Origin of the sequence: Butyrivibrio sp. AE2005 (assembly GCF_000686965.1) — a bacterium.
In the GTDB taxonomy this organism is placed as follows: domain Bacteria; phylum Bacillota; class Clostridia; order Lachnospirales; family Lachnospiraceae; genus Butyrivibrio; species Butyrivibrio hungatei_A.
The window spans coordinates 1-57,671 of the sequence record NZ_JMMD01000014.1 but is presented as its reverse complement, the minus strand read 5'-3'; the positions used below and the strand labels follow the sequence as shown (position 1 = coordinate 57,671).

At 35.2% G+C, this 57,671-nt stretch carries 53 protein-coding genes (1 of these 53 running past the window's edge); 49 read left to right on the top strand and 4 right to left on the bottom strand.

The window, feature by feature from the left end; translation table 11 throughout:
• The 9 genes from DL92_RS0110315 to DL92_RS0110270 all read left to right on the top strand — a co-directional run.
• On the top strand, positions 1-496 hold the end of the coding sequence (locus tag DL92_RS0110315; protein WP_026667634.1) for a C39 family peptidase. It extends 1,418 nt beyond the left edge of the window; the window shows 496 of its 1,914 coding nt (coding positions 1,419-1,914); its start codon lies off the left edge, out of view; it ends in the stop codon at positions 494-496.
• A gap of 16 nt (positions 497-512) precedes the next feature.
• Positions 513-995, top strand: a complete 483-nt coding sequence (locus tag DL92_RS0110310) for a hypothetical protein (RefSeq protein ID WP_026667633.1) — start codon at positions 513-515, stop codon at positions 993-995.
• Positions 996-1,105: 110 nt separating this feature from the next.
• Positions 1,106-1,555: a hypothetical protein gene (locus DL92_RS21505; RefSeq protein WP_026667632.1), complete on the top strand. Its 450-nt coding sequence runs from the start codon at positions 1,106-1,108 to the stop codon at positions 1,553-1,555.
• Complete coding sequence (locus DL92_RS21750; protein WP_026667631.1) at positions 1,539-4,364, top strand: VirB4 family type IV secretion system protein; 2,826 nt, start codon at positions 1,539-1,541, stop codon at positions 4,362-4,364. Before DL92_RS21505 ends, DL92_RS21750 begins: the two co-directional genes overlap by 17 nt.
• Positions 4,365-4,675: 311 nt before the next feature.
• A complete protein-coding gene (locus DL92_RS0110295) occupies positions 4,676-5,251 on the top strand; it encodes a DUF5697 family protein (protein ID WP_026667630.1) in 576 nt (191 codons plus the stop codon).
• A gap of 298 nt (positions 5,252-5,549) precedes the next feature.
• Positions 5,550-6,770, top strand: a complete 1,221-nt coding sequence (locus DL92_RS0110290; protein ID WP_026667629.1) for a hypothetical protein — start codon at positions 5,550-5,552, stop codon at positions 6,768-6,770.
• 80 nt (positions 6,771-6,850) lie between these two features.
• Entirely contained in the window at positions 6,851-9,286 is a 2,436-nt protein-coding gene (locus DL92_RS0110285; RefSeq protein ID WP_026667628.1) for a coiled-coil domain-containing protein, read from the top strand.
• A gap of 186 nt (positions 9,287-9,472) precedes the next feature.
• Positions 9,473-11,998, top strand: a complete 2,526-nt coding sequence (locus tag DL92_RS0110280) for a coiled-coil domain-containing protein (RefSeq protein WP_026667627.1) — start codon at positions 9,473-9,475, stop codon at positions 11,996-11,998.
• Positions 11,999-13,024: 1,026 nt separating this feature from the next.
• Positions 13,025-13,291 carry a hypothetical protein gene (locus DL92_RS0110270; RefSeq protein ID WP_026667626.1) on the top strand — a complete coding sequence of 89 codons (267 nt, stop codon included), beginning with the start codon at positions 13,025-13,027 and terminating at the stop codon, positions 13,289-13,291.
• Between the two features lie 375 nt (positions 13,292-13,666).
• Here DL92_RS0110270 and DL92_RS0110265 read toward each other — a convergent pair whose 3' ends face one another.
• On the bottom strand, positions 13,667-13,891 hold the full coding sequence (locus DL92_RS0110265; protein WP_026667625.1) for a hypothetical protein: 225 nt from the start codon (positions 13,889-13,891) through the stop codon (positions 13,667-13,669).
• Positions 13,892-14,197: 306 nt separating this feature from the next.
• On the opposite strand from DL92_RS0110265, the gene DL92_RS0110260 reads away from it, so the two are divergent.
• The 3 genes from DL92_RS0110260 to DL92_RS0110245 all read left to right on the top strand — a co-directional run bounded on the left by DL92_RS0110260 (position 14,198) and on the right by DL92_RS0110245 (position 17,960).
• The gene (locus tag DL92_RS0110260; RefSeq protein ID WP_026667624.1) at positions 14,198-15,277 is read left to right on the top strand and encodes a trigger factor; all 1,080 of its coding nucleotides are present in this window, start codon (positions 14,198-14,200) and stop codon (positions 15,275-15,277) included.
• Positions 15,278-15,327: 50 nt separating this feature from the next.
• Positions 15,328-15,804, top strand: coding sequence for a hypothetical protein (locus tag DL92_RS0110255; RefSeq protein ID WP_026667623.1), 477 nt, complete (start codon positions 15,328-15,330; stop codon positions 15,802-15,804).
• Between the two features lie 932 nt (positions 15,805-16,736).
• Entirely contained in the window at positions 16,737-17,960 is a 1,224-nt protein-coding gene (locus DL92_RS0110245; RefSeq protein WP_026667622.1) for a replication initiation protein, read from the top strand.
• A gap of 38 nt (positions 17,961-17,998) precedes the next feature.
• On the opposite strand, the gene DL92_RS0110240 is transcribed toward DL92_RS0110245, so the two are convergent.
• Both DL92_RS0110240 and DL92_RS0110235 read right to left on the bottom strand, forming a co-directional pair.
• Positions 17,999-19,690 (bottom strand): amidohydrolase family protein, encoded by a 1,692-nt coding sequence (locus DL92_RS0110240; protein ID WP_026667621.1) that lies wholly within the window; start codon positions 19,688-19,690, stop codon positions 17,999-18,001.
• 264 nt (positions 19,691-19,954) lie between these two features.
• Positions 19,955-20,137 carry a type II toxin-antitoxin system HicA family toxin gene (locus tag DL92_RS0110235; RefSeq protein WP_026667620.1) on the bottom strand — a complete coding sequence of 61 codons (183 nt, stop codon included), beginning with the start codon at positions 20,135-20,137 and terminating at the stop codon, positions 19,955-19,957.
• Between the two features lie 109 nt (positions 20,138-20,246).
• On the opposite strand from DL92_RS0110235, the gene DL92_RS0110230 reads away from it, so the two are divergent.
• From DL92_RS0110230 to DL92_RS0110045, 37 genes are all read left to right on the top strand, one after another.
• Entirely contained in the window at positions 20,247-22,547 is a 2,301-nt protein-coding gene (locus DL92_RS0110230) for a VirD4-like conjugal transfer protein, CD1115 family (RefSeq protein ID WP_026667619.1), read from the top strand.
• Entirely contained in the window at positions 22,548-23,345 is a 798-nt protein-coding gene (locus DL92_RS18965; RefSeq protein ID WP_051625300.1) for an ATP-binding protein, read from the top strand. It begins immediately after the preceding gene.
• A gap of 56 nt (positions 23,346-23,401) precedes the next feature.
• Positions 23,402-24,397 carry a hypothetical protein gene (locus tag DL92_RS0110220; RefSeq protein ID WP_026667618.1) on the top strand — a complete coding sequence of 332 codons (996 nt, stop codon included), beginning with the start codon at positions 23,402-23,404 and terminating at the stop codon, positions 24,395-24,397.
• Positions 24,397-25,152, top strand: a complete 756-nt coding sequence (locus DL92_RS0110215; RefSeq protein WP_026667617.1) for a hypothetical protein — start codon at positions 24,397-24,399, stop codon at positions 25,150-25,152. Before DL92_RS0110220 ends, DL92_RS0110215 begins: the two co-directional genes overlap by 1 nt.
• Before the next feature lie 11 nt (positions 25,153-25,163).
• Positions 25,164-25,658 carry a hypothetical protein gene (locus DL92_RS0110210; protein WP_026667616.1) on the top strand — a complete coding sequence of 165 codons (495 nt, stop codon included), beginning with the start codon at positions 25,164-25,166 and terminating at the stop codon, positions 25,656-25,658.
• Positions 25,659-25,663: 5 nt separating this feature from the next.
• Complete coding sequence (locus DL92_RS0110205; RefSeq protein WP_026667615.1) at positions 25,664-27,097, top strand: hypothetical protein; 1,434 nt, start codon at positions 25,664-25,666, stop codon at positions 27,095-27,097.
• Between the two features lie 139 nt (positions 27,098-27,236).
• Entirely contained in the window at positions 27,237-28,910 is a 1,674-nt protein-coding gene (locus DL92_RS20310) for a cell wall hydrolase (RefSeq protein ID WP_051625299.1), read from the top strand.
• A 13-nt stretch (positions 28,911-28,923) separates the two neighbouring features.
• Positions 28,924-30,252, top strand: a complete 1,329-nt coding sequence (locus tag DL92_RS0110195; RefSeq protein ID WP_026667614.1) for a S1 RNA-binding domain-containing protein — start codon at positions 28,924-28,926, stop codon at positions 30,250-30,252.
• A 15-nt stretch (positions 30,253-30,267) separates the two neighbouring features.
• Complete coding sequence (locus DL92_RS0110190) at positions 30,268-31,278, top strand: SAF domain-containing protein (RefSeq protein WP_197027253.1); 1,011 nt, start codon at positions 30,268-30,270, stop codon at positions 31,276-31,278.
• Positions 31,279-31,333: 55 nt separating this feature from the next.
• Entirely contained in the window at positions 31,334-31,999 is a 666-nt protein-coding gene (locus tag DL92_RS0110185) for a hypothetical protein (protein WP_026667612.1), read from the top strand.
• Complete coding sequence (locus tag DL92_RS0110180) at positions 31,996-32,934, top strand: P-loop NTPase family protein (RefSeq protein WP_026667611.1); 939 nt, start codon at positions 31,996-31,998, stop codon at positions 32,932-32,934. Before DL92_RS0110185 ends, DL92_RS0110180 begins: the two co-directional genes overlap by 4 nt.
• Before the next feature lie 11 nt (positions 32,935-32,945).
• Positions 32,946-34,871: an ATPase, T2SS/T4P/T4SS family gene (locus tag DL92_RS0110175; protein WP_026667610.1), complete on the top strand. Its 1,926-nt coding sequence runs from the start codon at positions 32,946-32,948 to the stop codon at positions 34,869-34,871.
• Between the two features lie 14 nt (positions 34,872-34,885).
• Positions 34,886-36,904 (top strand): hypothetical protein, encoded by a 2,019-nt coding sequence (locus tag DL92_RS0110170; RefSeq protein WP_026667609.1) that lies wholly within the window; start codon positions 34,886-34,888, stop codon positions 36,902-36,904.
• Positions 36,905-36,940: 36 nt separating this feature from the next.
• The gene (locus tag DL92_RS0110165) at positions 36,941-37,456 is read left to right on the top strand and encodes a hypothetical protein (protein ID WP_026667608.1); all 516 of its coding nucleotides are present in this window, start codon (positions 36,941-36,943) and stop codon (positions 37,454-37,456) included.
• Positions 37,457-37,507: 51 nt separating this feature from the next.
• Positions 37,508-37,945, top strand: coding sequence for a hypothetical protein (locus DL92_RS0110160; protein ID WP_026667607.1), 438 nt, complete (start codon positions 37,508-37,510; stop codon positions 37,943-37,945).
• Positions 37,946-37,955: 10 nt separating this feature from the next.
• Positions 37,956-38,492 carry a hypothetical protein gene (locus DL92_RS0110155; protein WP_026667606.1) on the top strand — a complete coding sequence of 179 codons (537 nt, stop codon included), beginning with the start codon at positions 37,956-37,958 and terminating at the stop codon, positions 38,490-38,492.
• A 4-nt stretch (positions 38,493-38,496) separates the two neighbouring features.
• Positions 38,497-39,204, top strand: coding sequence for a hypothetical protein (locus DL92_RS0110150; protein ID WP_026667605.1), 708 nt, complete (start codon positions 38,497-38,499; stop codon positions 39,202-39,204).
• Positions 39,197-39,547 (top strand): hypothetical protein, encoded by a 351-nt coding sequence (locus DL92_RS0110145; RefSeq protein WP_026667604.1) that lies wholly within the window; start codon positions 39,197-39,199, stop codon positions 39,545-39,547. Before DL92_RS0110150 ends, DL92_RS0110145 begins: the two co-directional genes overlap by 8 nt.
• Before the next feature lie 13 nt (positions 39,548-39,560).
• Positions 39,561-40,022: an HNH endonuclease gene (locus DL92_RS0110140; protein WP_026667603.1), complete on the top strand. Its 462-nt coding sequence runs from the start codon at positions 39,561-39,563 to the stop codon at positions 40,020-40,022.
• A gap of 55 nt (positions 40,023-40,077) precedes the next feature.
• Entirely contained in the window at positions 40,078-41,361 is a 1,284-nt protein-coding gene (locus tag DL92_RS0110135; protein ID WP_026667602.1) for a hypothetical protein, read from the top strand.
• 183 nt (positions 41,362-41,544) lie between these two features.
• Entirely contained in the window at positions 41,545-42,720 is a 1,176-nt protein-coding gene (locus tag DL92_RS0110130; protein ID WP_026667601.1) for a hypothetical protein, read from the top strand.
• Positions 42,721-43,023: 303 nt separating this feature from the next.
• Positions 43,024-44,547 (top strand): hypothetical protein, encoded by a 1,524-nt coding sequence (locus DL92_RS0110125; protein WP_026667600.1) that lies wholly within the window; start codon positions 43,024-43,026, stop codon positions 44,545-44,547.
• A 14-nt stretch (positions 44,548-44,561) separates the two neighbouring features.
• On the top strand, positions 44,562-45,149 hold the full coding sequence (locus DL92_RS0110120; RefSeq protein ID WP_026667599.1) for a hypothetical protein: 588 nt from the start codon (positions 44,562-44,564) through the stop codon (positions 45,147-45,149).
• A gap of 38 nt (positions 45,150-45,187) precedes the next feature.
• The gene (locus DL92_RS0110115) at positions 45,188-45,532 is read left to right on the top strand and encodes a hypothetical protein (RefSeq protein ID WP_026667598.1); all 345 of its coding nucleotides are present in this window, start codon (positions 45,188-45,190) and stop codon (positions 45,530-45,532) included.
• Between the two features lie 41 nt (positions 45,533-45,573).
• On the top strand, positions 45,574-46,005 hold the full coding sequence (locus tag DL92_RS20305; protein WP_081816880.1) for a thermonuclease family protein: 432 nt from the start codon (positions 45,574-45,576) through the stop codon (positions 46,003-46,005).
• Positions 46,002-46,298, top strand: coding sequence for a hypothetical protein (locus DL92_RS0110105; RefSeq protein ID WP_026667597.1), 297 nt, complete (start codon positions 46,002-46,004; stop codon positions 46,296-46,298). Before DL92_RS20305 ends, DL92_RS0110105 begins: the two co-directional genes overlap by 4 nt.
• A 9-nt stretch (positions 46,299-46,307) precedes the next feature.
• Positions 46,308-46,955, top strand: coding sequence for a hypothetical protein (locus DL92_RS0110100; protein ID WP_026667596.1), 648 nt, complete (start codon positions 46,308-46,310; stop codon positions 46,953-46,955).
• Between the two features lie 31 nt (positions 46,956-46,986).
• Positions 46,987-47,742, top strand: a complete 756-nt coding sequence (locus DL92_RS0110095; protein ID WP_026667595.1) for a hypothetical protein — start codon at positions 46,987-46,989, stop codon at positions 47,740-47,742.
• A gap of 292 nt (positions 47,743-48,034) precedes the next feature.
• A complete protein-coding gene (locus DL92_RS0110090; RefSeq protein WP_026667594.1) occupies positions 48,035-48,700 on the top strand; it encodes a hypothetical protein in 666 nt (221 codons plus the stop codon).
• A 219-nt stretch (positions 48,701-48,919) separates the two neighbouring features.
• A complete protein-coding gene (locus DL92_RS0110085) occupies positions 48,920-49,486 on the top strand; it encodes a tyrosine-type recombinase/integrase (RefSeq protein ID WP_026667593.1) in 567 nt (188 codons plus the stop codon).
• A gap of 172 nt (positions 49,487-49,658) precedes the next feature.
• Entirely contained in the window at positions 49,659-50,861 is a 1,203-nt protein-coding gene (locus DL92_RS0110080) for a hypothetical protein (RefSeq protein WP_026667592.1), read from the top strand.
• 62 nt (positions 50,862-50,923) lie between these two features.
• Positions 50,924-51,079, top strand: a complete 156-nt coding sequence (locus DL92_RS21060) for a hypothetical protein (RefSeq protein ID WP_155841105.1) — start codon at positions 50,924-50,926, stop codon at positions 51,077-51,079.
• Positions 51,080-51,281: 202 nt separating this feature from the next.
• Positions 51,282-51,893: an HD-GYP domain-containing protein gene (locus DL92_RS18950; RefSeq protein WP_155841103.1), complete on the top strand. Its 612-nt coding sequence runs from the start codon at positions 51,282-51,284 to the stop codon at positions 51,891-51,893.
• Positions 51,894-51,947: 54 nt separating this feature from the next.
• Positions 51,948-53,165 (top strand): hypothetical protein, encoded by a 1,218-nt coding sequence (locus DL92_RS0110065; RefSeq protein ID WP_026667590.1) that lies wholly within the window; start codon positions 51,948-51,950, stop codon positions 53,163-53,165.
• A gap of 677 nt (positions 53,166-53,842) precedes the next feature.
• A complete protein-coding gene (locus DL92_RS0110055; RefSeq protein ID WP_026667589.1) occupies positions 53,843-54,238 on the top strand; it encodes a hypothetical protein in 396 nt (131 codons plus the stop codon).
• Between the two features lie 32 nt (positions 54,239-54,270).
• On the top strand, positions 54,271-55,668 hold the full coding sequence (locus DL92_RS0110050) for a nuclease-related domain-containing protein (protein ID WP_026667588.1): 1,398 nt from the start codon (positions 54,271-54,273) through the stop codon (positions 55,666-55,668).
• A gap of 234 nt (positions 55,669-55,902) precedes the next feature.
• On the top strand, positions 55,903-56,973 hold the full coding sequence (locus DL92_RS0110045) for an SH3 domain-containing protein (protein WP_026667587.1): 1,071 nt from the start codon (positions 55,903-55,905) through the stop codon (positions 56,971-56,973).
• 194 nt (positions 56,974-57,167) lie between these two features.
• On the opposite strand, the gene DL92_RS0110040 is transcribed toward DL92_RS0110045, so the two are convergent.
• Positions 57,168-57,671, bottom strand: a 504-nt coding sequence (locus tag DL92_RS0110040) for a transposase (protein WP_026667586.1), incomplete at its 5' end; no start/stop codon positions are given.

Sequence of the window (57,671 nt, the reverse complement as noted above, 5' to 3'; positions counted from 1 at the left end):
CGTTCCTGTATATGCCCAAAGCGATCCTGCATGGGGACAAGAAAGCTATGGTTCTAAAACAATCGCAAAACAAGGCTGTTGTTTAACATCCATGGCAATGGTTTCATCATATATGACTGGAGAAACCATAACACCGCTTACCATTTCACACCTTATTAAGGAAAAATATCACGGTGCATTAGTACGATCAGATATAGCGAACCACTATGGTTTCAAACAATATATAACTCAAGCACGTTTCAACACTCCTTTAGTTGTAGGTGAATTAGCCGCAGACAGAATACTAATCGTACATATAAAAGGCGGGCACCTTGGTCACAATGCAAAAGATAGCCAAGGTAATCTATGTGGTCACTATGTTGTGTTATCAGGAGTTGATTCAACCGGTCCTGAAGCAACTTTTACGATCAACGATCCTGCTGGTGGAAAGACATATACTTTTACAGCTTCTGAAGCAGCATATCATCTTGACTATATCTGGTCATATGGAAAATAAATGAAAGGAATCGATTATGAAAAAAAACGACAAGAAAAGCCTTATCATGATCATAGTAATCGCTTTATTAATTGTGATTCTCTTTATGGTAGTGCAGGGACTTATCAAAGTGCCAAAACTCAATTCAAAAAACAATTCTTCTGAGCTGGGTTCTATCACTATGACAGCGGAAGACTATGATGAATCACAAGAATATGAATGGCAATACGATGAAATTATTGAAAGTGATGATAAGGTATTTACCAACATTCAAAACCTTGATCTCGTATCAGATGACCTGACATTACAAGCAATTGAAGATATAGACTCAGAACTGTCTAATTTTCTCATGCTAAATGGATACTCTGGAAAAGATGCAGTTAATCTAGCAATCATTGAAAGCTCAATTGTAAATGACCGCTCATATCCATATTTTGAAATGAGCATAGAAAACGATGAGATGGTTATAAAAGCACACTATGACCTTCCAAATTACAAATGGGTTTTTGCTAAGAAATAGTGATTCTAGTGCGTTTTTCAAATCATAATTCATAAAAAAAAACACATAAAAAAGATTGTAAAATAATTCTCTTATGGTATAGTATACTCATATCATAGGAGGATTTTTTTATGGATGAAAACCAACAACAGCGCCCGCTGGATTATTTTAAAATTCCAGCAAATGCAATAAGTACCAGTTATTTCTTCAACATACATATTTCTCACTGGATAGAGGCAGTTATCTTTATCTTTTTAACAGACAAACTAATATGGCATATAAATTTCGTACCAAGAGTCAAATGGATAATCATATCTGTCCTAACAATATCATTAGGATTTATTTTCCTAAGAGGTATAAAAGGAAGAACACTGACTGAAGCAATCATTTACGCAATCATTGGAATTAAAAAAAGAAAAGAATATCACTTAGGAGGAATTAATAATGACAGAAAAGCAGCAGACATGGCAGAGTTTGCGGGACAGTCTGGAGCAGAACAACTTGCAACCTTCATCAAACAAAAACTCCGTTTCCTTGAAAAAAGATACGGCCAAGAACCCACAGATGAAAATAACACATAAGAAATCGACAGTCCAAATTGGGCTGTCAAATAACAGCTCCCCTGTTAAAGCTCAAAATACTTCTTCCAGCACTAAGATTAGACTCACAGAAAATACTAGAAGAATAAACTCTATATCTGCCGGAAACATAAATAATGCTCATAAAATCACTCAAAAAAAGCAACTTATTCCTGAAGCAAATAGCAACACCAGCATTATTGAAAATATCGCCAGCTCTGATCCGGTTAAAGCTGCTATAAAATCTGCTGACAAGGAAATAGGAGTTTTATATAGGAAAGCAAAAAAATTATCACAGAAAAAAGAAAAAGAAGAAAAAACAAAAAAGAAAAAGCAAAGAAAAAAAGAATATGCACAAGGATATAGTCAGGAACTCGTTCCCATCAAAGAAATCAAATACGGCATTATAAAAACAACAACCGGTATGTATGTAAAGATCCTTGAGATCTTGCCTATAGATTATTATTCATTTACACCAAGTCAAAAAAACAAAGTGATTTCAAACTACAAGCACGTTTTTCAAAATACAACCAGAGAACTTCATCTGAAAGTTATAAAGGATACTAATAACCCACGAAGGATAACTGATTATATCAAACAGCGTTGTGAAGAAGAACATCACCAGCGTGGTCTGGATAAAAAAGTAATAGCTTGTGCTCAGGATAAAATTGACTTCATAAACGAGTTGTGTAAAGAAGTATCCATTACATCACGATACTTCTTAATCTACAAGTACGAAGGAAAAAGTGATGATATCAATGAAATATATAGCGATATAGAAACCATGAAAGTTCATTTTACGAACATTTTTAGGACAATGGGAAATACTGTAATCGACTATGACAGTTTAGCAGACGAGACTTTTGCCACCGCTGACATCCTTTACTACTTTTATAACAGACAGACCTATAAATCAGAATCCTTACAATCCAGAATAAACAGAATAGTATCTGATTGCTCATTCTACAATATGCAAAACCCAGACAAACGAGATGTTTATGATGGTGACTTTATTGCTCCTAAAGGAGCTAAGTTCATAAAAAGTGACTATATCATCCAAGATGGCATGTACAAAACATGGTTTGCATTAAAAAGAGATTCACACCCGGAATGTGCAGAAGCTGCATGGATAGATATTCTCACAAATAACAGTGCTGGAGACGAATTAGATATCTTTATCAGAAAGCTTCCCAAAGAAACAGCACACTATCTTCTTGGAAAAAAATCTGATGTTGAAAATGTTCTTGCTCCTTACATGGCAAAAAGCACTGAAAAATGGAACAACTTTGTGCCAAAAGCCAGAAACACAAAAGAAATCATAGCTGAACTCGATAGGGGAGAAGACCTGTTCGAAGTTGTAATCATTATGACTATCGCTTCAGAAACATTACGTGGACTTAGATATTTAAAAAATTCATTGCTCCAGTCTCTTAATAGCAAAAAGCTCTACGTTGAAGATTCATGGCAATACTGCTACGACTACTATAAAGCAACCCTTCCACTAATGGAAATGCCATACGCGCTCTTTACTAGAAATAGTCATAACTACCTTACAACATCGCTTCAGTCATTATATCCATTTACCTCTTTTGAGCTTTGCGATACAACCGGCACAGTGCTAGGCGTAAGACAACATTCTAGTTCCATCGTTGCATTTAATCCATTTAATACAAAGCTTGCCACAAATGCCAACATCATATTGGTAGGCGGCTCCGGTTCAGGTAAAACCTATTCAACGGAAGTTTTGGCAAGATCAATGAGATTAACCGGAATACGAACAATGTTTATATTGCCAGTTAAAGGACATGAGTATGAAAGAGGATGTAACTCTATTGGAGGTTCGTTTATAAGAATCGGACCGGGTAAAAAGGACTGCATAAATATCATGGAAATAAGACCAGAACAATCAATTGATAAAGACATTCTCACAGATAATGCAGCCTTTTCGGAAACATCCCTTCTTACTAAGAAGATTGCCTTCCTTACAACATTCCTTCAGCTACTTAACGCAAATCAAGAATTCACTCCTGAGATATTCAGCACAATGTCTTCTGTAATAACCAATCTTTATGGTCAATTCAATATCACAACAGATAATGAATCGATATGGGAAGACAGAAAGCATAAAAAACTCAGAAGAATGCCTGTTATATCAGACCTATACAATGCTTTTATGGAACATACCATACTGGAGAACTGTGCAAGGATCTTATTAGAGTTTATAACCGGCGCATTTGCAAACTTCAATGGCCAGACAAACGTTGACCTTGATAACAACTATCTATGTTTTGATGTAGACGAAACAGATATGCAGAAAAAATACTTACCAGCATGTCTCTATATCGCGTTTGATGTCTGCTATAGCCTGGCAAAACAGAACCGACTCAGTAAAGATATGATCTTTTTCGACGAGGTATGGAAGATGCTCATTACAAAATCAGCTGCTGAACAGGTAAGAGATATGGCAAAGCTCATAAGAGGTTATGGCGGTGGTGTTACATTCGCGACACAGGAACTTAATGACTTTATGAACAATTCTTTTGGAGCTTCCATAATGGCTAACTGTGATACAAGGTTAGTGATGAAGCTAAAAGATAATGAGATTCCTCTGGTTACAAAGCACATTCATCTAACAGAAGACGAGAAAGACGACATAATATCTTTTAACAGAGGGCAAGCATTATTCTTAGCCGGAAGCAACAGGATAAGGATAAATATTAAAGCCTCACAAAAAGAAGACCGTGATTTCACTACAGATCCTAACAAATTGAAACATTACGCAGAAGAAGATTCAAAAAAACAGATCTCATAAAAGCAAAACTTCAAGATGTTTAGAAGAAAATTGAAGTTTTATGTAAGGTAATATGCACAAGTTGAAGTTCTATCAGCAGAAATTAAAGTTTTTCCATCCAAAAAGTTTAAAAAGTGATACCCAAAATTCAATTTTGAATAATTTGAATCCTCAAACTTTAAATTTCAACCTAAAAACTTTAATTTCTTTACATGAACATCTGTTAAAAATAAAAGATTGGACAAGCAAATTTGATTTTTTAACACCATTATAAAAAGCAAAAATCAAAGTTCTATGTCCAAAACTTCAAGTTTAAAAGGAGAATAACGAATATGTATAATTCAAACCTTTCTAAAGAGCAAAACGAAATCCTTAAATTGATAGAAAAGTATGGCGTCCTTGATATTTCACAAATATATGCCCTATATGCACCAAAGGACAGGAACAGCATAGATTGCATGGTCAACATGCTTAGCGCCTACAAATACATCAACATACTTAATGGTCATGTTCTTGTTCCATTAGGAAACTCCTCTATAGATTTAGGAGCATTATCCTGCCTATGGACAATGCTAAAAGTAAGTAATTGCCGAGAAGACGTAATCAAATCATTTGCAGCCGCTGAGCCGGCATTTTCATACATGATAGTAAATAACAAGGATTCCTATATATTCGTTAATATCACAAGTACTGAAACCGTAAAGATCAGGGCTATCCAAGAGAAGATTGAAAAAGAAAAGGGAAACAAACATTTTTCAACCACATATATCTTCGTTACAACAGATGAAAGCGTAAAAGACATAATAAAAGAAACAGAATTCAAAGATAACATCTATGTTGCAATGCTTAATTACGACAAAGAAACAAAGGTTCCCGACATAAAATTACTCAAAAAGAAAGCCTCTTGATGGCCATAGAAATCCATTTATTCTAGTGTGTTTTTTATATTTTTTAAAATCCATAAATACACACTAGAATTCAATAGATGATTAGAGCTGTTATGCGATTTTTACTCCAAAAACTGTTTAGGCTGTAGAGAACAATTAACAACTCATTACTAAACCTGCTTCCAAAGGCATCATTATTTACCAAAAATGATTGCTCTATCAAACGCAAGATAGACACAGGAAGAAGATTAAAAAAGGAAACTAAATAGAAGGGAACGATACAAAACAAGAATAGAGAGAAAAAGAGAGAAAATCGAGAATGAGAAAAAAAGCGTATCTAAAAGGATATAGAGGAGAGATTCTAACTGCGATATTAGAAAATGGCTTCATTCCACGTGACATCATATACATGTACGACAAAGCAAAAGCCATACAGATGCAGCGAATGATAAAAATCTTGAAAGACGAAGGTGTGATAGAAGAGCAAAAGACCATAAATAAGACGAACTATTTAAAACTCACAAACACCGGAAGAGAACTAATACTTAGCGAGGCAAACGCCGAGCTAGCCGCCATATATAACTCCTCCGCGATAAGGCAACGAATACGTACTCTTGCAATATCGAAACCAATCAGAAATAAAGAGAAGGAAATAGAATATCGTACAAGTCAAAATAAATATATAAATGACACCACGGTTAAAATCTTTTCGAAACTCGCAGGCGCCAAAACAAGCAAAGAACTTAACGCAAAAGAAAAATGCAGCATCAAAGAAAACTCCCTCTATCTCGATAGTGTTCAGATAAAAAATATAGGTTCATATCAAGCCACAGTGCAAAACATATTAGGATCACAAAAAATAACTAATTCCAGAATAAATGGGGTAAGCATCACAAAAGGTGGTGTGTACGCAATGTACTCAACTGGAAAAAACACCCCCGAATGGAAAAGAAATGGAGAAGTAAAGATGGCAGCATGTATACAAGCTGTCGTAGCCAAAAGCGTTGAAAATGTAGACCTAAGTGATTACGAAAAAGAAGCTGTGATTATATCAAAAAGGGATTCCACATTTGTTAAAGTGATTGAATCTGAATATAAATCCCATAGCCAGAGAAGAACACTTATGAATATAGACTTTGCTTACGAGCACATGTACTCACTTCCTTCTTCCTATGAAGGCATAAGGGTATTTAGAACAATGCAGCTGCCTAACTGGCAAGCAAAGATAAAAGAGCAATTATTATCTTCAAAAGAAATCAAAGAAAGCAACTATGTATCAGTATCCTGTGATGGCTATGACAAAAGAGAAGGGATATATAAGCTTATATATTGTATTCCCGACATGACAAAACTAAAAAGCTTTTCAAAAAGAGCTGCTATAGATGAAGAAAGAGATAAATACCACATATACTGCTATGAGTCACAATTACCACTAATAAAAGCAGTTACAAGAAACGGAAAATACGCCAAGTTATTTGTAGTAAACATGGATGGAATGGAAGAAGAACTATATAAAGACATACACTACCAAGCTATGTGATATATTTCTAAGCTTTCATCCACAGCCCAATTTGGACTGTGCGCCATATCTAAATCACCAGACTTAAACAGGAGTTACAAATGTACAACATACTTCATAATCGAAAAATTTCCACCTTTCTTTCAAGAATTCTAATCATCTGCCTTAGTGTACTTGGAGGATATGGCGGCGAAAAGCTTTATGATCTCAATACTACAGTTAAAGAGCAAAAGATAGTAGCAGATAGAAAACGAGAAGAAATCCAGAACAACACAAAAAGTATCTTAAAAAACTATTCTGGTTCAGTCACTGATTCAACTACCAAAGAAATAGTAAATCAGAAAGATGCATCAAAAATTGCAGAACAAGCTGCAAACTTGGTCTCGACCAAACTTATAAACAACTCTATTTCTGGGCTCGCTACTAAAGAAGAAGTACAAGCACTTGAAAAAAAGATATCTGATATGTTTTCTTCCTACGAGCTATCCGACTCGCAAAAAGAAGACTTATCTAAAACAGTTACTTCAATCATTGAATTAGACCTTAATAGCCTGAGCAAAGATTCAAATGCTCATACTGCGTTGTCTGATGCTGCTCGCAAGAACATCGAAGACCTCCAGACAAAAGCAACCTCTCTGCAGAGCCAAATCGATGAGATAAATAATAAACTTTCAAGCATAACCACAGAAACTAATAAGATACAAGGAACAATAGCATCTTTTGAAGGATATGCAACTTCTGATAAGACAAGCACTATGCAATCTAAAGTCGATGAGCTAACTAAACAGTATGAAGATATTCTTTCAAAATACAACAAACAGACAGATAAAATTCAATCACTTATCAAAAACAATACGACAAATACTAATGCTGAAGCATTAGAAGAACAGATCACCACACTGCACTCTTCATTATCAAAGCTACAAGAATCTGCCACTTCCGAAGTATCTGCTTTGGAAAAAAGAATAGAGGAGTTAAAAACATCTTCGACCGACACGATAATCGATGAACTAAAATCAAAGATTTCAGAACAACAAGATCAGATCTCGACATATAAAGATAATATCAAAGACCTAAAGCGTACAATGACTGACCTAAACACTCAGCTTAATGCCATTAGTGATGATAATGATGCCCGCAAAAAAATAAATCAGCAATTAAAAGATAATACTAATCTGATAAACCAAAATCAGTCAAAAATTGATTCTGCTAATAGCAATATCTCAGATATGGAAGAAGAGATAAGCAAACTCAAAAATGGCACAGCAGATTCAATTGGAACTTTGCAAAATCAGATTGCTACTATTACATCATCTCTGACAGAAATGGATTCTACGCAGCAGACACTTGATGATCTGCTTAACAATTTGAAAAGTACAATTGGGAATCCAGATGAATCAGCCCCAGGCACGATATTAAGTAATCTAACTTCTACCCAGAGTACTCTTTCAATGCTTGAAGGAAGAATAGATGAGTTAGAAAAAAAGACTCAGAACATTAAATCCGGTGTCCATGTTCCTTTCTCATTTGGTGTCCAGAATGGTAAATATGGATACTTTGATGAAAATGCATTTGTGGATTTTAAATCGCAATCCGATATAGAGAATGCCGTAGCAGATGCTGCTGGAAATATGACAGGTACTGCAGAAAAAGATAAGTATATTGTGACAACACAGGGAACACCTGAATATAAGACCGATAATATAAAGAATAACTTTGTTGTATCTCTTGTTGGCTCTAAGGATCCTGAAGGAAACTATGTACTTAAAGCCAACGGAGATAACGTACATACACTTTATAAGCAAGTACAGGCTATAGGAAGAGCATTTTACGGACGCGGATCATTAAAATCATCAAAAGTTAATGCTGGTACACGATTACCTATGTCTGATTATAAAGATACTGACGGATACTACAGATTTAATCTTGGATATGAAGAACAGATATTCTTATCAGCAGGATACTATGACGCACCAATAAATGTATGTAATGGTGTTTTTAAAGAAGGAAAATTCAAAGCTACAACAAGAAGCATGAGCATTGATATGGGAGAGAATACATTCTACAGATATGTGGATACACAAGATATTCCAAATAATAATTCCAGAACATATATTTTCCCATCTGGAAAAGGCGAAGAAGTTGATTTAGGGATAACTAATAATTATAGATATGTAAATGCAAAAAATGTATATTACACAGGTTTAAGTGATGGCAAAGATACCGCTCCTATATACAATCTTATGGTAGGAGCCGGAATGTATGGAGGAGGTGCAACAGCTTCTTCAAATAGCGTGACGTTAACTAATACCAATGCTGCTTCATCTTTTATCAATGTTCGAAATTACAATTATGTTCGTATTCAAGCAAGTGGCAATTCACAATGCTCTATAACTTATATACGTGAAGATGGTTCATCTTATGCAGAAAACAAATTCAATTTCACTGATATTACTGTAAGGGTAAATAATGTTAGTTTTGTGCTTATTGCAATCAACATATCTAACGGAAGTAACGTAACTATTTCACGTTCATAAGATGAATGATATCAATTTAGTGCATCCAAAGGCATATCCATAGTGAAATTGATAAACAAAAATAACGTACCCAGAGGTTATTTTTATAGATACTCTATTTAAAAAGGGCAACATAAATAGAATGTAATATTCCTTTTTTGTAGCATCTTAATTTAAAATACTAGCCCAGAATTATAGGAGACAAATATGAATAAACACATGCAACGTAACCGAAAACTACCAATTATCCTTTCTGGAATACTAATAATCTGTTTTAGTACTCTTGGAGGATATAGTGGTGCAAAATTATATACTTCCAATAATACAACTAAAGAACAAAGAGCAACCGCTGTTATTCAAAAAAAACATATACAAGGGTCCACAGAAAAGATCATAGAAGCATACTCCAATTCAAATACTGATTTTGATAATAAGGCAACTACAAAAGTATTGATAAAACCGGAAGATGCATCAGAAGTCGCTGAACGAACTGCAAACTTAGTCTCGACCAAACTAATAAACAACTCTATTTCGGGGCTCGCCACTAAAGAAGAAGTACAAGCCTTGGAAAATAAGGTATCTGAGATGTTCTCATCCTATGAGCTGTCTGACTCCCAGAAAGAAGATCTCTCTAACGCTGTAGCAGCTCTTATTGAATTAGACCTTAATAACCTTAGCAAAGATTCAAATGCTCAAACAGCTTTGACAGATGCTGCTTATAAAAACATAAAAGATCTTCAGACAAAAGTTGCTTCCTTGCAGTCTCAGATTGATGATATAAACACTAAGCTATCAGCCATAACATCTGACACCACTCAGATACAAAGTGTAATCGACTCATCTCTTGATAGTTACACAACCTCTGATAAGACAAGTGCTCTGCAATCTAAAATCGATAAACTTACAAAGCAATATGAAGATATCCTTTCAAAATACAATAAACAGACAGCTAAAATTCAAGCACTTATCAAAGATAACTCAGACACTAGTGTCTCTGAAGCACTAAAAGATCAGATCACAACACTGCAATCTACATTGTCTAAATTGCAAGAATCTGCTACTTCTGAAATAACAGTTTTAGAAGAAAGGATAGATGAGTTAAAGACATCTTCACCTGATAAGATAATCAATGAGCTAAAATCAAAGATTTCAGAGCAACAAGATCAGATCTCAACATATAAAGATAATATCAAAGACCTAAAGCGTGCAATGACTGACCTAAAATCTCAGCTTAATACCCTTAGTGATGATGATGACGATGCCCGCGAAAAAATAAAGCAGCAAATAAAAGATAATACTGATTTGATAAATCAAAATCAGTCAAACATTGATTCTGCTAATATCGATATCTCAGATATGGAAAAAGAGATCAATAGATTAAAAACTGGTACAACGGATTCAATAGATACCCTGCAAGATCAGATTACAACGATCACATCATCTCTGACAGAAATGAATTCTACACAACAGACGCTTGATGATCTTCTTAAAAACTTAAAAAGCACAATTGGAAATCCAGATGAATCAGCCCCAGGCACGATATTAAGCGATCTATCTTCTACCCAGAATGCTCTTTCAATGCTTGAAGGAAGAGTAGATGAGCTAGAAAAGAAGACTCAGAATATCAAACCCGGTGTTAAAGTTCCTTTTTCCTTTGGCGTAAAAGATGGAGAATACGGCTACTATAATGCCGACAATACATTTGTGGATTTTAAATCGCAATCCGATATTGAAGGTGCCGTTTCGGATGCGACAGGTAACATGACAGGCACTGCAGAAAAAGATAAGTATATTGTGACAGCACAGGGAACACCTGAATATAAGACAGACAAAATAAAAAATAACTTTGTTGTATCTCTTGTTGGATCTAAGGATCCGGAAGGTAATTATATCCTTAAAGCCAATGGCCAGAATATACATAAACTACCAAAACAGACATTTGCAACGGGAAACAATTATACAGGAACTAGTGGCAGCTTAGTATCATCAAAACTAAATAGCGCTGCTCAACTTCCAATGTCAAATTATAATGATAAAGAACAATATTCTTTCAAACTCGGTAGTGCAGAACAGGTAACATTCCCTGCCGGCTATTATGATATGCCAATAAATGTAGCAAACGGACTGCTCCCAAAAGGAACATACAAAGCAACAGCCAGAGCTGCTAATATCGATATGGGAGAAGCATCATACTACAGACATGTAGATACTACATCTGTTCCAAACAGTAATTCAGGAACATATACATTCCCATATGGAAATGGTGAAACGGTTGATTTGGGTGAAACGAACGCATACAGATATGTAAACGCGTGGAATGTATACAGTAAAGGCTCTTCTGATGGATATAATTCAGGCTATAATGCCGGCTCCTCTGCTGGATACAATTCAGGATACAATCAAGGAAGAAGGTCTATGGTAACATCTTCAGATACTTGGATGGCAGTATTTGGTAATTCCCAAGCAGCTTACTCACCACTTATTGCTATTGGAGAAACCTTTACGTATTGCCATATCTCTTGTAGCGTGGCTAACGGTTCCTCACTTAATGATAGAGATACCTTGTTATTATATGGTCCGAATTGGACTTTTTTAAGCGAGACACCTATAAACAGAGGAATACCGGATGGAGATGGTCATTGGAGGCACTGTGCACCACAAGGAATTGCATTCATAATAATAAAAAATAATAATGGTGGATCACGAGATTACAATTTTCACTTCACGAATTGATAACGGATATTTTTGTTTGAGTGTGTTTTGATTGTAAACGTCAATAAAAAGAATAATAGAATATGGCAAAAAAAGGATACCTCATTAAACCAAAGACGGTATCCTTTTTTATACACATTATGATTTCAATTTTTTTCAAAAAATGCTTTACTTTTCTAATAAGTTGATGTACTATAATCACATAGTAAGTTTTTATTAAAGTCATTCATTAAATAACAGCAAGCGCACAGACTACGAGTAGGCATCTTTTACGATGGCTGCTATTTTTGTGCTTATTATATCTCAAGACACACCTTGCTCTAGGCTGATGGAAAAAGCTTAGATCTGGAGTATTTATACTTCTTTTCGGTAGTCTATCCTTTAGGGGGATAGAGGCGTGTCATTCTTATCAATTCCCTTATTTTAAAACAGATACATATACAGCGCGACCATTGTATATTGAGTATTTATACTCTGTATATGTATGTATGCCGGTAAAGTGTCAGTTGGCGTAAGGGATTAATATAGGTCAGATGGATTTCTGACTACATAAGGATAATTAGGTGGTTGCCGAGTATATCTCCAATCATCTAATAGTATATGGAGCAGGGATTTTTCTCTGTAACACCTGAAACAAAAGCAAAAATCATGGGCTTTCAACCAGCCCTTCAACTTTACGTTGTAAAAGATTCTGTGGATTTACCACAGACCGAGATTGATGCTTTCCCTAAAGAAGGGCGTAATTGTCTACGATAAAAGGACAATAACTGATAACGCGCTATGAGAGGAGTTGCGTTATTGGGATTTCTAGAAACAGGGTGGTGCCTGTCTAAATCTCTCATACCAACTGACGGGTCGGAACCCACCTTGCTTATCGACAAGGCAGACATTGATTAGATTCGATGTTAAGTAGGGTTCAAGGCCCTAGTCAGTTTTTCGAGGTTAACCAGCCTCAAAAAAATCCTGCCGAGCACGGGGTAGGTGATGTAATCAATAGTGTTTACATCTTTCAGGCCCCGTAGCGATCGCGCTCGGGAGGAGTTTAATATGGTTAAATCAGCAACACTTGCAATCAACTTTGTAGAGTTCAAAAAGGCTATGGCAGCTAATACAAAAGCTGCCGGAAAAGTAAAAGTTTATTACCTTGATTACATGTCAAACAAAATCAATGTAGAAACATTCTTTGAGTCTCTTAAAGAACTTGATGCAGAGCATCATTTCATCTATAACAACAATATGGATGAAGTTATATGCGATCTTGAGGCAGAAATAACTTCTGCATCAAGAGCATCTTTTACAAAAGTTGCAAACTGAAAAGTTGGGACTGTCGCACTGCGCGGTCCCTTTTTCATGCCTAATTGCTGGAAATGACACAAAATCTGGCTTTGATATGCCCTATTTATGCTTTGACACTCCCCACGCCTAAAGGCAGAGGATTCTTGCTACCTGCCGCTACATAGCGGCTAACCAATACATTTCTGCTAGGTCGTAGTGCAAGGTATGGGTATGCCATTACCCATCGTAGGGCAAAACGTATAGTTCCCTACGCAGTATGTCTGATATTTCTATCGCCAACATACTCAGTTGAGTTACAAAAAGACTATTTACAGTATTTATATATTCTGTCATAGTCTCTGTGATAAAAGATTTCTGTTCTCTCGTTATATAAAGTTTTACCTTTTCTAATGATTAGTTGTTATCTAATAAATCTTTTCTTTCTCTATTGAGTTCTATCATATCGGCGATAGTAGAAAAAAAATCATCTGTTGTATCTGGAACAGAAGCTCCATTATTTCTCCTAAGATCTTCTTGAGCTAATTTCGATTTTGCTTCCTGAGCAATTGAATCCAGTTTTTCATCTATTTCTCTTACCTGCTTCTGTGTTTTAGTTTCAAAATTTTTTATATCTGCCATTTCATTGGTCTCCTTATCTAATATAAGTAGCATCTTACTATTAGTTTTATGAATTTTATTATACTCCAATTATATCTTTCATTCTATATATGTCAATATTTGCGTTTTGGCGCTATATAGTGACGTTTCATGATATATTTCCATTTTGCTCTTACTCAATAATTTCAGTAATTATCACAAGTAAAGAGCTCACCACATCGTCTATTCCTGTTATTCTACGTAGTATACTTTTATCGATTAAATCATTGACGTAAAGCATATTTGCAGTATACTATACATATCAAAATCAGAAAGGTGATCACTAACATGCGTAAAAAAGTCAAAATACTCCTTATTTTTATTTCAGTAATACTACTAGGTATTTACATATATAGAATAAACTCCTCTACAATAACACTTGGAAAATACAAGAACCTACAAACAGGGCTTAAAGTAGAAACGGTCACTGATGATGCAATTAACAACGTTATCGATGAACTTGTTACAAATATGGGAGGCTGTTATAAAGAAGCCCAAAAGAATATAGAAGAAGGTGATAGAGTAGATATATCCTATCATTCAGTAAATGAAGATGAATCAGCTCCATTTGAAATGTCCCTAATAATTGGAGACAGTAATTATCCGGCTGAATTTTCTAAAGCAATTTTGGGCAAAACAATAGGAGACTCTGCCGAAGCCACATTATCTGGTGAGGCTGGATCAGAAACATATAAGCTGACCATAAATAGGGTTTATGAAAAAGCAGATCTGACAGATGAATTTGTCGCCGGTATGAAAATAGATAATGTTAAAACAGTTTCAGACCTAAGAAAGAATGTATCTGATTATCTTAAAACGCAGTATGAACAAGTATATAACGACGCTCAAAAAGATGCTGTCTTAAAAATTGTTCTGGATGATTCCAAAGTAAAAGATATCCCTGAAGATCTTGTTGTTGAATATCAAAACATGATAACAGATAAAATAAATGCAACCATTGAATCATGCAAAAAGAGCACAGAAGATGGGAAAAAAATCAATAAGCTTTCCTTACTTGAAGACGAAATGAAAGAGAACCAGTTCACCGGAAGTGTTGATGAATATATAAGATGGTACGCTGAAAAAGATGCTAAAGAATACCTGATATTTTCTAAGATTGCAAAAAAAGAAAACATCAAAGTGGAAGACAAAGAATTATACAGCGCTCTTGCTTCAGATTGGCAAAAAGAATCTGATAAATTTCCCACATTACTTGACTATATGGAAAGTTGTCCTTTGCAGCAATATGAAAGAGCAATACTCTGTGATAAGGTACTGACCTTTATTGCTGAAAGCTCTGAGGATGGATTGTATGATTCATCTAAAAATAAAAGTGATATATCAGCTATAAATGCATCTTCCAAATAAGAATAATCTTAAATACTTTAAATATACAAAATGAGGATATCTATAGACAGATGATCGACATTATAGGGAATAATTATAAAATCAAAATTGCTAACATGACCTTCCAAGGTGAAAATGAATATCCTATCATAACACACATACTAAAAGGTATGCTCGAATGGCATAGAAATGGTATATCCGCAATAAATATTGCTTCTGAAAATGATAAGTATGTGCTCCTATTAACAGAGCAGCAAGCTTACATCATTGAAAATAGCAACTGGCCCAGGTATCAAGCATTGCTAATAGATAGTGAAAGTATCATAAAAGAACTTCTATCTGACATATCAGAAAATATTGATAAATGGGCTTTCTTTGAGAGTGAAGCTGAAAATGAATTCAATGAAAAGAAACATAGGTTCAAAGAACTTTTATCTGTAGTTACTTTGTATCATAAAGCAATAGATAAAGGCATTGATTTTAAACTGATCAACAAGGCTGAATTAAAGTATGCGGATTTTTTGATAGCAAGCAGCAGCATGGGATAATGTTGTGTTTTTTATATATTAATACAACAAGATTAATTAATTTATTTAGAGAGTAAAATCAGCAGTATTTATGCGGGTTTCGGAAGATTAGTAGATACATAATAGGAATAAGATGTCTATAAAATAGGATTAAAATATATACATTTTTGGAATAAGATATCTACAAAATAGGAAGCTTTTTGAGCTACAAAATAGGAATATACAAGCTATAAAAACAGGTTCAAGCCAATACAAAATAGGAATAAGATGTCTACATAATAGGAATTAAGTGGAACAAAAAGGGAATGATAAATAGAGAACAATGAAAAAGCAGGCTTTATGCTGGTTTGCATAGCATATATTTTTTTTGAGATACATTTTTGGAATTTAAAAAAGCTTATGAGCTACAAAAAAGGTATGAAAAATAATAGCGATTTTGATTATCCATAAAATGTATGATTAAAAATATTATAACACTACATATTGATATTAATATATGATGGAAAAGTTAATTTTTTATTTTAAGTGCTACAAAAATGGAATAAAAACAAAGATGCTACAAAATTGGAATGACTATTGATATATGGGGAAATTCCAGTGATATAGCGAAAAAATGTTATCGTAATAATCTTAAAACAATACTTAAAATAGGAAGATGCTACAAAAATGGAATGACAGAGGCTATAAAATTAGAGAATAGTGCTACAAAAAAGGGATAGTGGTTATTTTGATAGGAGCTATGTTCCAAAAATGTAGCCTGTAGCTTAAATGCTGGCTTTAGAGAGCGAAAGAAGCTATAAAAATGGAATATAGTGTTACAAAAAAGGAATAAAGTGCAATGTTTTTGGGATAAACTACAACAAAAATAGGGTAAGAACATATATTTTTGGGTTGATTTTAGTTTTTTGCGACAATATAATTATTGTAGAAAATGAGTTTTGGAAGGGGATTAAATGCCAAGAGCAAAAAAATCTAATAAGGAATCAAATGCAAGAGATATATTGACTGGGAAGAGGTATTCCAAATCCAATGCGCTTGTAAATGCGAAAGGAAAGACATCGCTTCTTGGGCAAAAGCTTTTTGCTGTAGGAATTCAGCAAGCGGAGAGAGATGAAAAAACAGGGCGACTTGTGTCTACCTTATATGGAACAGATCTAAGAGCAATCTTTGGTAATAAGAGTGGTTCATTTTATGACCAGATAAGAGAGCTTGTAGAACCTATAAAAGGTAAACCATCTTTTATGGATTGGAGAGTTGTTTATACAGATGACGCTTCGCAGAGCATTGAGGCTATCAATGTGATCACTGACTGTAAATTTGAGAATGGAGTCCTGACTATAAAGTATAACGATTCTATAGCTGATCAGATATATGAACTCAAATCTAATTATACGGTATATTCCCTTGAAGAAACTATTCCACTTAAATCTCTATATTCATTTAGGATCTATGAAATATTAAAATCTGAGTATGACCTTCAAAGTCACCGGACTAAAAGGATGGGAATGAGCGTTGATCCTAATAAGGCATTTGTCTTGGAGATGGATCTAACAGATTTAAAACTGCGACTTGGTATTATTGACCCGACGACAAATAAAGATATATTAAAAGCAATAAAGCAGACAAATCCTGATTATGATTACATCGAAGAACTTTCCAAAGACCAAAAAGAAAACTTGAAATACATCAAGTATTCAAACTTTAAAAGGCTTGCGCTTGATAGGGCAAAAAAAGAACTTGCTGAAAAGACATTACTTTCATTTGATTATGACGAGATTAAAAATGGAAGAGGCGGAAAAGTAGTAGGTATAAGATTTTATATAAAATTCCATAAGAAGGATTACGTCGAAGATACAAAGAAGGTGCTTACAGAGGAAGATAAGGATAACGCTCTCGAAGAGATAATGGAAATTATTGATGAAAAACTTAAGCTACGAGAATATAAGTCTATAGCAGAAGCTGCTGGATATGATGTTGATCTTGTAAGAAAACAGTATGCTGCTATTCAGAATAAGAGCACAGATATCAGGAATCTAGTAGGATATCTTATAGAAGCAGTAAGAGAAGATTACGAAGAACCTAGCGTAAAAAGAGCAAAAAGCAATAATTCATTTAATCAGTTCAAGCAAAATAGCTATGATTTTGAAGAACTAGAAAAGCAGTTACTTGATAATTAAAAAAAGGGCTCAAAGCGAGCCCTTTTTTAATTGTTAGTCTATGTAAGATTTTTTACGAAAGCGTTCCATTTTTTTTCCCAAGAATCCATCATGATTTCACATTCTTTTACATTCATTCCACTGTAATAATATGAATTCCATATGAGTTTTTTTATTGCCTTAAGATCAATATCGCTTCCAACATATGTCATCCAGAAATCATAGGTAAGGCCATCATTTCCAAAAATCTGCGGATCATCAGAAGCGATTACACATTGAATTTCTGATTTTAAGTATCCAAATAGGGGATGTATCCTGATATCTGGGATGTATCTTAAAATCTGATTGCTTATCGGACATACTTCAAGTGTTTGTTTATTTTTAATAATCATTTCCTGAAGATGCTTATATCTATATAGATTTAATCCATGCCCTATTCTTTGTGAGCCGAGCAGATATGCAGAAAACAGATTATCATCATCAAATCGGTTGCTTTCACCATCGTGGAAAAATATAGGAACATCATTCAAAAGATTCCAATCCATAGTAGCATCTTCAATAAAATCTAATGTTGTAGCTCCAATATCTTCTTCTCCAACAAGATCAAAGCCAATAATAAATTTTGAATCGTTAGTAAGAGCTTTTGGATTGGAATTGATGTTTGGATCTTTGATCCATTTTTGCGTGAGCACCATTTTATTTATTGCTTGGTCTTTTTTATTGCCTCTCCTATTTGCTGTTATTATAAGCTTCAACTGGAAACTTTTTTTATCTGCAGCGGCATCTATATAAGCCTGCTTCAATAGTGCGATAAATTCTGGATTTGTTTCAAGGTTATACTGAGAATCCGGAGCAGGGCATTTTTTACCATCAAGTATATAATCATGATTGTCATATAAATTTTCTGTTATACCACATCTTAATTCGCAATAGTCTATATTATCATCAATTAAAAGCTTAAATGCTTCTGTATAATACATTTTGAATATATCACGGATTTGTAGAATCATATTGATTCGACTAAAAATATTCTGGAACTCATCCCAAATATAACCAATTCGGTCTATATAGTCATTTGTATTATCAGTAAGAGTATTAAGCTGTATTAATTCTTTTTTTCTGTCTTTATATTTAAGAACTCTTTCTAAAGGAGTGAATGTGTTGGGATCAATTTTATCGGTTTTAGTGAATTTAAAAAGTGTTCCTTTTTTGAAGGATACAGGGGTGGCAGCTCCTGTGGGGGTATATCCATAGTCTTTATTGAGTACAAAAATTAGTTTAGGATAATCTTTAGCCAGTTTTTCAATAAATTTCTCAAAATTATATGTTGAGCTTGAATGAATATGAAGATTTCCTCCTTTAGGCATCAAGGAAAACACCTCTTTCAAATTAATTCCGGAAACATCTTCCAACTGACTTTGATCATCAATATAGTCTTTTACTTTATAGAAAGGATTTGCTGGTGGATAGCATTTTGCTTGTATATCACTTTTTATTATTGCATTTATATCTGTTCTGGTTTTATCCATATCGTTAGATAATTTTTTTTCATATTCGTCAAGTTCTGGAAAGTCTCTATCAAAGCTGTATTGTGTGTCATAAAATTTTAGATCGTCAAAATCGGTTTTCAATTCATCTTTATTTTTTACTTGTCGTTGTGCTTCTAGTGCATCCACGGCTCCTGTGGATTGTGTTATAGGATGCGGAGCAGGAATTATCCTTTTAAAAGAATACTTTTTTTCTTCACTCATAAAGCCCTCCAATCTTTAAGCTAAAACAAGTTAATTTGGATTTTTTTATTGATTTTTGGTTATTTCAATGTCCCTCCTTTCAAACCTGTTAATAGTTTCAAATGAAAAAAATATGAGATTATAAAAATCACATATTTGGTTTTCTAATCTTTATAAAAAGGAAACAACGAATACATAAATATACGAGATAACGAAAAAAATATAACATATAAACGATGATAAGTAAAGAAGTATCGCTTGTTTATACATTTGTATAATTATAAATCAACATACTAATTCAAACTCTTTTATAAGTCTGCGGCATACCATCTTGTTAAGGTTTTTATTAACGACCATGGTTCTGCTTTCTTTTTTGAAGATGAAATGGCTTCCTTTTACATGGTCAAGTTCAAAGCCATTTTTCCGTATTAACTTACAAAATTCTTTGAAGCTGTATTGTTTTATCATCTTATCCTCCTGACTATTGAAATTTCATATAAAAAAGTATACTATACTAAAAGAGTGCTTTGATTATAATTTAGCATGAAAATAGAATACGTCAAGGAAAGTAGATCACATGCGCGGAAGAATAAAGATATGGTTTAAGAACAAATGGGAAGAAACAATATTTAGCGAAGCAAGCAGACAACTTGGCTCTGTTTGGTCAAATAATAAATACGCTCTTATTGCTGAAATGATTGGTGTGGTTATTATTTCTGCATATATTACTGGTTTTTTAGGACTTGCTTTAATGAATCTGTTTGGTAATGAGTATAGCTATTCCATAAGAAATGTATTTGCAGTGTGGAGTCATTATGGGATGCCATGGACTATTATCTCATTTGCTATTGTTCAGGGGGCGATTTTTAAAGCAGTCATTCTGTTCAGAACTACAACCAAAAGAGATGAACGAGGTTTTGATGTTAATCAGGAACATCCTTATGGTGATGCTGATTTCATGAGCCCTGAAGTCATGCATAAGAGATTTATATGTGAGCCAATAGAGTCAAATAAGGCTACGATATTTGGATGCGATCCCAAAAATGAAAAGATACTTATAGGACAGAAGCATCCTCAGCTCAAAGTAAATAGAAATTGCTTTATAGTTGCGGGACCTTCTGCTGGTAAATCAGCAACATTTATTATCCCTCTTATCTTACAAATAATGAGAAGAGGAGAATCAGCGATCATATCGGATCCTAAATCAGAGCTTTTTAAATTTTGCTCTGAACTCGGAAAGGCACTTGGATATGAAGTAAGACTCCTTTCACTTAATCCAATGTTTCTCAAAAATTCTGATCCATGTAATTTCCTAATGTATGTAGGAGACGATGTAGATAAAGCGCAGGTGGTTGCAAATGCAATCATCAATACCACAACAGCAGGAAATGAAATGTTCTCATTCTGGAACGAAGGAGCACTAAACCTTCTGCAAGCTATTATTCTAAGGATAACAGTAGGAGATGATTACAAGCCAGAAGAGAAAAACCTTCCGCAACTCTTCACATATATAACGACACATGATCTGCAGCAAATCGAAGCAGATTTTGAATATCTGTCGGATTCTCATCCTGCAAAGGCAATCTTTAAGATTTATAAAGATGGAGATGACATACCTAAAAAGCAGGTTCTTCAGGGACTTGGAATCAAACTAAAACTCTATAATTCGCCAACATTACGCAAGATATTATCAAGTACAAAATATGGGTTGGATGTACTTAATCCCGGAAGAAAGAGATGCCTTTACTTTATAGGAAGTAATGATCAGGATTCATCAATGGCATCTGTAGTTTCACTTTTCTATACGCTTGAATATCAGGAACTCGTTAGATATGCAGATATGAGAAAAGATGGAGAACTGCCGATAACAGTGCATATGGTCTTGGATGAGTACGCTAACATGGCAGCTATTCCGGATTTTGAAAAGAAACTATCAACCGTAAGATCAAGAAATATCGTTACCTATGTAGTTGTTCAAGATATTAATCAGCTCAAGACAAAACATCCGGGCGAAACGTGGAAGACAGTAATGAATGATTTAGATTATTTTATGCTTCTTAAGACAAATGATCCGGATACTATCAAATGGTGGCATGACATGATAGGTGAGCAGACAAAGGCTCTAAAGAATAAAGGTTACCAGAAAGCAAAAACAACATTTATTGATATTCATGATGATGAACATGTAAACGAAACTACTGGACAAGGATATGTAATGACTTCGCACCAGATAAGATCGCTAAAAGAAAATGAGATGCTTCTTTTGATGACGCAGCAAAATGTATTAAAGATACATACATTCTTTTGGAAAAGGCACCCTTATTCTAAATATATTACAGATGAGACAATGGTCCTTCCTGCACAGCATTATCCATATTGGAGACTTGTGGAAGACAACGTAGTCGATGAAGATTTTGATTATGACAATGAGCCGTCAATAGTAATAGACATTCCTTTGGATGAGAAGTTTGTAGGAAACGAAGGATATGATCCCGACAAGATGCTTGGCATTAATTCATCTGCAAGTTCAATAAAGAAGAGTGTTAAAAATGCTTTTGTTAGGAAGAATGAAGATCCAGCGGATAAGGAGAAATCGCAAAAAACAATTACAGAAATAAAAGTATCGCACATAACCAAGGAAGATATTGAAAAGAAAAAACATTCTACAGCCCAAATTGAGCTGTCAGAGAAAAATTCTGAAGAAAAAAACAAAGAAGAGGTAAGGCAACCTGTTCAGAGAAGAAAAACGCAAGTACAAAATCCAAAACCAAAACCAAAACCAAAACCAAAGCCAAAGCTTGCGGAGATGGTAAAAGAAGTAAATGTTGAAGATTATCTTTCTTCTTCAGTTGCAATAAATGATGCGGAGGAGTTGTAAATGTCAAAAGCACGTATAGACGTACCTGATGAATTAAAGGATTTTCTTGTAGTTAGTCACTGCGATGATTTCCCTGTAGATACTTATTATATTACGCCGGCACAGCTCGAGATTTTTCAAGCGATAGTTGATAACAGAGCTGTAGCGAGGGAAATGAGAAAACTTGGAATGAGTTATATGAATTCGACATTATTATATGGCCCGCCTGGTACTGGTAAGACCACAATGGTCAAATGGATAGCGCATAAGCTGGATATGGATTATGCATATCTTGATTTTTCACAGCTGATAAGTGGGGGGATATTTGGCTCAACAGCAAGGAATCTAAAGGCAATCTTTGATTTTATGAAGGATAAGGATTGTATATTTCTTTTAGATGAAATAGATTGTATCGCTGTTAAAAGAGGGGAGGAATCACAAGCCACAGGAGGAGAATTGTCACGAATAACAATCTCTTTAATGCAGCAGATGGATTCATATAGAAATACTGGCGCAGATACTATTCTTATAGGATGTACAAATAGAGCAGATAGATTAGATGCAGCTCTTTTGAGTCGATTTTCTATTACAAAAGAAGTTCCAAGGCTGACTAATGATCAGAAGTTTGAGTATATATGCCAGTTCCTTGATGCTAAAAATATTTCATATGAAGAAGCCAATATAAAAGATTACTGTGCAAAAACTGCAATAGTCCCTAATAGAAATATAGAGTCAGATATGGAAAGATGTGCTGTTCAGTGGATAAAAAATGGAAAAGAAAAGTATTATCTTGAACGTATAGAGGCAGCCAATGTATAGAAAGTATATTTGTAGATCAGTCGTTACATACAACACAAGTATTTAAAGGAGGATATATGATAAACAGAAAAATAAAGAAATTAAAGAAAACAAAGTGGTTTTTACCTATTTTATTTGGAATAGTACTAATGATCACGTTATTGCTTTTTATTGGAGTAGCTTTTGTGATTCAGCATACAGTCCCCAGGAAAAAAAGTATAAATAGCAATGTTATAGCAAAATCAAATAGCGAAGAATTAGTAATTAAACCTGACCAAGCAGGCACATTATATTCTATAGCGGAGGATGATATTGCTTCTGAGTATGGCTCAAATGAGGCTTTAGAATCAGGTTACGATACAGATAATCTTGGAACTGGAAAGGCTGACAGATTAAGGGAGCTGCAAGATCAGTTGGATTCGATTTCATCTGGTGATGGATTGAATTCTTCAGAATATGAGAATGATATAAGAGGTAAGGTTGATTATAATACTTTAAATTCAAGCCTTAAGGATGCTGAAGATGAGATAGAAAACAAAATTGATAGTATTCAGACTTCAACATCAACAGAGATAAATACAGTTAGAACAGTTATTGCAACGAATAAAACTGATTCCGACAATAAAATCAGTAAGATAAAAACTGCGGTTGATTCAAATACATCAAAGTTAGGTTCGCTTGAGAGTAAAGTCAATACAAATGCTAGTAACAGTGCTGCAGCGCTAAATGATTCAAACAAAAAGCTGACAGAGGCATTAAATAGGGCAAAGAACGAACTATCAGACGAAGACAGGAGAACGAACGAGTCCTTAAACAAAGCAAAAGAGGAGCTAACAGATGCTGACAAAAAAACAAACGAGGCATTGGATGAATCTAATAAACAAATGACTGAGTCGTTAAACACTGCAAAAACAGATCTTACCGGTAAGATTGATAATCTGGGAACATCACTTACGACTACGATAAATAATAATTACACAAGTATCACAACAGGATCTACTGCTGTACTTATCGGTACATATGATAATTCCGATCCGACGAATACAAAACTAATCTTACAGGGAGGAAAATAATGGTGAAAAAAAAGATCGTGAGTTTATTTTTTTCCTTACTGATGGCTTCTTTAATTGTTTCTTGTGGAAACAAGGGGATAGAAATTGAAAATGCTAATACTAATGTGAAAAACGCAGGTAAAATGGCTGCAGGAAACAGCAAAGATCAGAAGATAGATGTGAACTATAATCTTAATTCATGCAGGAAAATGCTGACCGATGATGAAAAAGTGAACATTATGGAGTCATATGAATTTGAAAAGACAGATGATTATATTTCAAATTCTGATCTGAGGAATCAGCTTGGTGATGATCTGATCACTTCCTTTTCAAACTTAGCAACGACATATGTTGATAAGATTTATGATGTAAATGCGATTAGTGTAGTTGCAAATAAAGAAGAGTATATGTCTGAGATGGATAAAGTTTTTTCTGATAACTGTATTGTAGGAACAGACGGAAACACTTTTAAGGAAGAATGGACTCAAGCAGTGATAGATTCAGGGGTAATAATGGATGCAAGGTTTTCTACCGGAAAAGGATATGTTTATGCAGACGATAAAGAGGTATATGTGAGAGGAATCCTCAATCTAAAAGTCGAGTCAGCAGAAGATATTACAAAGATACAGAAGTATCTACCGGCAGATGTAGAAGTTGGACAGGAATACAATTTTGTTTACGACATAGGATTTGTTGCATTGGGGGAAGAAGAGGATGAGGATATCCCATTAGATAATGGAAAAATAGATTATATCCTTGCACTTGGTGCACATTGATGGAGGGCAAAATGAAAAAGAAAGAGTATTTTAAGAAAACATTGTTTACCATACTTACTGTAATATGCTTTGTGCTTTTTGTTCCGGGAACGGATCTATCGCCATATGCAGCGATGAATGATAAGTCAGATACATACAGATCTGTAGTATATGATGAAGGAAAAGATTCATTAAACACTGTTAGTGAAGTAACAAGAAAGATTTCTAGTTATGGAGTACTAGCTGATAACAGTGATTATACCGAGGCAAGGGTTTACCTTGATTCAGATGATTTTAGAAGAGTTGCATATCTTATCAATTCATTTAATAAGCAGTTGTCTTCAACAGATATTGCAAATAATAGATCATATAATAATGCAATAATCAATAAGAAACTTTCCAAAAATCTTTTTTCGAAGATTGGCTATGAATCATCAGTATCTGTACCTACAACAAAAGTAGATGGCTTTGATAAAGCAGAAGAGACAAGGGCTTTTACAGAAAAAATACTTGATAACATAAGGTGATGAAAATGAAGATAAGAAAAGTAGTGATGCCTCTTATTGTATCTGTATTTAATGTAGTCATGCTCTGTGGTTGTCAGAGTGATATACAGATATTTGAAGATGCGGGCGCAAAGTATAAAGCAGTAGCGATTTCTAATATGAATCTTGAAAATGATACATATTATGTAAAAGAAGGAACTAAGTTCTACGAAGTATTTGAAGCGGAAAGATCAGGAGGTGGCGGTGATATTGATAGCAGTAGATGTGCATACTATCTAGGAGATTATGAATCTAAGATACCAACATATTACCTAGGGGAGTTACTTGCATATGCTTCAAAGTCCAATTCTATAGATGATGTAAGTTTGGAAAGATATTCTGATACAGGCTATTCTATCGGTGTATCTGGTGCTGAGTGGAAGGATGGATATATAACGTTTGAATTAAAACAAGACGCAGTAAAAAAGTCTGATGCTGCATCAAAGTTTAAGAATGATCGAAGCGATTATATTATGATCGAGACTATCAACGGTAAGCCTGTAAGTGCGGATATGCTTAATAAAGCAGGGGTGTTTGTCGGACTTGAGGAAAATAAGGATTATGAGATCTCATTCTGGGCTGGAACCTATTATGGAGTTACTACTGTTAAAGCGGATACACACTTCTTTCAGGCATATGAGGCGTTTACATTGACAAATCACGAAATAACCAGGAATGGATATATAGCGATAAGACTTCCGGATGACAGTAAGACTGGCTATTATTATATAGACGGAAAAGGATTGTTCAGATATGTGGCAGAAGAAAAAGGGCAAGATTTAAAAGCTTTAAACTATAACGAGCCATATTATGAGTCTGAAGAAGAGCAGTTCGCAGCATATTCTCAGCAGTTTAATTTTTCAATAGAAACGCAGAAGGTAAATGGCTCGATAATGGCTACGTTCGATAAAGATTCTGTTACTGACTTTACTGATACAAGTGATCTAAAAATGATGGTCACTAATCCAAACGGTGAGGTTCAAATGTTTAAGGCTGATGCTGAAGAAGGAGCTTTTTGCGCAAATTATACTACGATGATGCCGGGAAAATGGACAGTTAATATCTCACCTCAAAGTCTTAATGTAACTGACATAGAAGTTAAAGATAATTCTGCAGAGCAAGAAATGACACAGAACACTTATACATTCCAGCTTGATTCAGATAAGACTGGAATAGAATTTTATGTGAATTACGAAGGCGAAGGTGAAGTTAATGCGCAGGTAATAGGTCCAGATGGTCAAAGTCATGACCTTGTAAAAGATAGATCGAATATTGGAATGATTGGATATATATATCCTTTTGCTGAAGCGGGTGAATACACAATAAATGTCTACCACTATCCCGATACCAAGATCACTGAAGCAGAATATGAGATAAATACGAAGAATAAACAGGAAGAGATCATTACAATTGAGGGGTAGGTATAAGTGGTTGCATTACCCGTTATTAATAGAAAGAATGTTATATTTTTATGGACTACCGTAAGGTAGTCCATTTTTAATTGGTATGTCAATTACAAACTGGTTGACAAAAATAAAATAGGAGTATACTATACATAATATGAAGAGAATAGTATACTTTACAACTAAATATACGGCTCTTTTACTTGCAGGAATAATCTCAATTTCATATATGACTGTCACTGTGCATGCAGTTACAGAGAAAGAAAAAGAAACATTTAAGAAAGAGATTATCTTAGCATCAGAACTACTTCAAAAAGCAATAGAAAATTCAAGGATAAAAACATACGAACAGCTCAAGAAAGACATTTCCAAGACAGATTTAGATTATCAGCTAACGATGATGTCTTATGACAATCAGGAGGATCCTTATTCAGCATGTAATTACAATGAGCTGATCTTTGCTTATGCAGTTGCTAAAGAAAATTCAGACGCTATTGATACTCTTTATAATTTGCCGTTTTATACAGTCAGCTATAAAGAGACGACTGTTGAAGAGTTCGTACCTAAATTAGTACAGACGTATGATCAGACAGAAGATGGTTATTATACGCTTGGCAAAAAAGTATATATAGAAAAGCCAACCGAAATAGTGATCACAAAAAAAGTTTCTGGTGTTGGCAATAAGTATCAGAGCATCGGGACAAAAACAGTTTCTCCTGAGCTGAAAAAATTGAATTATGGAGAGGTTTCGGTAAAAGGATTGTCTGCGGAAGATATACTTTCATATTTTGGGGTGAATAATGATACTTCAGTACTTAACGAGTATGAAAAGAAGCTTGCAAAAGCAGAAAGTATAGTAAGCGGAACGGGGCTTTCAGAAATCTATAACATAGAATTTCCTGCGAAGTTTGAAATAAGCGAAGATATTAAAGCTTATATAAGCAATATTCTGCTAGATGAAAAAATCGATTACACCAGAAGAAGCTTTATATCTGTTGCACAGGCTCTAATTGGAAAAGTCCCCTATGAATGGGGAGGGAAATCGGAAAAGAGTGGATATGATACTACGTGGTGGACCTTAAAAGATAATGGACAGCAGAAAGGATTGGATTGTTCAGGATTTGTTCAGTGGGCTTTCCGTACTGCTGGATTTGAGGGATGGAAAGAACTTGTTAGTACCAAGAGAATCTTAGGCTTAACCAAAACTATATCAAGTGCTGAACTTCAGCCAGGGGATCTAGGTCTTCTGAATAATGGGCAAAGTCTTAACCATGTTGGAATTTATGCCGGGGAAGGATATTGGATTCATTGTTCATCAGGAAAAGGTACGGTTGTAATAGAAAAAACTGATATGTTTACTATTTTCAAGGAGATGCCTAAAACAGGGACTTCTACAAAGAATGAAGAAGTATTAGAGCACTCAATATATCAAGTTGAATCACCTGAAGATGAAGAAAAAGAATATACAAAAGAAGACGTATATCTTCTCGCACAGCTCATTAATCATGAAGCACACACGGAAGGATTAAATGGATGGATAGCGGTGGGGGAAGTAGTAAAAAACAGATTACATTCGGAACACTTCCCGTCTACTTTAAGAGAAGTTATTTATCAGAAAGGTCAATTCGCATATAGCGATGAGATAGAAAATATGGTTCCTACAGAGGAAGAGATAGAAGTTGCAGAAAACGTGCTGCATGGACGACTCGAAATTTTGGGGAACGATGATGTTTTATTTTTTAGAAACGCAAACGGTTCAAAAGAAGCGTGGGGCGATTATCGATGGTTCGCTGAAATCAATCACCATGAATTCTACTTAGGTAGGACATAAGAAAGGAAAAGAAATGGCAGCAAAATCACAGGAAGAATTAAAAAAGAAGGCGGCAATGATTGCAGAGGAAGCCAAGACTACTGCAAAAAAGGCAGCTAAGAAAGATTTGGAAGTAAACGAAGAAGGTGAAGAGACAGTATCTGCCGAGCAGTCAGATGAGGATAAGAAAGAAGTACCGGTTTCTTTATCTGAGACAATCAGTGAGATGAACAATAATGCTTCAGCGGTAGATAAAAAGCAGGTAACAGAAGAATCTGCAAATGAGTTTAAGAGGCAATCTGATGAAGAAGATCAATTCTTAAGACGTTCAATTAATATTCCTTCAAGAAGAGCAATGAAGAAAATTTTTGAACATGAAGAGATCATCGGTGATGAGTTTGATGAGGTAGTATCTGAAGGTCAGCAGAGAGAGCTTGAATATCAGGTGCTTTCTGATTCGGCTAAGGCTAAAAAGCCAAAAAGACTTCTTGGCAGAGTTGTCGGCGTAGAGCCTTTAGAGAGTTCTGATGGCAGAGTAATCTCTTACAACGCCAAAGTTTCACTTATCATGAATCCTCAGGATCCTGAGACAAAAGCTCTTATTAAACAGAGAAAAGAACCAAAGTCAATATATTCGATTTATATTCCGGCGCCAATGTTCTTTTTCCAAAGAAGACCGGAGCTATTTGAAGGACCGGAAGGACTTCAGAATCTATATAGAGCCATGAAGAATAAGACGAATGCACTTGTTGAGTTTGTAGTATATAACATTTCGCCGGATGACAAACGAGTAATCGGAAGTCGTATCAGAGCAATGCAGCTTAAGTCACATGATTATTTCCTTGCTCGTGATCCTAGAACGAATAAGAGAAAGGCAGAAGTTGGTAGTAAGTGCCATGCTAGGATCACAGAAGTAGGAACAAAGGGGATTACTGTTGAAGTATGCGGTGCGGAGACGTTTGTTCCAAATGATGAATTATCATGGCTTCATATCAATAATCCAAAGAATGAAGGATATAAGGTGGGACAGTCGATTCCTGTAGTCGTAAAGTCTGTAGAAGTAGGTCAGGTCGATATCAATAAGAGAAAGACTCAGTTTGTTGATATTACGGTATCTCCAAAGGAGGCAACAAAGAAGCCCCTTGAGAAACATGGAGATGAATATCAGATCGGTTCTACATATTCGGGATTCGTTTCATTTAGATTGAACACGGGACTGTATATTGTCCGCATTGATGAAAAAGTAGAAGCAATCTGCTATCCACCTGATTTTGGAACGCCGAGGATTGGTTCTGAATGTAGCGTCTATCTTAATGACAAGAATGAAGTAGGTTTTACAGGCAAATTTGCATATTTTGAATAAATACTGCGAGGAGTAATGATGAAAAAGAAAATCAAAAAAATGACTGCGGGACTCATATGCATGGGAGTTCTTATCATAACACTTATGGCAGCACTTATCTTTAATAGGAATGCACTTCTTAAAGAAAGAGAAGTAACAGATGCGTATGCTGCAGAGATGCTTGCTAATCAGCAGACAGTATATGTTGCTATTGCGGATATCAGACATGGAGATACGATCACAGATGGAGTAAATGTACAGCTGCAAAATGTCTACACCGGCTTGTCATCGGATGTGTACATGACAGCCGAAGAACTTGGTTCTACTGCTATCATTGATATTCCGGCAGGAGTTACCGTAATGAAAGAGATGGTGACGGCCGTAGTGATAGCGCAAGATACGAGAGAATATGAGATTCAAGTTGCAAGGCTTATGCAGGATCAGAGCGAGAATGATTATGTTGATATCAGAATCATGTTTCCTAATGGTATAGATCAGACCGTACTTACTAAGAAACAGATAAAGAATCTGAATCTTGAGAGTTGTGTGTTTAAGACTAACTTAAATGAAGAAGAGATTATAAGGCTTGCATCTGCTACCATTGATGCATTTACAATCACTGGCACAAAGATCTATGCAACCAGATATGTGGAGTCGAATCTTCAGGAAGAAGCACTTCCGACATACCTTGTTAATACATATGTACAGGATATGTTTGATTCAACATCAGCATATTATGATGGAAACCTTCTTACAAAAGCTATTCAGACACTTAACACAGATGCACGTCTTGATATGGAAAGAAAGCTCAAGAATCTTACATCAGAAAAACTTGCGGCTGTTGCAGCTGGTCATGAACTTGAAGATACTGCAAAGAATTCTGCACTTGCAGGAAACGGAGAGTATGATGCAGAAGCAGCCGAGGCACAGGATGCATCAAATGGTTTCTTTGGTAATTTGCTGGGAAACAAAGATGATTCTGAAGAAGAAAACTCAGATGAAGCTCTTAACAGTAATGAAGCTAAGTCGGATTTAGAAGGCGAATAACAGAAAAATGGCGGGAGGATGAAACTCCCGCCTAATAAGGAGAATTTGGAGAGATATGGAGAATACAAAGATTTTTTCATTTGTGGGGCTCGAACATGAAGAGATTCCATATTATATAGCACAAGAGCTTTCTGATAGAGGAAGAAACGTGCTGGTTATAGATAATTCTATTCGCCATAATCTGTTTCTTTCGCTAAATAGATTAGACGAAGCGGCAGATTCAGTGGAGGCTGGAAAGATTATCTTTTTAAGAAACAAAGGATTTTCAGAAAATAATTTCAAGAAGTTTGATGCTGTGATTATCTATCATGGCATGAATCCGGATTCCGCGCTTATGGATGAGTCGGATAGAAATATTTTAGTAATGAACTATCTTACATCAGATCTAAGAGATATTCGAAATCATACGAATCTTAATAAGGTTTCGAAGTACAAAAATCTTGAGTATTTATTTAAAGATAGAGCATCCGGAAAGGTTTCAGAAAAATATATTAAGAACCTGATGGGGCTGGATGAAGTTGAAGATGAAGCAATTATTACGTTTGATGAAAATGATCTTGCTATGAAAATCGCATTTCAGTATAACGGAATCCAGCCTATAAAAGGTCTTTCAACTGAGCTTAGACAGTATATTAACGGATTCATTGATGATGTGCATTTAGCTCAGAAGAAGAAAAAGAAAGAGGAAAAGAGAAATAAGAAGGGAGATGGAAATAAATGATTATCACGGTACGTGGGCTTAATAACGGACTTAAGAGAGCAGCATCAGTAACAGCCCTTCTTTCTTCAATGACAGCAATCGTAAAGTCAAAGAAAACATTGGCTATACAGCTTACTTCATATGGTGATCCTTCGATTATCGAATATATTGAAGGAAAACAGTTAAAAGCGGAAGAGATAAATGTAGGTTTTAAAGTATGGAAAGATGAGGGTATTGATGCACTGCTTGTAAGAAGTGAGACAGCGGACCTTACAAAAGAGCATTACGATCAGACTGTTACACAGATTTCTGAAAAAGAGAATCTGTTTGATGTTTTAAAACCAACTCAGAAAAAGGATTTCTTTGCTTTCCTTAATATTGAGTCGGTAGAAAACATTATAAGTGGTGCGAAAAATGTGTATGATTACATCTTTATTCTTTTACCAGAGCTTCCTGAGCTGATCGATGTTGTAAAAGCAAAGGCTGATGAAAACATCATTGTGATTCCGCAGGGACCAAAGGTTGAATTTGATGAAAAGATGGATAAGACAACGATTCTTGTAAATGATTTTGAACCAAATTCAATTTATACAGCAAAAAGTATGGCTAAGGAATATAAAACCAAGAAAGTATATTATATTCCACATAATTGCCAGTACAAGGATGCACTTTTACAAAAGAATTTACTGGACTTTGTCTTGAAAAACAAAAGGAATATCAAGACAGATATAAATTTTGATTTTACTTCATCGGTAATGCAGCTTCTTGCAAAATATGTGGCCGGAATCATGGATGAAGAAGATGATGATGAAGATTATCCTGATATAGCGGAAAAGAAGGAAAAAATCAAAAGAAATGAACCCGAAGATATACAGGACGAAGCTATCCAAGAGATCATAGTTAAGAGTGGACCTTTTGGAATCATTAAGAAGAGAAAGCTTACAGCGGACCTTTAAGGAGAACAGTAATGGTAATTAATACACTGGTAATACTTGGGATTTTTTCTGCCACAGGATTTGCTATGTATAGATATATGAAGCTGATCTCGGGAACATCGGATCTTGATTCATTTGATAATGACTATACGGATGTAAATACGTTGACAAGGAAGGTTCAGGATCAGTTTGCGATGATGCTTCGCCAGGATATTCGTGAGAAGAACATGACCAGAAGGGATTATGAACAGTCTCAGAGGACAAAAGCGGAGATCAGACAGAACTTAAAAGAAGCTGCTTATGGAAATCCAAATGCAAAAAAAGCTATTAAAGCATATATCACAGGAATGCTTCTTACTGAAGAGCTTGCGTTTGGTGTAAATGAGCAGACAATAGATGAAATCATCCCATTTAATAATGTTGATGAACTTCATGCACAGGATAAATTCGAGATCCTCAACTATATCTATTCTAACTTTAAGCAGGAAATAGATAAGAACGGAAAAGAGTGTGGTCCTTTGGGTAAAGCAGGATTTGCTCAGATGTTCAAGGATTACATGATTGATAATGAAGGAAACCTTATACCAACTGAAGTAAATGGCGAGATGATGTTTGACTTTTCAGCGCAGAAGTTGGATGAGATTTTTGGTGACATTTATCCTGAATATGAGCTGGACTATACGGATAAGATTGCTATTCTTGCGCAGAGAATATTTGAGAAATATAAAGGGTTTGGCGTTATAGATACACTGTTTGATACTAACCTTGACGAGATTGATGCGGGTGTATCCGGTGTTTCAAAAGATGGATATGACATCGACTCTAAGAATCTTACTTTTTCATATCAGAGTATATGGATCACAATTTTTGGTAATAAGGTAAGGCTTTCATGCATCGGTTTTGAGTCGCAGGAAGAGCTTATCAGAGTAACTCAGAATATTTATAAGTATGGCGCTAATAAAGTTCTTAATAAGGACAACGGATATGTAGTCTCAACAATGAAGAATGGTTCTCGTATCACTGTTATGAGACCACCTTTCGCATCGAGTTATGGATTCTTTGCAAGAAAATTCGATTCTACACCATCTGTGCGACCAGAGTATCTTATTGGTTCTTATAACCAGATTACAAGGGAGTACAGATATAAGAATTGGGAACTTGCATATAAACTTGTTAAATGGCTTATTAGGGGAGAGCGAACATGTGGTGTTACTGGAGCACAGGGAACAGGTAAGTCAACAATGCTCAAGTCTCTCATAAGTTTCATTTCATCAACATATTCAATCCGTGTTCAAGAGATATCTGCCGAGCTTAATCTTCAGTATACATACCCGAATAGGAATATTGTTTCTTTTCAGGAGACAGAGACGATCGGTTCGCAGGCTGGAATCAACTTTGGTAAGAAGACTAACGCTGATATAACAATTATCGGTGAGCTTGCAGAGGCTGTTCAGGCAACATATGTTATTCAGACCGCGCAGGTTGCTTCACTTCAGGCTTTATTTACGCATCACGCAAAGACTGCGTATGACTTTATTACAGCTATCGCGGATAACCTTCTTGATCCTAAGCATGGAATATATTCTGAGAAGAAAGAAGCGGTAGAAAAGACTGCTGAAATCTTAAATATAGATATACATCTCGAAAATCAGAAGGGTATGCGTTATTTGTCAAGAATAACAGAAATCATTCCTACTAAGGCAACAAAGTATCCTACAGAAGTAGATGAAAATGCAACGGCTAATGATGATAGGAGAGAATATTACAAGAGACAGACGGATAGAGAATTGTTTACATGCGTGAATCTTGTAGAGTTCCACAATGGCGAATTTATTCTTAGGAATCTGCCATCAGCTAAGATGCAGGCAGATATCAGAAAGAGACTTTCGCCTGAAGAAGAGCAGCTCTTTATCAAAGATATGGAAGAGTTAAAGAAGTTTATAAATAACGCAGCTTAAAAGAGGGCATAAGAATGTCAAATATATATATTTATGTATTAGTAGGCATCTTTGGAGCGGCATTGGTACTTGGAATCGTATATCTGTTCCTTGTAGCAAAGCAAAGAGAAGATGATGACAGATTTTATAAAAAAATAACGGTAAGAGGAAACGGAAAGAACCATCTATATTATTTCTATATCTTTTTTAATAGATGTCCGGGGCTCAATAAGTATTTCAAAAAAGTACTTAAGACTGTTGAAGGGATTTATCCAGCAGATCCGTTATCTATAAATATAAAAGCAACAAATATGATGCTTAAAAATCTTATTACATCATTAGGTATTCTTGCTGCGATTATTTTTATGGCAGGGGGGGATGTTTTCTATATTGCAATGGGTATGCTTGCATCAGGAGTGCTGTTTGATCACAGGATATCCGCTTCATTAAGGAAGAAGGAATTTGAATTATTACGACAGCTGCAATCATTCTTATCTGATGTAAGGCATTATTACATGCAGAGCAGGCGTGTAGAAGATGCGATTGCTGCAACTTTGGATGATATACCATATGAGATTTCTCTTCATATTCAAAAAGTCTATGATATAATATCCAGCCCGATTATGGAAGAAAAAGTAGAAGAGTATGCGCAGTCAAATCCTAACAGGTTTTTTATGCTGCTTACCTCAATCTGTGCAGTAATAAAAGAGCATGGTGATGTAAATGAACTAGAAAGCAGTAATTTCCTAGAGTCAGTTGCGTACCTTAAAGAAGAGGTAAATACAGAAATCCTAAAAAAGGAACGAATTGATTACAAGTTTAAGATGCTTTCATCACTTGCGTTATGGGCAGCATTTTTTATCAAACCGATAGAGATGTGGTGTCTTACTAACATGCCTGATCTTGAAGAGTTTTATACAGGTCTTTATGGAAGATCGATAATGGTTGGTATTTTTGTACTCTCATTTATATGCTATAAGCTTGTTGAGATTCTAAAGGATGCGAAAAAAGGCGATATAAGAAGAATGAGCATCTGGACGCAGGTTTCCAATATTCCTGTCATATCAAGAAACTGTAACAGGATCATCAATAGGTATTACACCAAAGCTATGAAGCTTAATGATGATATGAAGGAAGTGGGAGATCATACGGGACCAAAAGCCTTTATAGTGCAATCCCTTACGCTTGGAATAGCAGGATTTTTTATCATCAATGCAATGTTTGGAGCATCGATCATTGGTGAGAAGATCACGATGATAAATACATTCATTGGAAATTTTGATTCTGTTATAGTTCCTAATACGGTTTATCTAGCTGCAATGGAACAGGTATCTAATGACTATGCAAAGTTGTATAAGAATAGCAAGTTAAAGGATTTGGATGAAGATGCTATGACATCAGATATCATGGCAAACACTAATGTAAGGAATGAAGAGTATGCCAGAATGGTCGCTCAGGGAGTTATCAAGCAGATAAAAGCATATAAGAATACATACTATAAATGGTGGCAGCTTCTTATATCAATGTTTGGAGCAGTAATAGCAGCGATAGTTCCATATGGGATGCTCAGATTCAAAATCAAAGTTGCTTCTGTTAATAAGGAAGATGAGGTTAATCAATTCCAGACACTTGTACTTATTCTTATGAATACAAGCGGAATTAAGGTAGATGATATTTTAGAGTGGATGGATAGATTCTCATACAGCTTCAAATCTTCGATTGAGATATGCATCACTGAGCTTGAGATGGGTGAACAAAAAGCCCTTGAAAAGATGAAAATGTCCGAAACTTTTCAGCCTTTTAAAAGATTTTGTGACTGTCTTTTAGAAATTGATTCAGTTGGAGTTAAGAAAGCATTTGATGAGATTGCAACAGACAGGGCATATTCTTTGAAAAATAGAGAACAACAAAATGAAATGATAACGAATGACAGAGCATCCAAAGCGATGTGGATATCATATACGCCAGTAATGACAGAATTGGTTCTTTATCTTATTGCGCCAATGCTTTTATATTCTATAAAACTATTTCTTGCGATGGATCTGTCAATTTAAACAAATATCTTTTTACAGAAAGGAAAAGGAAAAATTATGAATGAATCAGCAAGTAAGGAAATGAAAATGGTACCAGGTATGTGCGAGGGAGGAAATGCAGATAGTCTTATCAGAACAATAGGTGGAGTAGTTCTTGCACTTCTTTTTGTGGGAGTTCTTTTTGGACTGTACGGTGTTTCTAAGGGATTTTTTGATAAAGCAGGTAATAAATTAAGCCAGATGTCAGTAACAATGGATGAATCACAGTATACAGAATATGATGGAGCAGTTATATCTGGAACACAGGTTATTTCTTTCATCAAAGCACATGAGAATGATGAGATATGCGTAAGCGTTAACAACGGGCATACAACAACCTCATATATTTATTCATCAACAGATCTTTCTAGCAAGGATGGAATTGGAGCGGTATCTGCAGCTCAGAATAAAGCAAATCTCTCTACTGTTTATATCAATCCTAATTCAAAGTATCTTGGGGAGATCGTAAGAGATTCCGTGGATGCGGCCAATGGTACGATTGTAGGTGTAAACTTTACTATTCAGACAAGCTAATAAAGGTTAGCTAGCAAGGGGATCTATTATCCCCTTGCGAAAGGATAAAAGATGAGCAATATGCGAACACAGGATTTTTGGACAGCGGTAGCCAATGTGGTTATATTTGGACTGCTTGTTACTACGTTTTTTATTCTGTTGAATTTATTTGTGATAGCGGAGAGAAAAGAAGTTGGTGCTTCATATACCAAAGATGCAGTAACAGACTATCCTAAAGAGCTGACGCAGGAAGAGAAAGACTTAATTAAAGGATCGAGTGTATTAGCTGAAGCTATATCTTATTCAGACGGAACATATATAAAGATAAATGGAACGGTAGTGTCTGATCTCATAGTAGCAGCTACGGGTGAAGATTATATTACATATGCAAAAAAGTATGGTACTGGCATTTTAGATAATTATATTTCCATAAAAGGTAAATATAAAAAAGAAGTAGCGCTTAACGGAGATGGGGCAGTATCAGGAGTAAGTTATACATTAGTTTATTGAGGTATGGATTATGGATATATCAAGACCATTTGTTTACGCCATCGGATTATTCTTAATCACAGTCTTTATAGTGCAGGTATTCTATATTAAGTTTGACCAGAATGTGCAGTCATATGTGGATGATGCGGTAACGGATTTTGTAAATGATTCCTGTGCATCAGGATATATGTCTCCTGAGAGTTATCTCAAGATGGCGCGAAAGATCAATAATACAGGAAATCTGTATACGTTATCTATGATACATGAAGCAAAAGTAGTAATGCCCTATGTAAAAGAGAGTGGAAAAGAAGTTAAGGGTAGCTTCGTGGTTAGTAATAGCACATATAATAAAGAAGAAATACTAGAGGAAATGTTTCCTGTAAATACAACCGATTATTATAATTACATGCTTAATAATGGGGACTATGTTAAGGTCACACTAAATCTAAAAGAGCCCACACCGGCCGGAAGGCTTTTTGCGTTTTTGTCGGGAACAGAGCTTAAGACAATAGAGTTTTCTTATGGAGCTTATGTAGGGAATAGGGAAGAGAACGGGATGGTGAAGTGAGGTAATGAATACGGTCATATATAAACCCTTTAAAAAGAAGATAGATAAGTGGGAGATTGACACTAGCGATATCAAGGAAAACGAATTAGGTAGAAAACTTATCAATGTAAAAATAGGTGAGCAACAGATAGTAGACAATGATACCGGAAGTGTTATAGAGACTATTCCGGTTACTGAGTATATGTATGAAGATATATTAAGAAATCTTTTTTGTAACAGTGAGGAGTATGCAGCAAGGATATGCCTTGGATATTTCCCGCAGGTTGTTGTTACTTATGAAAATAGGCTGGTAATACATAATGAAGCGGTATCTGAGGAAGTAGAAAAGATACAAAAAGTTATAAAAGGCTATGAAAAGAATAGCATAGCAGAAATACTTGTCAATTCGCTCCTTAATTATAAGACACAAGTTCATATATCAAAGGAATATAGAAAACTCATAAAAGACATCAATGAAAAATGTGGTAATTTCTATGCCCCAGATTTCATAGGATTAGTTTTAAGAGAATATTTCTTTGAGACGGAGAGGAGGCTTTCCGAATATAAAGAAGAGATTCATATTATGTCTCCAGTAGAGCTAACGCAGGAAATCGGAAAGAGTCTTAAAGAAGATAATTTAGAGAAGCTTGAAATAATAAAAGAGGAGCTTCTATATGCATTTCTTTTAGGAGATATAATAACTAATCCAAAGGCAGGAAGTATGTATGGATAATACGAAAATAATGGGTAAGGACATAAGTACGTTACTTAATATTAAGGATAATACCTTGAGCGGACGAATCAGTTTTTTTTGTATTGTATGCATTATTTTTTTAGTATACGTCCTATATAACATAGCGGTTGTCATATGGACAATAAGAAAAGAAGAATTGCTATTAAATTTTCGAAATGAGATACGTAGGAAACATAAAAAGAAGGAACGAAGGAAAAATGCACCTTTAGAAGTCCCAGTGGAAGAAAACGAAAGAAATATTATCAGATCATTGCCAACGGATAAGGATATAGAAAAAGCAAGGGAAGACCTTGTGCGTTTCCACAAAAAGAAACACTTATGAGAGAAGGTGCTCTATGAAACTAGAAACAAATAAAGAGGAATACTATGGTTATACTTTTTATCGAAACGGAAAGATAGTTTCTCCTGATGGAAGAGAAGTTAATGGATATTATTTTACGTATCCCTATTCTCATATAAACATTAATCATGATGGGAAATCAGAGAAGAAACTCAAGGCAAAACTTATGTATGAGCTTTTTTCCGGCGAAAAAGTTTCTAGAAAGTTTATAGTGCGTTTTAAGGATAGTGATCCTAAGAACTGCGCTTTTGAAAATCTGTACCTTGAGAGCAGGAAAGAATTCGCAAAAGGAAAGAATAATAAGGAAAAGAAGTTTGATGAAAAGACCATAAAAGAAATAAATGATATGTACTATACAAAGGAGAGGAAAAAGAGGGCTAAAGCACCGTCATTGAGGGAACTTTGCTATATGTATTCGTGTTCACTTGCTACGATTCAGAAAGCATTAAGCTCGTAGATGAGTGATAGTAGTATATTGTGCAATTAAAAATGGGTTACTTTTGGAGGGATTCATGATAGGAACTTTTAGAAAGTGTGTATTAAAAAGTGCAGCAGTAACATTGGTTTCAGCAGTACTTTTTGTTACAGATATTTCAGCTAAAACTGGCTCTACAGGAACAGAATACAGCTCAAAAGGGACTATCACTGATGAAGCTGATATAAATATTGATTCATCTGATATTTATACTTTAGATAATGCGATAAACGCAAATAATAAAACATTGGAAAACTATGCAGTTACGGCAGGAGATATATACAATAATCTATCTGCGATTGACAGTGCCGTGTCAAAGGCCAAGACAAACCTTGCGCAGAGTCTTGAGGATATGAATATATATGTTTCAAGAACAGATGCCGGCGCTGTAAATTCACATGCTGGGACTACAGACTGGGTTGGAACGACTACGGCTGCAAAAAGTGCTGCGGTTGCTAATTACACTTTGGAAGAACTGATCGGGCAGATGAAAACAAGCGTTACCGGCGCCGGATCAGAGATGACTGCAAAGATAAATGCCGGGGATTTTAGGAGTAAGAGAGCAACATCCTCAATCGCGAGCGGATCGCAGGCTATAAACCTTGCAGGAGCAACAGAAATAAATCTTGATAAAAACCAGCAATTAGTGCTTCCAAGCGGTTATTACGGAAATGGAATAACAATAAACAATGTAATCTCCGGTGAGACGCTTAACTGGAATCCATCAGGTATTGCAACATTAACGATAAACAGGGCGTATACCAGCGGAACAATCAGTACCGAAAACGCATATAATGCAGGGCGTAATCAGGCTGTTACAAAAGTTGCAAGTTCGCTATATAGCAACAATATGTTCTCCCAAGGTGGAAGGTCAAATATAAATATTAATGCATCGAAAGGAAATAACGAGGGAATATGGGCAAGAGATGAAAAAAACAGCTCAATAAGTGATGTGATTCCACTTACCCTGAAAGATGGAAATGGAGTTCCTTATGCAATTTTGAATAATATCATTGTAACAGTAGGAATTTCATCAGCTGCATATTATGGTGGATTTAATAAACCTAAAATAGAAGCATCGCTTAACTATTCAGTTACTACAAATCGCGGTAATACAGTTATTTCGAGGTCTTTCTCAGGTTCTTCTACAGATACATACAATCTGTTTGGAATTACAGGATTAGATGGAGCTGATTCGATTACTTTTAATTCAAATGCACATGTTTCTGTAAATATGGATGGTTGCAATTATGGAGATCGCTATGTTACTGCAACTACGACTCTTTCGTATGTCTTACAGTATATAAGTTTAAAATACTGATGATTTATAAAGTACAGCATTTAAGATCTTCTATGTTGATGGACGACGGGTTGATTACATTATTGATGGAGACGGAAACTGCCACTGGGAAGGCGATTATTAGAAAACATTGTTAGTTTATATATTAAAAGATTTATATGATATATTTTTACTTCATACAAACTATACGAGGAAATAGTAGATATGGTAAGAGGAAAATTAAAAAAGAGCTTATTACATATTGCAACAATATTATCATTATCAGCTACATTGTTTGTTACAGATGTATCCGCCAAATCAGGTGCGACAGGGACGGAATACAATTCAAAAGGTACAGTTACTGATGAATATGATATAAATATTGATTCTACAGATATCTACACTTTAGACGATGCGATAGATGCAAACAATAAGACTTTGGAAAACTATTCCGCGACAGCAGGGGATATATACAATAATCTATCCGCGATTGATAGTGCTGTAGCAAAGGCTAAAACCAACATTGCGCAGAGCCTTGAGGATATGAATATATATGTTTCAAGAACAGATGCTGGTGCTGTAAATTCACATGCAGGGACTACAGACTGGGTTGGAACGACTACAGCTGCAAAAAGTGCAGCGGTTGCTAATTATACTTTGGAAGAACTGATCGGGCAGATGAAAACAAGCGTTACTGGCGCCAATTCAGAGATGACTGCAAAGATTAATGCCGGGGATTTTAGAAGTAAGAAAGCAACTTCTTCAGTATCAAGTGGATCGCAGCCTATAAAACTTGCGGGAGCAACGGAAATAAATCTTGATAAAAATCAGCAGTTAGTGCTTCCAGGTGGTTACTACGGAAATGGGATGACCATAAACAATGTTATTTCTGGGGAGACACTTAATTGGAATCCAACAGGAAAAGCTACTTTAGTAATAGATAAGCCTTACACAAATGGCACCATAAGTACATCTAATGCATATGATGCCGGTTATGCTGCGGGAAAGGCTGCTGGAATAACAGAAGGAAGAGGACAAAATACAGGATTTGGAAGAGGTTCTTATACATTGGATACATTGGCGTGGGTAGGAAGAGCTTGTGATTGTTTTAGCAATTCTTATATGGTTTCTCCACCTATGGGATATGATGGAACGGTATCTTTAGACTATATTGCTTCAGGTGGTTGGAGGGATAATCAAACAGGTGGCGTAACAGGCACATTGACAGTACATAATATGACGAGAGGAACAAGCGTTTCATATTCCGGAAGCGAACAGGGAAGAATGAATATAACAGGTCGCACTCTTAGCTTTTATAAAAACGATGTAATTAAGATTACATTGGATGCGAATTCGCCTAGCTGGCACGCATGGTGTCAAGGAGGTGTAACCTTTTATTAGAGCAATCGCTTAATCATAGCTTCGTATATGCGTTACACGAAGCAAATAAAGGAGCACACGATACAAGAGAGTTTACCGTTACATTGGATATGGTACAGTTCAAATTGGACTGTCTATACAAGGGGATGAAATAGAGAGTGTTTATGGAGTTTTACGATAATAGCGTAGAGCTCCATTTTTACGATAGATAATCTATTGATATAAGAGAAGATGCTTGTTTGAGCAATTGTATTCAATATGTATGATAATTGACAATATGTGCATATGGGTATACTATACATAATAACAAAATAAGAGGGGAATATGATGCGAAAAACGATTGTAATATTAATGGTGGTAATAATGGTTATGCTTACTGCTTGTGGAGCTAAGCTTTATACAGAAGGTAATGCTCAAGGGTATACATCGATAAATGATATTGAAGGAATACTTTTTAGTATGTATTCGAAAACTGTAGGAAATGCTACAGCAGTAACAAATATTTCAGAAAAAATGAACTTTGAAAAGGATCAGACTTATCTATATAAGAATGGAGAGTCTGAATATCTTCTCTTTAACATATCATCGGTTGTATTAGCTGTAGAAAAAGGCACTGATTTTAATATGGCTAATGCTAAGGATAAAAAGGAGGCGGTTACATCGCATGACCTTTTAGGTATTTGGTTTGATATACCTAAAAAGAAGCTTAGTTATACTGATAATACCGCAGATGGAACATATAAGTTTATTGCAACTGTTAATGGCGGGGTATCTGTAACATCAGAAATCTATAATGATTTTGCAGGAAAACTGGTAGTCATTTCTGATGGAACAGATGAATGGTCGTTATTTATTGGTTCGGTTGGAACTGATTATGATTCTTTAAGTGATGATATAAAAGACACAATAAATTATATTGCGGCTTCTTTAAAGATTGCGGATAAAGAGAAAACTCAGGATACAGTAGCAGTATCGCTTGGCGGACAGACTACAGAAAATGATAGTGAGGTGAAGGATAGCTCTATGGATGCTTCACTGGAAGTATCTATAGAAGAGGGTGATGAAGCAGCTGTTAATGCAAGTACAGAAAATACATCAGAGGAGCCGATGGAAGAAAGCAGTAGTGATGCAAGCTTTGAAGAAATAAGTGCAGATAGCTCAAGTACAACTGATAATTCAAATGAGGATTCAACAAGTGAAGATGAGGTGGAGATAATAGAAGTTGATTCTTCTTCAATAGATTTCGGCGATGATAAGCCAGATGATGAAAAAGATGATGATGTCGATACACCGGAAGAGAGTGCGGATGCAACTGAAGCCGATGAACAAGAAACAAAGCGTGGAGAAATTATTACTCTGAATAACCAGAAAGAAGAGGAGAAAGCTGATAACAAAATATATAATTCGTCTGTATACGATATGCTAAAGCCTGGGAATTGGGGATATGCCGATGTGCAGACAGGTAAAATCAAGGAGACAGTTGCAGTAAAAGTTTCTTCGCTTTGTACTGCGCAGGAGGCTGTTAATCTGATAAAAAAAGCGTGTACTGAAAAAGTGGTACCGTATTCTTATTTTGAAGCCCCTGTAGGATGTTCATGGCACCTAGTTAAAGTGGAAGATCAAGGGAAGAAAGGATACTTAAATATAAAAGTTGTTGGAGCAGATGGAAATAAGCTCACTTTTAGGGGAATTAAATATCCTATGAGAACATATATGCTTGATTTTAAAGACGAAGTATATGCATATTATGCTGTTCCGAATGGCTGCTCTGAGTATGTTCTTGAGGTAGGAGATGGAACAATTAGTAATGAATTGGCAAGTGCGTACTATCTTATTGATAATTACTGATAGGAGGAGGCAGAATGCTGATACAGATGACTTTTCTTGTATGTAAAATGCTTATATTGCTATGGTTTGCGAATAATGAATCGACTTTTTTTCATGAGCTGGGCCATTTTTTAATGGCACGTAGATACGACAAAAATGTATATGGAAAAATTCAGCTTAGGTACGCAAATGTTTTGTTGATGATACAAAAATGGGGACTATTAAAGATAAAGAATTGTGAATTCATTAGAAATAAGAAGTTTGGTGTAAAAGGACGAACAGATCTAAGCAATAATTATATTTGTTATACGGATTCGGAGATAAAAAAGATTGCGATCAGCGGGCCTAACCTGGGCACATTATCGATATTATTGTTTGGGATAGTATTAGAGTATACCTTTGTGTTACTAAAAGCGGAAAGTTTTACTGCATTGTTTATATGCGTAACACTAATGCTTGCGGCTATCTGGAGTTATGGAAAGTTCTTTTTTTATAGGGAAGAAGGAACTGATTATTGGATTTATAAGAACCCAGCTTTATTTAGGGAAAAGTGCAGGGCCTGTTATGAAGAGATTTGTATGCAGCAAACAGCTCAGACTATTAGGAATAATCGGAGAATCTAAAAACACTGATTGTTGAATGAGAGAAAAGTGAGGTAGACATGCGTCATTTAATTAGATCAATCATAGGTGTAATGTTTGCAGTAACATCCTTGATATCAATTAAGCATTTTGTAGAACAGGCTCAGATCTTCGAAAAGATAAGGGAAGGTCAAGAGGTACTTAAACAGGTAAATGATGATGTAGAGGACATTAAGAATTTTGCCGAAGAGAGTGGGATGATTTCTGAAGCAAAGAAAGATTTTTCATATTTTGCCTCTATAATGTCAGATCTTATCGAACATACTGAAATTGGCAGGAGAGCCCATTTTTCAGGATTAGATGCAATAAGAGGACTTAGAGATTATGCTGATAAAATTATTAGAGAAAAGATAAAGCAAAGGTAAATGATAAAAGAGCTTCTTTAGAAAAAGTAAGGTTAGTTAATATTGCAGACGGAGATACAGTAACTGTTGTTGCTGGAGATGGCCTTGAATATAGAGTAAGACTGATAGGCATCGATACGCCGGAATCGGTAAACACGGATGAAGCGAAAAATAATGAATATGGACTTATGGCTAGTGAACATACAAAGAATATCTTAGATGGAACAAAAGAATTGTATTTAGAATATGACAAAGAAGATATAGACAAGTATGGAAGATTATTAGCGTATGTGTGGCTTTCTAAAGATCAGTCTTCTATAAATAATATGCTCAATGCCAGAATACTTTCAGATGGTTATGCGATTGATATGGGATATGAACCAAATGACAAGTATGCGAAAGAATTTAAGGCAATAAGAAATGAAGCAAATAAGAATTGTCGTGGGCTATGGGCATACGATGAATATCGAGCGTTAGTTGGAGAGGAAAAATGAAGTCAAATATTTTACCTGTAATAATCATATTGGTATGTACAGCTGTAGTGGGAGGCTGTGCAGTAAGGTGTTTTTTTTACAATTCGGAAGAGAAAGTACAATATATTGGTTCCTATGAAAAAGAATTAGATACAAATACTAGTGGGACCAAATATGTGATGGATGAAGTTAGCCCTCCTAAGAAGGAGGAGATTGAAGCTAAGCAAACAGAAGCTCAAGATACAAGTGAATTGGAAAGAATTGTTGAAGATTTGAGCAAGCAAGCAGAGAAAAGCAATATAGTAGATCCGTGAGGCATTAGTATGAGAAGAGAATTGAGAGAAAAATATCTGGATTTAAGTCAGAGATATTTACAAATAGACAGAAATAACAAAGATAATGTACTGGCGTTTCTTTATTCTATTGATACAGATAAATATGATGAGAATAATGCGCTGGATGTATTTGAGCTATATCTTTTTGCGACTACATATGGAAAATATACTAAGAAAAACATTAAGAGTGAGATTGCTCTTCAGAGTGAGATCAAGAAGATGCCTCCAATAATGAAGCTTGCCGACAGAGCCAATAGTATAGTGGAAGAATATGAGAGCATACGGGAATTTGCGAGTGTCACAATAGAAAAAAAAGATGATTTGTTTATTGGTTTTTATAGAGAAGTTATTGAAATGTGTTATGAAATGGTGGAAATAGGTTATACCTGTTATATCAAGAGTTACCCTAATGATAATCTGAGAGGAAGGCCTCACCATGTAGTTTATCTGTCAAAAAAACGCCATATTGAAAAATTGATTCTCAAGATACTTAGAATCTTTTTGGATGGGCAATTGGATGCACTTCCTGTAGTTGTCGAGTTTATAAAACCTGCTTCTGATGGTGAAGAACAGAAAAGAAAGACTTTTTGCTTTAGGAAGACAAGTAGCGGATTTATTGATGAGGAAATAATATAAGCATGGATATGTACAGGCAAGGGGACAAGTGATGAGAGCAAGAAAGAAGAAAAAGATGCTTTGGACATTCGCAGTTATCATGGTTATAGCTGCAGTTTTATCGATATGGTTTACTAGAAGAATTCCGGTAAAGAAATTATATAAGTCAGGAGAAATATTACTGGAAGATACGGAAAAGACTGCTAAGGTATCAGATGGTTATGCAAATGAAACATCGTATTCCGGATCAAGTTATGTGCCTGCAAGTGTATTTTCTTTTCCTTTTAAAAAAACAGAATCCTATATTAATAATAAGGAATATATAAATGACATAGGAGCTGAAGAGGCGGGAGTCTTATCTGATAGGATAGCGAAAGCCCTTGAAGAAATTTACAATATTAATTATGAAACAATCGATCATGAGACGTACAAAGGGGTTTTTGACGAATACGCAAGTTATGGTGTTGGCTGCATAAATACTTCAACGGGGGATTATTATGAGGGCTCTGAAGATATCGCAGATATGATAATCAATTTTGCTAAAGATACAGAGCTTGTCATGGAATTAAAAGCATATAGTGACAAAAGCCTTGTATATTACGATGAGCAAAGCGACATTGTAAGAGTGAAGGTTATCGGTGCCATTTATAACTGTAAGAACATAAAGAAAGTGGAAGATTTCCTTGGAGTTGATAGTATAGAGATTGGAACACCATTTTCGATGATTATTGATGTATATACAAACGCAAATTTTGTAATGGATGATCACAGTTCATTTGTGATTCAAAGAACAAGTAAAATAATGTGATTCTAAAAACACAGTTTTTGCAAATAAAAAATGTTCTTTGTTTCAATTAATTTGACTATTCATTAAAAGGAAATAGATATAATATAATATTTGGTAAAGATGTAAAGATAATAAATCAGTTATGGATTATCTGCGTAATGTTTTGCTAAAGGACAGTATTGAAGGGGGCTTTCTTATGCGTTCATGTATGCAGATATATTTCGTTTTAGGAAAATAGCTGAGATGAGAAGTTAAACGAAGAACCATGACAAAAGTAGGAATATATAGGGGTACTATCTATAAGGAGGGGTAAATGATTATAGATTTATTGGACTATGTAGAAAAAATAGCAGAGCAAGGTGGTAATATTAAACAAAAGGAGCTCTGCGATATATCTGGAGTCAACAGATATACGATTAGCATGGCCATGAATCAGAATGATGGTATTTATAATATGAAACCAGATGGAGTGTATAAGTTGTATTTGGCACATCCTAATGCGATTACGATTCCGGATGATTTCATATATTATTCAACAGCATCTTTTAAGATTTCAGCAAAGGCTTCTAATATCCTATATCAAGACATAGCTGAAAAAGTTGAGATTCCTAAAACATCTATAAGCAGAACTGTTTTGAACAGAAAAAATTATTTTATATATGACAAAAAGGATTATTTCACAGCTTTTGAAAAGTTGTATATTCCTATGCTTGGAGATGAGGTGGCAATGGAATATCCGGAAGAGATCGATATTGATGAACTGGTTTTGGCGCTGAATAAAGCCAAGAAAGTTAAAGGGGTGACCGACGAAGCTGTTTTTATCACGAACCTTGTTATGTATAACTTGGAGGCGAAAGCTTCATTAATAATAAAAGAAGGCAGGCGTATCTATAAAGATCTGGAGGATGCTGAGATATATACTAAGGTATGTGCTGTTTTGCCGCAGGTATATGATGTGAAGATAATTATGAATAAGTAAAATGTGATACGGATCATATCATGGAGAGATGCAGTAATGCATCTCTTTTTTTATATGTAAAAAAAGAAATTTATGAGTCAATAAAATATCAAAAGGCAAAGTACGTATAATACATATTATAAGAACCTAAAAATGTGATAAAATTGGACTTGAGAAGTCAGAGTAAAATTTATACGAACTTTTTTATATAGAAAATACGAACTTATTATAGAGGTTAAAATGGCTAATAAGACAACCGTTGCACTTACAAGGGAACAATATGATGAAATTATAAGCACTATGCGAGCCGGAGGATCGTACTTTAGGAAAAATGACAGGATAGCTACCGCTTTAGTACTTGAAGCTAATTTAGGGCTACGAATAGAAGATATCTTAAAGCTTAGATTAAATGACATAATCCTAGATGGAGACAGGTATAGACTAAACATCACCGAGCAAAAAACTCATAAGAAGAGAACATTTACTGTTCCACTTCCTATATATCAGTACATAAAAATATATGCTATAGAAAATAATATTAAAGAAACAGAGAGTCTATTTCCAATATGTGAGAGGACTGTTCAGAAGTATCTTCAAAAAGTTTCAGACTATCTTGGATATGATAATATTGGCACACACAGTTTTAGAAAATTTTATGCGACAGATATCTATAATCATAATAATCACGATATTATGCTTGTTCAGCAACTTTTACAGCATAGTAGCGTAGCAACTACGCAAAGATATATTAGGATTTCTTCACAGATGCAGGAAGAAGCAATATTAAACCATATGATTTTGAGATGAAATAGCCCAATTTGGGCTGTCAAAGGGTGCATTGTCTTATTATGAAAAGTATAGTATACTCTAAATGTCAATAAAGAGAACTTGCTGACGAATTCTATGATGCTTATACAGTTATTTATAAGCTTGCTGTCTGTATACTATTCAAAAATGTATGTAGTAAGGAGTGAAATTTATGACTAAAATGGTTGAAAAATCAAATAGGTTATTTAGGGCGCTTGTGGTGACGTTATTACTTGTTGCGGTTACAACGCTGATATTTTCTATACGTGCGGCGGCGGGAACTGGAACTACAGGGACAGAATATAAGTCAAAAGGAACGGTTACTGATGAGTCGAGTATAAATATTGATTCTACAGATATTTATACCTTGGATAACGCTATAGCAGCGAACAATAGAACGGTAGAGAATTATGCGTCAACTGCAGGTGATATATATAATAATCTTTCTGCAATTGATAGTGCCATAGCAAAAGCCAAAACGGAAATTGCTCAAAACCTCGAAGACATGAACATATATGTTTCAAGGAATGATGCAGGTGCAATAAACTCACATGCAGGTACTACTGACTGGGTAGGAACAACTATGGCTGCAAAAAGTGCAGCGGTAGCAAATTATACTTTGGAAGAACTGATCAGACAGATGAAGATTAGTGTAACCGGCAGTGGTTCTGAGATGACAGCAAAGATCAATGCTGGTGATTTTAAGGGTAAGAGTGCAACGTCTTCAATTACAAGCGGATCACAATCAGTGAATCTTTCGGGAATGACAGAAATTAATCTTGATAAGAACCAACAGGTTGTACTTCCAAGTGGTTATTACGGAAATGGTATGACAATAAATAATGTCATTTCCGGTGAAACACTTAATTGGAATCCGGAAGGCAAAGACACTAAAGTAATAGACAGACCCTATACAAGTGGAGTTATAAGTACTGAAAATGCGTATAAAAAAGGTTACGATACAGGTTATAAAGCTGGATGTGCGGATGGAGCTGCAACGGCGGTTGCGAATAGACCAAATGTCAATATTACTTATAGAGTTAGGCACACGCATGGAAGTTATTGTTATGAAGAGGCTATACCTGAACATTCTGAATGGAAAGGAAATAGACCGCAGGGGGATGGACATTCTGTGGTAAAAAAGTGGGAAAGCACTACAAGATGTTCTGTATGCAAACAGTCCTGGACTGATAGTAGTGGTAATGGATGGCCCGGTCATGACGGAACAGATGGTAGATTTTATAACCATTTGGTAAATGGGAGATGTCCACAGGCTAAAGTTTGTTGCGGAAAACCTGAAGGCGAATATACAACTACAAATGCAATTTCAATAGGCTCAGGTGATACTCTTGTGGCTGCAGAGGTGAGATATTAATATCAATGGTAATAAGTTAAGCCTGATGCAGGATTTAATTCCGGGGATAAGGAAGAAAAAACATGGCAAGATTTTTGGGAAAACGTTTTATAATGCTTTTATCAATAGCGCAGATTGCAACAATGCTATTTACTACAAGCATATCAGCTGAAAGCGGAAAAACAGAAAAAAAACCAGCAGGTCGTGTTGCCGAGCGGATATTACGGAATTCGAAGTGACCGATGGACAACAAATATAGTATTAGTTCTTAAAGCCAATGGTGGCAATATTACTGTTACTTTAGGAGGAGCAGAAGCTCCTGGTAAGGGACAATATGATCGCGTAAGCGAAGCAGTTGTTTTCAAATTTAACTAACGAAAAGCAGAAAGCGAAGGTGTAAATTTGTTTTGTATAAGGGATGAAGAAGTTGCAAAAAAGATAATGAAGATTAGAGGTTTTGCGCTTGATGAAGTTTATCAAGACGAAGAAGTAGCTACAGTATATAAAAAGATTGCCAAAGATGAGGGGCTGCTTAGGCATTGTGAAAACGTTGCTGTTTTAAGCACTATGGTTGGTATAGGATATGGGTTCAACCTTGCAGAGCTTATAGAGATATATGTAGGAGCATTGTTGCATGATGCAGGAAAAGTTAAGCTCAACAAAAAAATACTATATAAAGTTGGTGTTTTGACAAAGGATGAGAGGGCATACACGGAAACACATACAACAATAGGATATAAGCTCCTAAAGAACACGTCTCTTAGTAATGTAGCTCTTGAGATAATCAGGTCACATCACGAAAAGATAGACGGGAGCGGGTATCCCTGTTCTTTGGAGAAGAAAGAAATCTTGATATATACACAGATTGTAACTGTCTGCGATATGTATGAAGCGATGACATCTGATAGATGTTATAGGAAAGCATTATCTGCATCAAAAGCATTGGAGATACTTGAAGCCGATAACGGGATAAACAAAGTGGTTTTATCATTGCTCCAAGAAGGTATAGTGGAATCATCAGTAGATAAGACACAAGAGATTTTATTTGCGTAGGTATACTATACAAATAAAGTCGGGAATAAAGGCTCTTAGGAGGATATATAAATTATGGGCAATCAAAAATACCGAATTCCAATAATCGTAGGTACGGTTTCGGTAATGATCTTAGATGTACTATTGCCATTTTCAACAGATGTTTATGCTGAAACGGGAGAAAGCGAAGCAATATACAGATCAAAAGGAACAATCACAGATGAAGCTGATATAAATATTGATTCATCTGATATCTATATTTTAGATAATGCGATCAATGCAAATAATAAGACTTTGGAAAACTATTCCGCGACAGCAGGGGATATATACAATAATCTATCCGCGATTGATAGTGCTGTAGCAAAGGCTAAAACCAACATTGCACAGAGTCTTGAGGATATGAATATATATGTTTCAAGAACAGATGCTGGCGCTGTAAATTCACATGCAGGGACTACAGACTGGGTTGGAACGACTACATCTGCAAAAAATGCGGCGGTTACTAATTATACTTTGGAAGAACTGATTGGGCAGATGAAAACAAGCGTTACGGGTGCCGAATCAGAGATGACAGCAAAGATTAATGCAGGAGATTTTAAAAGTAAGAAAGCAACTTCTTCAGTATCAAGTGGATCACAGTCTATAAACCTTGCGGGAGCAACGGAAATAAATCTTGATAAAAACCAGCAGTTAGTGCTTCCAAGTGGGTACTATGGAAATGGAATGACTATAAATAATGTAATCTCTGGTGAGACGCTTGACTGGAATCCAGCAGGGAAAGCTACTTTAGTAATAGATAAGCCTTATACAAGTGGCACAATAAGTACTTTTAATGCATATGATTCAGGAGTCAAAGAAGGTCGTGATGCAGGATATAAAGATGGCCATGCTGTAGGATATAAAGAAGGACAAACAGAAGGATATAATAATGGTAAAAATGCTGGAAGGAATGAGACTCTGAATTCAATAAATCCGTGTGTAATTAATAGAGACATCATACTTACTGATAGAAAGTCTTTTTCATTTGCTGCAAATAGTGGAAGTTACTATATAGTTGACATGATGTTGGCCGGATATTTTAACGCACACGAAATTTCAATTTATGGTGGGTACCGACATGCTGATGATTTTCAGGAGAACATATCGATTATGCGTGATCGATGGACAACTAATCTAGTATTACTAATTAGGGCTAACAGTAGTACCGTTACTATTTACATAGGAGGGGAAGGTATTCCAGGTAAGGGAGAATACAATCGTCAAAGTGTAGCATGTGTTTATAAGTGTTTTTAATACGTCGAGAGCAAGAAATAGTCCTCCGCTGCTATAGGTGGGGATAGATTTAGGAGCAGTTATAATGAAACACCACTTTATTTTTCTACTGAAAGTATTTGATATAAATTCAATAAAGATGGATGGAGTTACTAAGAGGCTTAAACGTAAGCTATCTAAAATTGAGGAAGATAAAAAAAGTGCATATTTGTATCGATTGATAAAGGGAAATAAATAGGCTTAAAAAATGAGATCTAATTCAACAAAAATATGCTTATGTTGTGGATGCATATTTAATGCGAGGTGAAACAATACTATATTGTCATTATTTTGGGAATGATACTAATCCTGTTCCCGCTGTTACTCATATACAAAAAAGGTCTTATTCAATGTAGATGCAATTAAAGCTTGAAATTATTGGGAAAATATAGTAAAGTGTACTTGTACGGTTTTAAATTTATTTTATTTATTTAATAACAGTTATTTTTACAGAGTTTTTGCTTACAGGGCAAATACTCTGTTTTTTTTTGTAAAGGAGGAAAAGTATGAATCACAGGAATATTAATAAAACACTTTTTTATGATTTGAAAAATGATTATTCTTACATCTTTTTGTTGTGTCGCCAAAAGTATAGATATATACTGAAAAAGTACAATTTATTCTGAAAATATCTAAAAGCGCTAGAAAGGATCGACATCATGTTATCTAATTATTCTGAACTGTTCTTTGGTCTGTTATTATTATCCATTGTTTTTCGCCGTACAGCACGAAAGTATCGTGATAAACTATCGGAAATCCCTATAAAAGAATTCGATAAAACTGCTGGTAATCTGAGCCAGTATACGTCTCAGCTTGCTTATGAAATGCAATATCTTGTGATGGATAGTGCGATCAAGGAAAAATACAAAAGTAAGAATCCTGCAAAATGGTATGTGACCGATCTCACTTCTAGAGAAGCCAATTTCACTGGCAATTATGTAGATAGGGACCATAAAGTGAGAATTGTTTTTCAAGATGGTAATTATCTTGATAGAACGATTCATCTAAATAAACAGGGTGGCTATCTTATCACAGCAACTATCAGTGATACATAAATCTCTTAACATAAGCTGAAAAGGGGACTACCATGGATACAATTATAATTTATGCTTTAATACTTATTTTCTTATATAAATCATACACTTCATCTACGAATGCAAAGAAAAAATATGAGAATGCTTTGAATTCGCCTATGTATGAGTACCCTCCAGTTCAATACCTGCGTAGTGGTTATGATATTGATATGAAAGGCGTTGTTGAACGAATACACTATGCTGAGCTGGATAGTTTTGTAAAAAGTAACTGGAAAACGGATTTATTAAAGTGGCAATTTCCAAATGATAGAGAAGAATTCAAGTTTTTGACTCAGCAAACTTTTGAATTAGTGATAATCAAGACAGATGGAAGTCAGCATGTTGAGACCATTAAATTTGAACATTTCAATTTAGTAGATGAACCTTATTGTAAAGGCCTTGAAGTAGAATTTATAACAGATTTAATAAAGCAGAACAAGGAACAACTTCTCAAAAAACAACAGGAAGAATTTGAGAGGCGTAAGCAATATAAAGAAAGACGCAGGAAAATCTTTGAAGGCTTTGATATAGAAAGTTTAGAAGAAAGAACCACAGTCTGTACTAACAGTGAATATATTGACTACGTGACAAATGATAAAGAGAATCCGCTGAGCAAGATAATTGAAGAGTGGGCAGAATATAAATTATTTGAAGACCCATATTATGTGGAAGAAGAGGCGGAAGACTTTATCTGCTATATGGATAAGCTCGCACAGCTGTATAACAATTATGAATTTGCTAAAAAATCGGCGCTGATAGGTTATAGTGGCGAGAAAGCGGTTGAAAAAGTAGTCAAAAAGTATGATAAAGATTGGACTATCATTAAAAATGCAGTGTTACCGATAGTTGCTTCTGCAAGGGGAGGTAATTGTAATATATATGAATTTGAGAATGATATTATTCTTCTTTGCTCAAATGCTATATATACTATCGAGATTAAAAACTATCAATTCGGCTCAATAAGCATAAAGCCTGATGGAAGAGTAATCCATAAGAATAAACATGGAGTGATACTTCAGAACGAGGAACAGAACATATTAGAGCAGGCTGAGAATCATCGAATCTATCTCACAAAGCTACTAGAAAAAGTCTGCGAGAAGCATGGAGTAGCCGCAGAAGATGCAGTTAAGTGCATCATAGTTATTGCAAACAATGATTTTGAGATAGAAGAAAATGCTATAAATTTCCCGATTTATAGACCTGTGCTTATAGATAGAGCAGTAAAGAGCAATAACTGTGGCTTGAGTGATGAGATGATAAAAGATGTAAAAGAATACATCGAAGCCAATATGAAAAAGGAACATAAATACAAGCAGATTCTGAGTCCTGAAATCGCGCCTGAAAAAATGGAGAAGATGCAATATGCAATAGATGTACTACAGGGCAAAGAAAAAGTAGTAGAAGTTAGTTGAAAAGCCTCTCCAATAATGGTGATTAAAAACTTTTTTAATGCAGTGTTCTCCTACGCTTAAAGGAGAAGGGGAGGCTGTATTATATTTTCTGATGTTTCACAAATTGACAGATATAAAATAGAAGTATACTATACCGCAAATGCTTGACAAATATATATTTGTGGTATAATAGAAGTGTGAAAACGCAAATATTGACATAAGATTAAGATAAGTATAGACAAGGAGATATGTGATATGAAGACTAGAATTATTTCTATTTTAACGATAATACTAATAGCTATTACGATTTTTAACGTAAGCACAAATATGTGTTATGCAGCAGATATTTCAGTTAAGGGAATGTCTGAAGCTGAAAGAGATTTTATTTCGACATTGGTAATAATAATTAAGAATGAAGGGGAGGCAGGAGCTGTTGAAAGGATTATTATTGGTTGGAATACATATCATGATAATACGACCGTTGTTGGTGTAAATAAGTTTATAGAGGAAGGGTATTTTAAGGACTATATAGATGATTTTACAAATGCAGGAATACCTGTCACATCATCAAGCAATACTCCAAATAATACACCAACTACTGAGCAGAATAAATCTAATAAAAAAACAAAAACTGAATTTACTGTTGAGGATGTTGAACCATATACAGCATGGACAACAAAGAATTGTAACATCCGTTCAGGAGCTGATACCACATATGATAAAATAGGCTCATTGAAAAAATATGAAGAAGTAAAAGTTACTGGTAAAGCTTCGACGGGGTGGTACAGAATTACAACTTCTTCTGGAGCAGAAGCATATATTTCGAATTCACTACTTACAACAGACGATCCCAAAAAGGTCACAGTTCAGACAGTCGAAAAAAACGGTGAAGTTGTCACAACAACAGTCGAGGGAGAGAATCCCTTGGCTGTTGCACAAGTTGTTGAAGAAATAAAGGCAGAAGAAGCTTCAGAAGAGGAACTAAAAGAAGAACCCAAAGAAGAGGAACCTACATATACTTCTGAAATAACAAAAGAAGCAACATGTACTGAGAAGGGAATCAACACATATACGAGCGAAAAGGGTGATAGCTATACAGAAGAAATTCCGATGCAGGAGCATGTACCTGGCGATTGGGAGGTATCAAAAGAGCCTAGTCTTACAAAAGCTGGGGAGAAAGTAAAAAAGTGTACTGTTTGCGGAGAAATTCTTGAAACACAGGAGATACCAGCCAAAACAAATTTGCTTATTGGAATTATCAGTGGATGTGTAGTTGCTATTGGTGGTAGCTTCGCAGGAGTTGTTCTATACAAAAAGAAACATTAAATACTTTATATAAATAAGCATTAAAAGCTCTCTATTACTTTAGTATCAATGTCATTAAGTTAACATTGGGATAATGCTTTGGATGAGAGAAACGGGAATGAAGATGATAACCTTCATTCCCGTTTCTTCCTTTTTAGGCATAACAAACAGGCGGATCTAAAATCCACCTACTAATCATGTTTTATTTTGATTATTTATGCTACTCTATATAAGAAACTATGAAATACTTTTCCTGTCAGTATTCGTTTACGATGCCTATTAGGTCTAACTGGAATTATATTTCTAGCTATTATAGTTTCTAAATTAGGTGATGTCGTTTTTTCACGCAAGAATAGTCTGCAGACATGAGCAGCAACGGTAAAGTTCGCTTTGTATGTATATTTTCTTTGCTTTTTTTCAATGACTACGTGCGAGGTAATCATTTCCGCAAAGTTATACATTATCAGATGTGCGTATATTTCTTGCTGAATACACATCACCTTTTTTGAATGAAAATCTAGCATTCCAATAGTATATTTTAAATCTCTAAATGAAGTTTCTATCCCCCATCTGGCTGCATATAACTTTTTTAAATTTGTTGGCGTATATTCCTTAGCGTCCAAGTTAGTAATTACGGTTTCATATGTGTCTTCAGTAATCTTGAATCGTACGATTCTAAATTTAAGCTCATAAAAGGCTACTGAATCCTTTTTCCTTAG

Excerpts from the sequence above, each read along its gene's own strand:
- DL92_RS0110310 (WP_026667633.1), top strand. The coding sequence starts at position 513 with ATGAAAAAAAACGACAAGAAAAGCCTTATCATGATCATAGTAATCGCT.
- DL92_RS21505 (WP_026667632.1), top strand. The coding sequence starts at position 1,106 with ATGGATGAAAACCAACAACAGCGCCCGCTGGATTATTTTAAAATTCCA.
- DL92_RS21750 (WP_026667631.1), top strand. The coding sequence starts at position 1,539 with ATGAAAATAACACATAAGAAATCGACAGTCCAAATTGGGCTGTCAAAT.
- DL92_RS0110295 (WP_026667630.1), top strand. The coding sequence starts at position 4,676 with ATGTATAATTCAAACCTTTCTAAAGAGCAAAACGAAATCCTTAAATTG.
- DL92_RS0110290 (WP_026667629.1), top strand. The coding sequence starts at position 5,550 with ATGAGAAAAAAAGCGTATCTAAAAGGATATAGAGGAGAGATTCTAACT.
- DL92_RS0110285 (WP_026667628.1), top strand. The coding sequence starts at position 6,851 with ATGTACAACATACTTCATAATCGAAAAATTTCCACCTTTCTTTCAAGA.
- DL92_RS0110280 (WP_026667627.1), top strand. The coding sequence starts at position 9,473 with ATGAATAAACACATGCAACGTAACCGAAAACTACCAATTATCCTTTCT.
- DL92_RS0110270 (WP_026667626.1), top strand. The coding sequence starts at position 13,025 with ATGGTTAAATCAGCAACACTTGCAATCAACTTTGTAGAGTTCAAAAAG.
- DL92_RS0110265 (WP_026667625.1), bottom strand. The coding sequence starts at position 13,891 with ATGGCAGATATAAAAAATTTTGAAACTAAAACACAGAAGCAGGTAAGA.
- DL92_RS0110260 (WP_026667624.1), top strand. The coding sequence starts at position 14,198 with ATGCGTAAAAAAGTCAAAATACTCCTTATTTTTATTTCAGTAATACTA.
- DL92_RS0110255 (WP_026667623.1), top strand. The coding sequence starts at position 15,328 with ATGATCGACATTATAGGGAATAATTATAAAATCAAAATTGCTAACATG.
- DL92_RS0110245 (WP_026667622.1), top strand. The coding sequence starts at position 16,737 with ATGCCAAGAGCAAAAAAATCTAATAAGGAATCAAATGCAAGAGATATA.
- DL92_RS0110240 (WP_026667621.1), bottom strand. The coding sequence starts at position 19,690 with ATGAGTGAAGAAAAAAAGTATTCTTTTAAAAGGATAATTCCTGCTCCG.
- DL92_RS0110235 (WP_026667620.1), bottom strand. The coding sequence starts at position 20,137 with ATGATAAAACAATACAGCTTCAAAGAATTTTGTAAGTTAATACGGAAA.
- DL92_RS0110230 (WP_026667619.1), top strand. The coding sequence starts at position 20,247 with ATGCGCGGAAGAATAAAGATATGGTTTAAGAACAAATGGGAAGAAACA.
- DL92_RS18965 (WP_051625300.1), top strand. The coding sequence starts at position 22,548 with ATGTCAAAAGCACGTATAGACGTACCTGATGAATTAAAGGATTTTCTT.
- DL92_RS0110220 (WP_026667618.1), top strand. The coding sequence starts at position 23,402 with ATGATAAACAGAAAAATAAAGAAATTAAAGAAAACAAAGTGGTTTTTA.
- DL92_RS0110215 (WP_026667617.1), top strand. The coding sequence starts at position 24,397 with ATGGTGAAAAAAAAGATCGTGAGTTTATTTTTTTCCTTACTGATGGCT.
- DL92_RS0110210 (WP_026667616.1), top strand. The coding sequence starts at position 25,164 with ATGAAAAAGAAAGAGTATTTTAAGAAAACATTGTTTACCATACTTACT.
- DL92_RS0110205 (WP_026667615.1), top strand. The coding sequence starts at position 25,664 with ATGAAGATAAGAAAAGTAGTGATGCCTCTTATTGTATCTGTATTTAAT.
- DL92_RS20310 (WP_051625299.1), top strand. The coding sequence starts at position 27,237 with ATGAAGAGAATAGTATACTTTACAACTAAATATACGGCTCTTTTACTT.
- DL92_RS0110195 (WP_026667614.1), top strand. The coding sequence starts at position 28,924 with ATGGCAGCAAAATCACAGGAAGAATTAAAAAAGAAGGCGGCAATGATT.
- DL92_RS0110190 (WP_197027253.1), top strand. The coding sequence starts at position 30,268 with ATGATGAAAAAGAAAATCAAAAAAATGACTGCGGGACTCATATGCATG.
- DL92_RS0110185 (WP_026667612.1), top strand. The coding sequence starts at position 31,334 with ATGGAGAATACAAAGATTTTTTCATTTGTGGGGCTCGAACATGAAGAG.
- DL92_RS0110180 (WP_026667611.1), top strand. The coding sequence starts at position 31,996 with ATGATTATCACGGTACGTGGGCTTAATAACGGACTTAAGAGAGCAGCA.
- DL92_RS0110175 (WP_026667610.1), top strand. The coding sequence starts at position 32,946 with ATGGTAATTAATACACTGGTAATACTTGGGATTTTTTCTGCCACAGGA.
- DL92_RS0110170 (WP_026667609.1), top strand. The coding sequence starts at position 34,886 with ATGTCAAATATATATATTTATGTATTAGTAGGCATCTTTGGAGCGGCA.
- DL92_RS0110165 (WP_026667608.1), top strand. The coding sequence starts at position 36,941 with ATGAATGAATCAGCAAGTAAGGAAATGAAAATGGTACCAGGTATGTGC.
- DL92_RS0110160 (WP_026667607.1), top strand. The coding sequence starts at position 37,508 with ATGAGCAATATGCGAACACAGGATTTTTGGACAGCGGTAGCCAATGTG.
- DL92_RS0110155 (WP_026667606.1), top strand. The coding sequence starts at position 37,956 with ATGGATATATCAAGACCATTTGTTTACGCCATCGGATTATTCTTAATC.
- DL92_RS0110150 (WP_026667605.1), top strand. The coding sequence starts at position 38,497 with ATGAATACGGTCATATATAAACCCTTTAAAAAGAAGATAGATAAGTGG.
- DL92_RS0110145 (WP_026667604.1), top strand. The coding sequence starts at position 39,197 with ATGGATAATACGAAAATAATGGGTAAGGACATAAGTACGTTACTTAAT.
- DL92_RS0110140 (WP_026667603.1), top strand. The coding sequence starts at position 39,561 with ATGAAACTAGAAACAAATAAAGAGGAATACTATGGTTATACTTTTTAT.
- DL92_RS0110135 (WP_026667602.1), top strand. The coding sequence starts at position 40,078 with ATGATAGGAACTTTTAGAAAGTGTGTATTAAAAAGTGCAGCAGTAACA.
- DL92_RS0110130 (WP_026667601.1), top strand. The coding sequence starts at position 41,545 with ATGGTAAGAGGAAAATTAAAAAAGAGCTTATTACATATTGCAACAATA.
- DL92_RS0110125 (WP_026667600.1), top strand. The coding sequence starts at position 43,024 with ATGATGCGAAAAACGATTGTAATATTAATGGTGGTAATAATGGTTATG.
- DL92_RS0110120 (WP_026667599.1), top strand. The coding sequence starts at position 44,562 with ATGCTGATACAGATGACTTTTCTTGTATGTAAAATGCTTATATTGCTA.
- DL92_RS0110115 (WP_026667598.1), top strand. The coding sequence starts at position 45,188 with ATGCGTCATTTAATTAGATCAATCATAGGTGTAATGTTTGCAGTAACA.
- DL92_RS0110105 (WP_026667597.1), top strand. The coding sequence starts at position 46,002 with ATGAAGTCAAATATTTTACCTGTAATAATCATATTGGTATGTACAGCT.
- DL92_RS0110100 (WP_026667596.1), top strand. The coding sequence starts at position 46,308 with ATGAGAAGAGAATTGAGAGAAAAATATCTGGATTTAAGTCAGAGATAT.
- DL92_RS0110095 (WP_026667595.1), top strand. The coding sequence starts at position 46,987 with ATGAGAGCAAGAAAGAAGAAAAAGATGCTTTGGACATTCGCAGTTATC.
- DL92_RS0110090 (WP_026667594.1), top strand. The coding sequence starts at position 48,035 with ATGATTATAGATTTATTGGACTATGTAGAAAAAATAGCAGAGCAAGGT.
- DL92_RS0110085 (WP_026667593.1), top strand. The coding sequence starts at position 48,920 with ATGGCTAATAAGACAACCGTTGCACTTACAAGGGAACAATATGATGAA.
- DL92_RS0110080 (WP_026667592.1), top strand. The coding sequence starts at position 49,659 with ATGACTAAAATGGTTGAAAAATCAAATAGGTTATTTAGGGCGCTTGTG.
- DL92_RS21060 (WP_155841105.1), top strand. The coding sequence starts at position 50,924 with ATGGCAAGATTTTTGGGAAAACGTTTTATAATGCTTTTATCAATAGCG.
- DL92_RS18950 (WP_155841103.1), top strand. The coding sequence starts at position 51,282 with ATGAAGATTAGAGGTTTTGCGCTTGATGAAGTTTATCAAGACGAAGAA.
- DL92_RS0110065 (WP_026667590.1), top strand. The coding sequence starts at position 51,948 with ATGGGCAATCAAAAATACCGAATTCCAATAATCGTAGGTACGGTTTCG.
- DL92_RS0110055 (WP_026667589.1), top strand. The coding sequence starts at position 53,843 with ATGTTATCTAATTATTCTGAACTGTTCTTTGGTCTGTTATTATTATCC.
- DL92_RS0110050 (WP_026667588.1), top strand. The coding sequence starts at position 54,271 with ATGGATACAATTATAATTTATGCTTTAATACTTATTTTCTTATATAAA.
- DL92_RS0110045 (WP_026667587.1), top strand. The coding sequence starts at position 55,903 with ATGAAGACTAGAATTATTTCTATTTTAACGATAATACTAATAGCTATT.